Source organism: Kitasatospora purpeofusca, from assembly GCF_034043715.1.
Lineage (GTDB): Bacteria > Actinomycetota > Actinomycetes > Streptomycetales > Streptomycetaceae > Kitasatospora > Kitasatospora purpeofusca_A.
On sequence record NZ_JAXCLC010000005.1, the window covers coordinates 115,344 to 172,602 of the forward strand.

The following is a 57,259-nucleotide window of genomic DNA, read 5'->3' on the forward strand; positions in this document are numbered from 1 at the left end:
CTGCCGCCGCTGGCCGAACTGGTGGGCCGCCGGAGGCTGGTGGTGACCGTGCACGTGTGGGGCGGCCTCGCGCTGCCGGTGCCGCTGCTGCTCGGACTGGCCTTCCGCGCGGTGCGCGCGGACGTGTCCGGGCTGAGCCGGTTCGGTCCCGCGGACCGGGCGTGGCTGCGGGCGGTACGAGCACGCGCGTCGGACCGTCCGGCGGGGAAGTTCAACGCCGGGCAGAAGCTGTACGCCCAGTGGACGCTCGGGTCGATGCTGGTGATCGTCGGCACGGGTCTGATGATGTGGCTCGTCCACCTGACGCCGCCGGGCTGGCGGACCGGTGCGACCTTCGTCCATGACTGGCTCGCGGCGGCGATCGCCGTGGTGATCGCCGGGCACGTGCGGATGGCCGTCCGGGACCCCGAGGCCCGGCGCGGCATGCGGACCGGCCTGGTGGACCGGCGCTGGGCCGAGCGCGAGCACCCGCGGTGGGCGCCCGAGCCGGCCCCGGACCGGGGCCACCCGGCCCGCGGCGGCGCACCCGCGCAGGGCGAGTAGGCGCCGGCCGATGTCAGCCCGGCCCGCCGACGCGTCAAGGAAGTGCCAACGGGCCGGTAGGGTTTCGCTCGGTGTGCCGGGAAGTCTGGTCGGCGAGCAGGGGACAGTCCTCTTCGCTCATCGACGATTCCGGGGGACTCCCATGGCGCCTGTCGCACGCTCCGCTCCAGCGCTGCCCGACCCGGCTCCGCCACGGAGCGCGGTGGCGACGGCCCGCAGGGTGGTGGCGATGGCCCGCGCGGTGGCGGCGGCCCGCGCGGTGGCGCTCCTGGGCCGGGGACGGCTCCGGTGACGGAAGGAGCGGGCGCCCCCGCCGAACTGAGCCGCCAGTACCTGGAGCTTCTCGCCGACGTCTCCGGCACCGGCCGCAGCCTGTACCGCGCGGAGCTGGAGAGCCTGCGTCTCCTGGGTGAGCGCAGTGCCGAGTCGGGACACGGCCTGCGCGAGGTGGTCTCCTACTGCCTGGGGGCGACCCGCGAGGCGTGGCAGACCCTGCCCGGGATAGCCGGCGCCTCGACCCTCGGCGAGCTGCGGCGTGCCGGGGAGGCGGTGCTGGCGGCGACGGATGCGGCGCTCGCGGCCCTGGGGGAGGGACACGAGCGGGCACAGCGGCTGGCGGTCCGCCAGGAGGAGGCGCTGCGGCGCGAGTTCATCGACGACCTGCTCTACGGCCGCAGTGATCCGGGGGTGCTCGCGGAGCGGGCGGAGCGGTTCGGACTGCGGCTGGCCCGTACCCATGCGGTCGCGGTCGCGGTCGGGACGGACCCGTACGACGACGTGCATCCCGTGGTGCGGCGGATGGAGAGGGAGTTGGCGGGCCGCTTCGGCGAGCGGGACGTGCTGCTGGCGACCAAGGACGGCCGGCTGGTGTGCGTGGCTCCGGACAGCGAGCGCGCGGTCCTGGAGTTCTTCGCCCAGCTGGCGCTCCGCCCGGGGGCGGGCTACCGGCCGGCCCGGCGGGTGGCCACCGGGCGGCGGCACTCCGGGGCGGGCGGGGTGGTGCGCAGCTACGAGGAGGCCCTGGGCGCGATGGACTTCGCGGACCGGCTGGCACTGCCCGCCACGTTGCTGAGGGCGGAGGAACTGCTGGTGTTCCCGGTGCTGATGCGGGACCGCGCGGCGATGGCGGAGCTGGTCCGCAGCGTGCTCGGCCCGCTGACCGCGGCCAGGGGCGGGGCGCGGCCGCTGCTGGACACCATCGCCGTCCAGGCCGAGGCGGGCTATGTGAACGCGGAGGCGGCACGGCGGCTGGGGATCAGTGTGCGGACCCTCTCGTACCGCCTGGAACGCATCAAGGCCCGTACGGGGTACGACCTTTCGGACGCTCTGCAGCGTTACACCCTGGAGACCGCGGCCATGGGCGCGCGCCTGCTGGGCTGGCCGGAACAGCCGCTGTGACCGGTGCGCCCCTGCCTGGTCCGGCCCCTGCCTGGTGCGCCCGATGCCTGGTCCGGCTGATGCCTGGTCCGGGGTGTTAACAGCGCATAAAGATTGCCGGGTCCTGGCAATGTGCGAAGACCGGTTCGATTGCCAGGATTGCCGTGGCGCCGGACCGGTGCCGTGACGCGAGGCGGCGGGGGTGGGGCGGGTGCGGGGATTCACCGAGGCCGCGCTGGGGTTTCCCACGGCGCTGTTCAGCTTCGCGTTGCTGGTGGTCATCGGGTACTGGGGGCTGGTTCTGCTCGGTGGCCCGGGTGTCGGCGCCCTGGGCGGGGGAGAGGGCGCCGACACCCACGGGGGAGCTCTGGCCGGCCTAGGGCTGGGGGGCGTGCCGGTGACGGTGGCGGGTTCCCTGCTGATCGCCGTTGCCTGGTTCGTGAGCCTGGCCGGATCCGTGCTGACCGCCGGCCCGGCGGCGCGCACCGCCGTCCTGGCCGCCGCCCTGGCCACCGCCTGGGTGGTGACGCGGGCGGTGCTGCGCGCGGTCGTACGGCGGCTCCCCCGTGAACAGGCCGTCAGCCGCAGCGACTTCGTGGGACGGCTCTGCGTGGTGCGGACCGGCCGGGTGGGACCGGACTTCGGGCAGGCGGAGGTCACCGCGGAGGACGGGTCGAGCGCTGTGGTCCAGGTCCGCTCCCTCACCGGGGAGCCCGGTCTGACAGCCGGCCGGACCGCGCTCATCTTCGACTACGACCCCGACGCCGAGTGCTATCTCGTGGCCGCCTTCGATCCGGGGCCGCTCGGCCACTGACCTGGCGGCCGGCCGTGCTCCGACCTCCCTCGCACGGCCGTGCTCCGACTTCTTTCAGACAAAGGACTTGTGATGGACACCATCGCTGTCGGCTTCGGCGTGCTCGTAGCCGTCGTGCTGCTCATCGGGCTCGCCACCCTGCTGCTCACCAGCCGCCTCTACCGGAAGGTCGAGCAGGGCAAGGCGCTGATCGTCTCCAAGACGAAGAAGGTCGACGTGACCTTCACCGGCGCGGTCGTCCTGCCGGTGCTGCACCGGGCCGAGCTGATGGACATCTCGGTGAAGACCATCGAGATCTCCCGGACCGGCCGTGACGGCCTGATCTGCCGGGACAACATCCGTGCGGACATCCGGATCTCGTTCTTCGTCCGGGTGAACAAGACGGTCGAGGACGTCATCAAGGTCGCCCAGGCGATCGGCACCGCGCGGGCCAGTGACCAGGCCACCGTGCAGGACCTGTTCGCCGCCAAGTTCTCCGAGGCGCTGAAGACGGTCGGCAAGCAGCTGGACTTCACCGACCTCTACACCCACCGGCACGAGTTCCGCGACCAGATCATCGCGATCATCGGCACCGACCTCAACGGCTACAGCCTGGAGGACGCGGCCATCGACCACCTGGAGCAGACACCGCTGGGCTCGCTCGACGCCGACAACATCCTGGACGCCCAGGGCATCCGCAAGATCACCGAACTCACGGCGATCGAGCACGTGCGCACCAACGAGTACCAGCGCACGGAGGAGAAGGAGATCACCCGGCAGAACGTGGACGCCCGGGAGGCCGTCCTGGAACTGGAGCGCCGCCAGGCGGACGCCGAGATCCGCCAGCGGCGCGAGATCGAGACGCTGCGCGCCACCGAGGAGGCGGTGATCGCCCGCGTCCAGGAGCAGGAGCGGCTCAACGCGCAGACCGCGTTCCTCAGCACCGAGGAGCAGCTCGGGGTCCAGCGCGAGAACCAGGCCCGCGAGGTCGCCGTCGCACAGAAGAACCGCGAGCGGGTCATCGCGATCGAGAACGAGCGGATCGAGAAGGACCGCCTCCTGGAGGTGATCGGCCGCGACCGGGAGACCGAGCTGGCCCGGATCGCCAAGGACAAGGAGGTCGAGGAGCAGAAGCGGGAGATCGCCGACGTGATCCGCGAGCGGATCACGGTCGACCGCACCGTCGCCGAACAGGAGGAGTCCATCAAGACCCTGCGCACCGTCGAGGAGGCGGAGCGGCTGCGGAAGTCGACGGTCATCCAGGCCGAGGCCGAGGCGCAGGAGCTGCTGGTCAAGGACATCAAGGCCGCCGAGGCCGCCGAGCAGGCCGCCGAGCACAAGGCCCGCGAGTCCCTGGTCCTCGCCGAGGCGCGCCGACAGGCCGCCGAGCTGGACGCGACCGCCAAGATCCGCCTCGCCGACGGCATCCAGGCCGAGGCCGCCGCCGAGGGCCTGGCACAGGTCCGGGTCCGCGAGCAGGAGGCCGCCGCGATCGAGAAGGTCGGCCGGGCCGAGGCAGCCGTGCTGACGGAGAAGGCACAGGCCGCCGCACTGGAGATCGGCGCCAGGCTCAAGGCCGAGGCCGAGGGCCTGACCGAGAAGGCCGCCGCCATGGCCGCCCTCGACGAGGCCGGCCGGGGCCACGAGGAGTACCGGCTGCGCCTCGCGGCCGAGAAGGACGTCCGCCTCGCGGGCCTGGACGCCCAGCGGCGGATCGCCGAGGCCCAGGCCTCGCTGGTCGCGGCGGGACTGGCGAAGGCGAACATCGACATCGTCGGCGGCGACACCGTGTTCTTCGACCGCCTGGTGCGGTCGGTGACGGCGGGCAAGAGCGTGGACGCGTTCGTCGCCCACTCCGACACCGCCCGCGCTCTCGCCGGGCCCTGGCTGGACGGCAGCGCGCCCTTCACCGAGGACCTCACCCGGGTGCTCTCCTCGCTCTCCAGCGCCGACGTGCAGAACCTCACCGTCTCCGCGCTGCTGATGAAGCTCATCGGCCCGGGCGGCGACCAGAGCGGGCCGCTCACGCAGCTCCTCGCCTCCGCGCGGCAGCTGGGCATCGCCGAGACACCGATCGCCGCCCTCAACGGCGCGAAGAACCACACGAAGAAGTAGCAGAACCACGCGAAGAAGTAGCAGAACCACGCGAAGAAGCAGCAGAAGCAGGGGAGCGAACCGGTGACCGAGGACGTCGTCGACGACGGCACGTACGAGCTGCTGCGCGCCCGGCTGCGCCGCGCCGCCTCCGACCTGGCCGAGCGGGCACAGGCCCTCAACGCCCGCCGGGTGGCGGAGTTCGGCGGCGGCGGGTCGACGCTGGCCGGCACCGGACGGCTCACCGCCCCGAAGCCGCTCGCCCTGCGCGACGTGGCGGCGGTCGGCGGCCTGCTCCTGGCCGGGTGGCAGCACACCGCCGGCGACGCCCGCCTCGACGACATCCTCACCCTCCACCGCCCCGACCTGACCGAGGCGCCCACCGGGGCACTGCCCGGCCTGCTCGACGACCCGCGCCTGCGGCAGGACCTCGACGAACTGCACCGCTACTACCGCGACGCCCGCCTCGAACAGCTCCGGCTCGTCGACGGCCGGCTCCTGGCGCTCTTCCGCACCGGACCGGCCGCCGGCGACCTGCGGGTCCTGCGCTGGGACCTGGCCGCCGACGGCACCCCCGCCTACCTGGACGCCCGGGGCGAACGCGACCACGCCCCGGCGGACGGCCGGCAGCTCGACTGGACCGGGACCACCCGCGCCGACCACCGCCAGGGCCGCCCGCCCGCCGTGTCCCTCGCGGGCGAACTCCTGCTCTCCACCGACGGCGGCACCCTGCGCCTGGCGACCCCGGCCGGGCGCACCGTCCACGAGGAGCCGCTGGATGAGCCGCTCCAGGCCCTCGCCGACTCCGAGGTCGCCCACGGCCGCCTCGACACCCTGCTGCTGGTGCGGATCAGGCCCTACCGCGAGGAGACGGTCCGCCACCTGGTCTGCCACCTGCCCACCGGCCGCACGGTCCGCGTCGACGCCCTCGGCCAGTCCTGCCTGCGGCTGCCCGCCGACCAGGGCCTGGTCTTCCCCGGCGGCTACGTCCTCACCGACGGCACCCACCGCGTCTTCGACCGGCCGACCGCCGGCCTGCGCCACGAACGGACGATCGCCTCGCCCAACGGCGAGGACACCCTGTTCGCCTTCCGCGACCCCGTCGACGGGCGCACCCTGCTGCTCCCCTACAACAGCGTCCGCCAGGAAGCCGCCGCGCCCCTGCTCTGCCAGGGCTACGCACTGCTCGACGACGGCACGCTCATCGCCCCGCACACCGCGGACGGCCCGGCCCGGCTGCACCCCGTGCAGACCTGGCGGACCCCGTTCACCGGCGAACGGCACGCCGCCGCCCGACCGGCCGGACCCGGCCCGCTCGCCCGGATCGGCAACCCCGACCTGGTCCGCGGCCTGGCCGACTGCCTCGCCCTCGCCCGCCTGGCCACCGCCCGCACCGACACCACCGCCGGCTACCGGGCCGTCCTCGCGGCGAGCACACGCACCACCGACCGGCACCACTGGCTGGCGGAGCCCGGCCTCGGCGACCTCCACGCGCCACTCGCCGACATCCGCGCGACGGCACGCCAGGCCATCACCGAACACGAGACCGTCGCCGGGCTCACCGCCCACGCGGCGGAGCAGATCACCCGGACCGCCGAGCACGTCGACGGCCTGCTGCGCCGCACCCGGAGCGGGGCCCTCACCGCCGCCGAACGGATCGCCGAACTCGCCGACCTGCACCGCACCCGGGGACAGGTCGAAGCCCTCCGCGAGGTGCCCCGCGCCGACACCCACCGCATCGACCTCCTCGCCGAGCGACTCGCCGACGGGACCGCGGAGGCCGCGCGGCGCGCCGTCGACCTCCTCGCCGAGCCCGACGCCTTCACCGACCACCACCGGCAGGCCGCCGAACTCGCCGACAGCGCCGGATCCCTCACCGCGGCCGCCGAAGCCGCGCCGCTCGCCGAGCGGATCGCCGCACACACCGAGGCCGCGCAGACCGTCGCCGAACTCGTCACCGCACTCGAACCGGCCGACCCGACCGTCCGCACCGCCGTCCTGGACCGCCTCGCCGACATCCTCGGACTGCTCAACCGGGCCCGGAGCACCCTCGACGCCCGCCGCCGAGAACTGCGCACCCGCGAGGCCGCCGCCGAGTTCGCCGCCGAGAGCGCCCTGCTCGCCCAGGCCACCGACGCCGCCCTGGCCGCCGCCGACACCCCGCAGGCCTGCGACGAGCAGCTCACCCGCCTGATGCTGCGGATCGAACAACTCGACACCCGCTTCGCCGACGCCGATGCCGCCCTCACCGAGCAGCTCACCGCCCGCCGCGACGAGATCCACCACGCGCTCGGCGCCCGCCGCCAGGACCTCCTCGACGAACGCGCCCGCCGCACCGGACGCCTGGCCGCCTCCGCCGACCGCCTCCTCGACGCGCTCCGCCCGCGCCTGGCCGCCCTCGGGTCCCCGGCCGACATCGACGCCGCCCTCGCAGCAGACCCGATGGCCGTCAAGATCCGCCAACTGGCCGGACAACTGGCCGACCTCGGCGACCCCGTACGGGCCGAAGAAGTGGCCGGCCGTCTGCGCGCGGCCCGCCAACAGGCCCACCGGGCCCTGCGCGACCGCGCCGACCAGGCCGGCGACGGCCCCGGCACCCTGCGACTGGGCCGCCACCTGTTCACCACCGTCACCCAGCGCCCCGAACTCACCCTCGTCCACCGGCAGGGCCACCCGGCCTTCACCCTCACCGGCACCGGCTACCACCAGCCCGTCACCGACCCCGACTACGCGGCCACCGAACGGTTCTGGGAACAGCCGCTGGTCTCCGAGACCCCCGGGATCTACCGCGCCGAGTACCTCGCCGCGACCCTCCTGCTCGACGCCGAGCCCGACGGCCTCGACGCCCTCCACGAGGCAGCCGCGCGCGGCACGCTCGCCGGACTCGTACGCCGGGCCGCCGAAGAACGCCACGACGAGGGCTACCGGCGCGGCGTCCACGACCACGACGCCGCCGCCGTCCTCCGAGCCCTCCTCACCCTGCACGCCGGTGCCGGCCTGCTGCGCCACCCCGCGGCCGCCCGCGGCACCGCGCAGCTCTTCTGGACACACGGCGCCGACGAGAGCGCCAGGACGGTCTGGGCGGCGCGGGCTCGCTCCCTGGGAGCCGCCCGTGCGCACTTCGGCACCGTCCCCGCCCTCGACGCGCTCGCCGACGAACTCGACGGAAGGATCGCCGGGTTCACCCGGCGGGCGGGCCTGCCCGTCTCCCGGGCCGGTGCCTACCTCGTGGCCGAACTCGCCCACGCCGCCACCGGCTTCGTCGCCCGGCCCGCCGTCACGGCCCTGCTGGACGAGTTCCACGCGGATCCGGGCACCCGGGACCTCGCCGAAGCGCTCGCCGCCGTCCCCGACGATCCCGACCACCTGCCCGCCCGGCACCAGCTGGCCTCGGCCTGGCTCGAAGCGTTCACGCGGGCCACCGGCCACCCCGCCGACAGCGCGGACCTCGCCGAGGCGGTGGCGACCCTCCTGGCCCCGGACCTCCCCCGCTACCTCGCCGACGGCGCCGTCGGGACCACCGTGACCGGACTGGCCGGCGACCACCCCCGCCTCCGCTCCGGCGCCCTGACCGTACGCCTGGACGAACTCCTCACCCGGACCGCGGACTTCCGGACCACCCGGGTCCCCGAGTACCGGGCCTACCAGCAGAGCCGCGCCCGCCTGCTGGAGGCCGAACGCGTCCGGCTGCGCCTGGAGCAGTACCGTCCCCGGCCCCTCGACGGCTTCGTCCGCAACCGCCTCATCGACGAGGTCTACCTTCCCCTCGTCGGCGACAACCTCGCCAAACAGCTCGGAACAGCGGGCGACAGCGCCCGCACGGACCGCAGCGGCCTGCTGCTCCTGGTCTCTCCTCCCGGGTACGGCAAGACCACCCTCGTCGAATACCTGGCCGACCGGCTCGGCCTCCTCCTCGTCAAGGTCAGCGGCCCCGCCCTGGGCCACCGGGTCACCTCCCTGGACCCCGCCGAGACCTCCGACGCCACCGCCCGGCGCGAGATCGAGAAGATCAATTTCGCGCTCCACGCCGGCACCAACGTGCTGCTCCACCTCGACGACATCCAGCACACCTCGCCCGAACTCCTCCAGCGGTTCATCCCGCTGTGCGACGCCCAGCGCCGCATCGACGGCGTCTGGGACAGCCGGGCCCGCGAGTGGGACCTGCGCGGCAAACGCTTCGCCGTCGTCATGGCCGCCAACCCCTACACCGGGTCGGGCAGGGACTTCCGGGTCCCCGACATGCTCGCCAACCGCGCCGACGTCTGGAACCTCGGCGACGTCGTCGCAGGCCGCGACGACCTCTTCGCCCTCAGCTTCATCGAGAACACCCTCACCGCCAACCCCCACCTGGCGCCGCTCGCCACCGCCGAACCCGCCGACCTGGACACCCTCCTGCGCCGCGCCGCCGGAGAACCCTCCGGACGGGAACTCTCCGGGCCCTGGTCCGCCGCCGAGACCGAGCGGATGACCGCCGTCCTGGCCAAGCTCCTGCGGGTCCGCACGACCGTCCTCGCCGTCAACCGCGCATACCTGCACTCCGCCGCCCGGAGCGACCGCTCCCGCACCGAGCCGCCCTTCCTGCTCCAGGGCTCGTACCGCAACATGGCCAGGATCGCCCAACGCGTCGTGCCCGCCATGGACGACGCCGAACTCGACGCGCTCGTCACCGACCACTACCACGCCGAGGCCCAGCCCCTCGGAGCCGAAGCGGAGGCCCAGCTCCTCAAACTCGCCGAACTGCGCGGCACCCTCACCCCCGACCAGGCCGCCCGGTGGGAAGCCGTCAAGGCCGGCTGGCGGCACGCGCGCTGAACGGGCCCTCCCGGCCTCCCACCCTCCCGGCCGGGGTCGGCGGCAGGGGCGTCACGAGCGCCCCCGGCCGCCGTTCGGAGCCGGGGTACCCGGCGACGCCCTACCGGGCGCCCATGGTCCTCGCGAAGGTCTCCGGATCGGCGTCGAAGCCGTGGATGCCGGACCGGAACACCCAGGCCCCCGAGCTGTCCCGGGTGAACTCGGCGACCCTCGCGGCCGTCGCCCCGCCGACGCGGGTGAAGTCCACCGCCGCCAACTCGTCGCGCCCGTTCCGGATCCTCGCCGCGGGGTTCGCTATGTCCCCGAACGTCAGCAGGCCGGCGCCCTGCTGGATGGCGATGCCCACGACCACCCGGCGGTAGCGGTGCGCCAGGCGGTCGAGCTCCAGGACCAGGCGCTCGTCGACGCCGAGGCCCTTGCCGTCGCGGCTGTCCCTGGTGAGGGTGATCGTGCCGTCGGGAGCGCGGCTGTCGAAGTGGACCAGGTAGGCGGGGGCGCCGGGCGGCTCGACGGTGGTGTAGGTCGCGGCGACGAGATCCAGATCGTGACCCGCCGAACCCGCGGGACTCGGATCCCACGACAGGTCCACTTCGATCCGTTCCAGACCCTTGTTGAGACTGCTCACCGGACTCTCCCCTCGTCATCGCACCGACCCGGCACGGTGCCACCGCGGACCGACTCGTCGTGGGCCAACGATAGGGCACCGGCATGTCGTTGACACGAAATCAGCTTCGTCCGCCGGGACGGGACCCGGATCCGGCCGGCCGACCGGCCCTCCTCACGGCTCCGGCGGCCGTGGGCCCTGCTGAACGGCCGCTGCCGCCGGCGCCGGTACCAGGGCCTCCCGGCCGGCGGGCACCCTCGCCCCGTCGACCCGTCGCCGCGGTGAAACGCCCGCCACGCGGTGGGCGACCCGCTCCCGTCCCCGCGCCGAATAACCCCGTACGCCCGGACCCGGACCGGCTGCGTCCATCGAGGTGCCACCCGCCGCACGCGGATTGACCACCGGGCCGTGGGGTAGGCGCGCGGCATGGCGGACACCGGACCCCTGGCGGGCGACCGGGCCGGCGGCGACGTCGGCCCGTACGACCTGTGCGGCCGGTGCGACCTGTGCGGCCGGTGCGGCCGTGCCGAGCGGCCGCTCCGGGCAGCAGGCCCGCTACCGGGACCCCGGCGGGGCCACCGGCCTGCGGCGGGGCCTGTTCTGCCGGGCGGGGGACCTCGAGAAGGAGTGCAGCGATGTCGAACGATGCCATCGTCCTGCTGCGGGAGGACCACAAGGAAGTTCGCCGGCTGTTCCGTGAGTACCGGGCGACGACCGGGGCGACGGGAGGCGGGAGCGGCGACGCGGCCGAGGGCGACCGGGCGGCGCGGCATGAGGCGGTCGACCGGATCGTCGAGGCGCTGACCGTCCACACCTACTTGGAGGAGGAGCTCTTCTACCCCCGCGTCCGCCGGGAGGTGCCCGGCCTGGCGGAGGAGATGGACCGCGCCCGGGAGGAGCACCACGTCGCCGACCTGCTCTGCGAGGAGCTGAGCCGGATGAGCCCGGAGGACGAGGGCTACGACGCGAAGACCGCGGTGCTGATCGACGTCGTGGAGCGCCACATCGCCGAGGAGGAGGGCGACTGGTTCCCGCTGGTGCGGGCCTCGCTCGGCCGGAAGGAGATCCAGGAGATCGGCGAGCGGATGCGAGCGGTCCGCGAGACCGCGCCGCGCCGTCCGACCGGCGGCGGCGTCCTGCACCGGATCGCCGACGCGATCGAGGGCTGACCGCCGCGTCCGCACGAAGGGAAGTGCAGCCGTGCACCACGACCAGGAGCAGGACCTGCTGGACCAACTCGTCACCGACCACCACTCGATGGTCGTCCACTTCAGCGAACTCGGCGGCATCCCCGCCGGGGACCCGCAGCGCAAGGAGATCGTCGACCTGGTGACCGACCGACTGGTCCGCCACACCCGGGTCGAGGAGAAGCACCTCTACCCGGTGGCCCGCGACCGGCTGGCCGACGGGCCGGCCGTCGTCGAGCGCGAACTCGCCGACCACCAGGCGGTCGAGGCACTGCTGGTCGAACTGCGCCCCACCCACGTCACCTCGCCCCAGTTCGACCGCCTGGTCGCCCGCCTCGTCGAGGAGGTCACCCGGCACGCCAACGACGAGGAGGCCCGGCTCTTTCCGGCGGTGCGGGCCGTGACCACCGAGGACGAACGACGGCTGCTCGGCGCCCGCGCCCGGGAGACCAGGGCGAACGACTCCGGCCGGCCCCGCCACCAGCCCCCGGCCGCACGCCCCGCCGATGACCTGCCGCCGCCCGAGCGCCCGCTGGGCGAGCGGATCCGCGACTTCCTCACCCCGGGCTGACCGGGGCTGACCGGGGCCGACCGGGCCGACGGCCCCGACCGGGCCGACCGCGCAGATCGGGCCGACAGGGTCGGTCGCCGTCGAGCGCCCCAGCACGAAGAAGTCCGGCGCCGGCCGCGCGCCGCGCGTACCGAAGGAGGACCGCGATGATGACCGGGACGACCGGGACGGCCGGAGCCGACGCCCTCGAGTCGGCCGTGAACCCCTGCTGCGTACCGGCCGCCCCCTGCTGGGTGGGCCTGCTCAGCCGGGACCTGGTCGCGGCGAAGGCGTTCTACGGCCCGCTGCTGGGCTGGACGTTCCGGGAGGTGCCGAGCGTGGTCGGGGTGCACCTGCACGGCCTGGTGGACGGCACGGTGGTCGCCGGGCTGTCCGAGGCCGCCCGCCGCTGGGAGTTCCCGGTCGCCTGGACGACCTACTTCGGCGCGGAGGACGCCGACGCCACGGCCGAGCGGGTGCGCTCCGGCGGTGGCACCGTCGCGGTGGGGCCTCTCGCCTTCGACGGCGGCCGGCTCGTCCTCGCCGCCGACGGTCGGCAGGCGGTCTTCGGCATCTGGCAGGCACCGGCCGGCCCGCCGCGCCTGCTGGACGGCCCCGGCGCGCCCGTCTGGACCGAACTCCACACCACCGACCCCTTCGCCGCCGCGCTCTTCCACGGCCGGGTGTTCGCCTGGGACGAGCGCGACCCGCGCCGGTACGAGGTGCGCTACGAGCACGACCGGGTGGTGCTGCGGGTGGACGGAGCGGCCGTCGCCGCGATCCGCGGCGGCGGCGTGGAGGGGTCGCCGGAGCCGGTGCTGCGCCCCCGCTGGCATGTGTACTTCGAGACGGCGGACGTCGACGAGTCGGCGGCGCTGGCCGTTCGGCTCGGCGGACGCCTCGTCATCCCGCCCGCCGACTCGGTGTACGGACGGACGGCCGCCGTGAGCGACCCGGAGGGCGGCCTGTTCCACCTGGTGACCGTCCGGCGCGCTTCCGGTCGGCCGGTGACGCGAGGCCGGTTGCGTGAGGACGCGCCATGAGGACGCGCACCGGCTCAACTGCTGAGCGCGACGATCATGGCGATCAGCATCACGGACACGGCCACGGCGAGCAGGATGATCAGCCAGGCCGGCCAGGATCCCCAGGCATGGCGGAGTTCCTCGGGTTCCGGGGTGGAGATTCCGAAGATGCCTCCTTCGGCGGGAGGGGTGTCATGGGGCAACGTGTTGCCGCGGTGGTCCGTGCCGGGACTCGTGGCGGGGTCCGGATCTGGCGTGGTCATGACTTTTCCTCCTCTGTCGGAGCCTCGCTCCCCACGGGCAGCCGGGTGGCGGCACCCCGGGGGAGGTCGTCCATGGCTCCTCCTCGTCGCTCCCGGGCGCCTGCCCTGCCGGACCGGCCTCAATCAGGAACGAACGGGGGGACGTCGGGCAGGAACGAACGGGGGGACGTCGGGGGACATCGGGCCCGTCCCGGTTTCCGCGGTTCCGCCCGGGGCAGCCGCAGGCCATGGACCGAAGTCGTTCGCCCTTGATGGACAGCTCGCTCCCACTGCTGGCCCGCGGCTACGCGTGGCTGCCCGACCTTCGCCGCCGCAGCCCGGGCCCGGTGGTCCGGGCCCGACTCATGGGCCGGCCCGCGGTCGCCCTGCACGGACCGGACGCCGTCCGCTTCTTCTACGACGAACGGCACGTCCGCCGCAACGGCGCCCTGCCCGAGCCCGTGAAGAGCACCCTGTTCGGCCACGGCGCCGTCCACTCGCTCGACGGATCCGTCCACCGCCTGCGCAAGGCGATGTTCCTGACGCTGCTCGCCGATCCCGGCGAGGTCCGCGCACTCGTGGACAGCGTCGGAACGGCCTGGGACTCCGCTGTCCCCGCCTGGGCGGAGCAGCCGCAGGTCGTCCTGCTGGACGCGGTGGCCCGGGTCCTCACCGAAGGCGTCTGCCGGTGGGCCGGCCTCCCGGTCGCCGAGGACGACCTCGAACCCTTCGCCCGGGACCTCGTCGCCATGGTCGACGGCTTCGCCACGCCCGGTCCGCGCCACTGGCGCGCCCGACTGGCCCGCCGACGGCGGGAGGCCCTGCTCGCCCGCCTCGTGGACGACGTGCGCGACGGCTCGGTCCGAACCCCGGCCGGCTGCGCCGTCGAGGTCGTCGCCCGCCACCGCGACGCGGACGGGCGACTGCTGGAGCCGCGCGTGGCGGCGGTGGAACTCCTCAACATCGTCCGGCCGACCGTCGCGGTGTGCTGGTTCGCGGTCTTCGCCGCCCACGCCCTGCACCGCTGGCCCGACAACCGGGAACGGCTCGCGACGGAGGGCGCGGCGTACGCCGCGGCCTTCGCACAGGAGGTCCGCCGGTTCTATCCCTTCGCGCCCTTCGTGGCCGGCAGGGCGGCGGCCGACCTCTCCTACCGGGGCGAGCGCGTCGCCGAGGGCACCCTCGTGCTCCTCGACCTGTACGGGCAGAACCACGATCCCTCGCTCTGGGACGACCCGTACGACTTCCGCCCCGACCGCTTCCTCGACCGCCCCGCCGACCCGGACCTGCTGATCCCCCAGGGCGGCGGCGATGCGGCGACGGGCCACCGCTGCCCCGGCGAAGCGGTCGTCGTCGGGCTGCTCGAATCACTGTCCCGACGCCTCGCGCGGATGGAGTACACCGTCCCCGAACAGGACCTCGCGATCCCCCTCGGCCGGATGATCGCCCGCCCCCGCAGCGGCTTCGTCATCGCCGTCCCGGACAGGGGCGGCCCGGGCACGGGCGACACGGGCACGGGCGACACGGACAGGGGCGGCCCGGGCGGACCGGGAACGGGGTGAACCAGCAGGTGGGGGAGGCGGCGCCGCCCCTCCGCCCTGCCCCTCCGCCCTGCCCTGCCCGACCTGCCCGGCCCGGGGTGCCCGGGTTCCTGCCGCGGCGTAGTGTCGGTGACGAGAGCCGACGCGTGTGCCGCGGACGTGCGGTGCGCACTGCGGAGGTGGCCGGTATGGGTGTCGGTGGGCCGGGCGCGGGGGAGGCGCCGGGCAGCGGTGGTGACGCGGTGCTGGGGGCGGTGCTGGCGCGGGTGCTGGAGTCCTCGCACCGGATCTCGCCGCGGGAGCTGCCCGACCTGGTGGGCGGTGCCGCGCGGGCGCTGGGCCTCGGGGCGGCGCAGGTCTACCTGACGGACCTGCAGCAGCGGGTGCTGGTGCCGCTGCCCGACCCGGAGCTGCGGGAGCCGCCGGGGGCACTCGACGTGGACGGCACCCTGGCGGGCCGCGCCTACCGCACCGGGCGGACGGAGACCGTCGTGGGGCCGCCGGGGGTGGGCTGGGTCCCGCTGGTCGACGGGATCGAGCGCGTCGGTGTGCTGCGCGTCGGCGTCCACGTCCCGCCCGGGCGGCTGCTGGAGCGGGCCCGGGCCCTGGCGTCCCTGGTGACGCTCCTCGTCGTGTCGAAGTCCGCTTTCGGCGACGTGTTCGTCCGTACGGTCCGGACCCGCCCGATGAGCCTGCAGTCGGAACTCCTGTGGGCGTTCGTGCCGCCGCGGACCATCGGGACCCGGGCCGTCACGTCCAGCGCCGTGCTGGAGCCCGCGTACGAGGTCGCGGGGGACGCCTTCGACCACAGTCTGGCCGGTGACGTCTTCCATCTGACGGTCGTCGACGCGATGGGGCACGACCTCGCCTCCGGCGGGGCGAGCGCCGTCGCTCTCGCGGCCTGCCGCTCGACCCGCCGGGCGGACGGCACGCTCGCCGACATCGCGGAGGCGATCGACACCACGCTGACCCGCTGGATCCCGGACCGGCTGCTGACGGCGGTGATCGCCGACCTCGACACCGCCACCGGGTACCTGTCGTGGGTCAACTGCGGCCACCCGACGCCGCTGCTGATCCGCGGCGGCCGTGTCGTGCCCCGCGCGCTGGAACGCCACGTGCACCCCCCGCTCGGTATCGACGGGCACCACCGGCCGGTGCCCGTCCACCAGGCCCGCCTGCAGCCGGGCGACCGGATCCTCGTCCACACCGACGGCGTCACCGAGGCCCGCTCCGCCGACGGCGACCTCTTCGGCGAGCAGCGCCTCATCGACACCGTCGTGCGGGCCACGGCCACCGGCCAGCCGGCGCCCGAGGCACTGCGCCGACTCATGCACGGTGTCCTCGCCCACCGCGACCACGACCTGCGCGACGACGCCACCGTCATGCTCGTCGAATGGCATCCGGACCGGTGAACGCGCACCGCCGTGTGCCGGTGCGTCCGGGACGGCCCGCCCCGGGCAGGTGCGACACGGCCGCGGCCACCGCCCTGCTTCCGCCCGCTCGGGAGGCATCGTACTGACCCCACGTGAACTCCTCGTCCTCGACCGGATCGAGTCCGATCCCGCCCGCGACCACCAGCTGGTGCGCGCGCCGGCCTGCCGCCGGCTCCGGGACACGACCGCCGGGGTCGTGCTGTGGGCGACCTCGTGGGCCCTCGTGGTGCCGCTCCTGGTGCGTATCGCCGTCCTGACCCGCACCGGAGGCCGCCGCTGAACCTGCCGTGCCTCCCGCTCCGGGGGCCCGGAGGAACGGGCGGCACGCGGGATCAGACGGGCGGGTCCGGGCTGTAACCGAGCACCCACCCGAGGGCCTGGGCGACGCCGCGGGCCTGCCGGCGCTCCTCCGGGGACCGGTGCGCGTCGTACCGGACGGCGAGAGCGGTGCGCTCCTGTGTCATCAGGCGCAGCAGCGCGTCGGCGGGTGGCGCCGGTTCCATGGCGAGGGGCGGCGCCCGCCAGGGGTCGAGCGCCCAGCGCAGGGCGGCCCGGGCACCGCGGACGCGCGGCTTGTCCCGGCGGGCCCGCAGCCGGTGCAGGACGCCCTGGATCTCGTCGGCGGAGCGGATGCCGACACTGCGCTTCGGGAGGAGACCGATGCTCATGTCTCCACCGTAGAGACTCCACCCCCCGGACGTCCCGCGTTCCGTCCGCCGGAGGCCCGGCCGGCCCCCGGCGGGAGAGGGGACGCAGGCCCGCGGGAGCAACGATTGGACATGCGGCTCGGGGGTAACCGCCGGACATGGTCACGGTGGGTGTTGAAGAGGAGTACCTGCTCATCGACGCTGCCACCGGGGTGCCCGTGGCCCGGGCCGAGCAGGTCCGGCGAACGGCCGACCTGCAGCCCGCCGTCGAGGCGGCCGAGGTGCAGCGCGAACTCCTCCAGGCCCAGCTGGAGATCGCCACCCCCGTCTGCCGGACCCTGGAGGAGGTCGACACCCACCTCAAGCGGCTGCGCCGCGCGCTCTCGGTGTCGGCCCGGGTGCACGGCTGCCGGCTGGCGGCCTGCGGTGCGGCGCCCTTCGCCGACCGCCTGCCCGTACCTGTCAGTGACACCCCGCGGTACCGGGCCATGCGTGCCGAAGCGCCCCAGCTGACGGACGAGCAGCTGATCACCGGAATGCACGTCCACGTCGGGGTACCGGACCGCGGTGCCGGCGTCGCCGTCCTCAACGGCCTGCGCCCCTGGCTGCCGCTGATCGTCGCCCTGTCGGCCAACTCGCCCCTGTGGCACGGCGTCGACACCGGCTTCGCCAGCTGGCGGACGGTGGTCTTCGGCCGCTGGCCCGTCAGCGGCGTACCGCCGGTGTTCGACGGCGCGACGGACTACAGCCGGCGCGTCCACAGCCTCGTCGAGACCGGGCTGATCCGCGACGTCGGCCAGCTCTACTGGCAGGCCAGGCTCTCCGAGCGCTACCCCACGGTGGAGATCAGGTCGATGGACGTCCAGCTCCGGGTGGACGAGGCGGTGATGCTGACCGGGCTGGTCCGGGCGGTCGCCGCCACCCTCCTCGTCGACCACCGCCGGCACCGTCCGCTCCCCGGCCCGGGCCCGGCCCCCCACCCTCACCCCGAGGCGCTGGCCGCCGCGCTCTGGTACGCCGCCCGCCACGGCTGCGCCGACCGGCTCTACGACCCGCTCACCGGCACGCTGGACACCCCGCCGGCGGTCGTCGCCCGCGTCCTCGACGTCCTCGGCCCGGCACTCGCCCGCAGCGGCGACGCCTCCCGGGTCGAGCCCGTCCTGCGGCGCCTCCTCCACGACGGCAACGGCGCGGCCCGTCAGCGCCGGGAACTGCGCCGCGGCGGGCGGGCCGCACTCCTCGGACTCGTCGGAGCCGTCGACGGGACGCCCCCGGACGACCGGAGCCCCTGGGGGAGCCGGCGCTAGGTGGTCTGACCCGTGAGGTCGGGGACGCGGCCGGCTGCCGGGTTCGGGTCGGACGCGCGGAAGCGGACGTTGCCCGGGCCCGCGGTCAGCGGACGGGGACGGCCGCTCTCACTCGGAATCCTCGTCGGCGTGGGCGTAGAGCTTCAGTGCCGGGACGCCGACCTTGTGGCGGGCCCGGCTCGCCCAGTCCCGGTGGAAGAACTCCTCGACCAGGTGCGGGGCGGTCAGGACGATCACCTCGTCGGCGTGCGTCTGGTCGACCACCGACCGCAGCAGGTCCAGTGGATGGCCGTCGACGGTCTGGCCCACGGCGTCGGAACCGGCGTCGCGCAGGCGCTTGAGCGAGTGCTCCAGCGCGAGAGCGGCGGGCTTCCGGGCCGCGTCGCCCTCGGGCTCGGCGCCCTCCTGGACGGCTTGTTCGAGCTCGCCGAGTGCGACGTCGTCGATGGCGCGCAGCAGCCGGTCCTCCGCGCCTCGCGGCTGCATCAGGACGACGAACGACATCCGGTCGTCGTGGAGGCTGGTGACGAAGTCGACGTCCGTCGCGGACAGCGGCTGCTCGATCATCAGGACGGTGGTGAACACCTTGGGCCTTTCCTTGTGCGCCCGTGGAGGCGCGGTCGGTGCCTGGCGGCGGTGGCGGGTTCCTGCCCGGTGGGCGGGCCGCTATCCGAGGCCCAGTTCCTTCGCGGCGAGTGCGGTGCCCTCGATGCGGGCGCGGATCTTGGCGAACGCGGTCTCGCGCGAGGTGGACATGTCGTCCGCGAAGGTGGTGAAGCCGGAGTCGTCGCAGGTGCCCAGCCGGTCGACCGGGAGGTGGCGGGCCGCCGTCAGTACCCGGTCGCGCACCTCCTCGGCGCTCTCCACGCGGGGGTCGAGGGGGTCGGTGACGCCGACGAAGACACGGGCCTCCGGCCCCAGGTGGTCCGCGACGACCCGCAGGACCCGGTCCGGGTCCGGCTCGGAGGCCAGCTGCAGGTAGAAGGTGCCGACGTTGAGGCGGAACAGGTCCGGCAGCAGGTCCGCGTAGTCGACGTCGAGGCTGTGGGTGGAGCCCTGGTCCGCGCCGGGGCCGCTGTGGACGCCGATCCGGGCGCGCTCCTCGTCGCCGAAGCGGTCCAGGAGCCGGTTGTTCAACTCGACGAAGTCTTTCAGGACCTGCCTGCTCGGGTCGAGCTTGAGCGAGAGGCGGCCCTCTTCGAAGCCGAGCTGGACGCTGTGCGCGCCCGCCCGGAGGCAGCCGCGGATCTCCTTCTCCGCCTCGTCGACCACGTCGGCGAGGAACGCCTCGCGGGAGTAGCCGGCGATGCCGTCGTGCGGGTAGAGCAGGCTCAGCGTGGAGGGCGCGACGACGGTCTGCTTCACCGGCGCCTTGGCGAGCTTCAGCGCGGCCCGCAGGTACTGGTCGGCCTGGGTGCGGTAGCGGAACGGGCCGGCGGTCAGCCGGGGCAGCCGGCGGGTGTGCCCGTCCGCGTAGGGGATGACGACGCCGTCGGGGGCCGTGTTGTCGGCTCCGTCGACCGGGTACGTCCAGGCACTGGCCTTGCCCTGGTCGCCGTCGGTGACGACGGTCGAACCGAGTGCTTCCAGGCGCTCGATGCTCTCGCGGACGGCCAGGTCCACGGCGCTCGCCAGCGCCGCGTCGTCACCGCTGTTCCGGATGGTGGCCACAGCCACGGGGCGGGGAAGGCTGCCGATCGGCTCGGAAGGAATGGTCATGGCGGCGAGCCTAGAAGGCCGCACCGCCGTGCCTTCCCCGTACGCGCGAGTACCGCCGCCGGACCACGCCTCCGGGTGACCGTCCCGGCCGCGGAGTTGACGGCACGTCCGGGTCCGCCGAGGCCCTCGCGAGGTCACCGTCGGCGTGGGCGCACCCGGTGCCGCCTTCGGTCCACGACCGGCGGCACGCGCCCGGTGGCCGTCGGGGTGGGCTCAGTTCCGGTGGCCGGATCGCAGCTCGTGCCGGTCGGCCCAGGCCGCGAGGGCCGCGGAGATCGCTCCGGGCTGGTCCTCCGCGGCGTCGTGGCCGGCGCGGGGCAGCCGTTCGATCTCCAGGGCGCCGATGTTGGCGGCACACCACGCGATCATCTCCGGGCCGATCGTCGTGCCGGGGCCGGGCTCGAAGGACAGCAGCAGCTTGGGGACGTCGGTGTCGGCGGCCAGCCACCGGTCCAGCTGCTCGATCCTGGCCACGACGTCGGCCGGCTCGCCGCCCAGGGGGAGCGAGCGGGCCCACTGCAGCATCGGCCGGCGGCTGTCGCGGGTGGGGTACGGCTTGCGGTAGGCGTCGTGGTCCTCCTGCGGGAGGCCGTTGGCGACGACGTTCGGCAGGACCTGCTCGATGAACAGGTTCTCGTCCAGGATCATGGTCTCGCCCACTCCCGGGGTCCTGAGCGCCCGGAACAGGTCGCGGGCCTCCTCGGGGAACTCCTGCCAGGCCATCGGTTTCACGACCGGTTCGGTGAAGGCGAGGCCGCGCACGCGCCCCGGGTGGCGGGACGCCCAGTCGAAGGCGAGCGTGGCACCCCAGTCGTGCCCGATCAGCACGAGGTCGTCGAGTCCGAGCGCGTCGATCCACGCGTCCAGGTAGCGGGCGTGGTCGTCGAAGGTGTAGCGGATGTCCGGCTTGCCGGAGTCGCCCATGCCGATCAGGTCCGGCGCCAGGCGGCGGCCGGGGCCGCCGATGCCCGGCAGGACGTGGCGCCACAGGTAGGAGGAGGTCGGGTTGCCGTGCAGGAAGACCATCGGCTGCCCCGTGCCGGTCTCCCGGTGAAAGATCGTCGAGTCGAGAACACGCGTGGTGGGCATGGCGGACCTCTCAGCGTCGGACGGGCGCCGGGCGGGGCGGGCGGGCCCGAAGGAGGAGGTGAGGACCCGGGTCCTCGTCCGGTCCGGCCCTGGGCCCGAGCGGGCCGGAAGCCACAAGGTATCCACTGGCCCCGCGCCTGCCGTGCCGACACCACCGAGGCCCCACCCGGCCGGGCGAGAGCCCCGTGGAGCGTGACCGTGGAAGGTGACCGTGGAGGGTGGACGGCCGGAGGTGGCGGCTGGAGGTGCTGCCGCCCCTGCCGCCGGAGCCGGTCCGGGCGGGGGGGGGGGGGGGGGGGGGGCCCCCCCCGCCCCCCCCCCCCCCCCCCCCCCCCCCCCCCCCCCCCCCCCCCCCCCCCCCCCCCCACCCCCCGCCCCCCCCCCCCCCCCCCCCCCCCCCCCCCCGCCCCCCGCGGGGGGGGCGGGCGGGGCCCCCCCCCCCCCCCCCCCCCGGCCCGTGCCGTTCGCACGGCCTGCGCCGGTCGCAGGACCTGTGCCGCCCCGCACCACCCGCACGACCCGCACGACCCGCACTGACGAGAGGACCACCGTCCGATGGCCCGGCCGTACGACGAGAACCACCGCGAGGCACTCCGCGACCAGCTCGACCTGCCGGTGACCGAACGCGTCTGCCCGGTCTGCGACCACGCGGGCCTGCGCTCCTACCACCACGAGGAGTCCGGCCGGAGCGGACCGTCGATGATCAACTACCTCTGGTGCCCCGCCTGCCACGCCTACTCCTCCTCCTTCACCGCCGCCGACCGCCGCACGGTCGACCGCGATCCGCTCGCGGACGCCCACGGCGACCGGATCGCCGAGGTGATGCGGGACCCGGAGGGCTTGCTGCGCATCCTCGACGGCTACTGGAGCGCCGGCAGCCTGCCGCAGCGGATGCTGCGCCGCCGAAGCGGCTGAGCCCCCGGCCCGTCCGCCGCGGGTCGTCGTTCCGGCCCGGGTCGGCGGCCGGGGCGGTTCAGTACGACTGGAGCTCGATCAGCCGGCCCTCCGGGTCGCGCAGATGGGCGGTGCGCAGCCCCGGCCCCCACTCGGGGCGGTCGGTGGGGCCGACGACGGGGTCGGCGCCGTGCCGCAGGCAGAGGTCGAACGCGGGCCCGACGTCCTCGACCCGGAACACCAGCATGGCGTCGTCCTGGGCGGCGACGGCCGGTTCGGCGGGCAGCGCGGCGGTGCCGACGGCCGCGGCCAGCAGGCTCCGGTCGAACAGCGACAGCACGGCCTGACCGTCGAGGTCCCAGGTCGCGTAGGGGCCGTCGGGAGTCCCCTTGACCAGGGCGGCGCCGGTCAGCGGGGTCAGTACGGCGCGGTAGAAGCCGTAGCAGGCGGGGAAGTCGGCGACGAGCAGGCGGTGGTACAGGGCGTCCATGGTCAGGATTCCTCGCCTCGGGTTCGGGGTCGTTCTCGCGGGGTCGTTCTGGCGAGGTCGTTCTCGCTCAGAAATTGTGGGTCTCGTCCCACTGTAGGCCCGCACCCTAGACTTCTTCCATGCCCCCAGAGGAACCCGGCTCCACCCCTTCCGCGCCCGCTCCCGCTGCCGCGCCGGCTCCCGACGGTCCGTCACCCGGCCGGGCGACCCCGCCGTCCCTGCTGGACCTCAGCACCTACCTGCTGTCCCGGGCCGGGAAGGCGGCCCGCTCGCGCCTCGCCGAGCGCCTCGCCCGGCGCGGTCTGCGGCTGTGGGACATGGCGGTGCTCGCCGCGCTGGCCGACTTCGGCCCCCACGCCCAGCGGGACCTCGTGCGGCGGCTGGGGGTCGACGCCAGTGACATGGCCAAGGTCGTGGACCGACTCGGCCTCGCCGGGTACGTCGAACGGACCCGGGACGCCGCCGACCGCCGTCGGCTCTCGGTCACCGTCACCGAGGCCGGCCGTGTGCTGCTCGCCGAACTGCGCGCCGAGGCGCTGGCCGTGCAGGGCGAGGTGCTGGCCCCGCTGAGCGGGACGGAACGGCGCGTCCTGCACGAGCTGCTCGCCCGGATCCACGCGGAGCTGCCGGGCACACCGTGACCCGGCCGGGCCCGGCATCCGCAGGCCCGGCGTCTGCGGGCCCGACGTCCGCAGGCCCGGCGGCGGCGGGTCAGCGGTCGAGCGGCAACGGGCGGCGGGCACCGGCGAACTCGCCGGCCCAGCGCGGCAGGTCGAGGACGCCCTCGACCCGGGCCACCAGGGTGCCGGTGCGTTCCGCGTGGATCATCGCGCCGTCACCGGCCCAGAGGCCCACATGGTGCAGCGGCGCGTCCGGGCGGGAGAAGAACAGCAGGTCGCCGGGAAGCAGTCCGGACCGGTCGACCGGGGCGGAGCGGTGGAACTGGGCGACCGTGTAGTGGCCGAGCTCCACCGCTCCGCCGCTCGCCCGGTACCAGCAGTGCAGCGACAGGCCGCTGCAGTCGAAGCCGATCGTGCTCTCTCCCAGGCACTGGCCGTCCAGGTAGCCGTTCTCCTCGTCGCAGAAGCCGAGGCTCGGCCCCAGCCGGTCGCCGCCGCCCCAGGCGTACGGCACGCCGACCTGTGCGGTCGCCACGGCGGCGACCCGGAGGCCGAGCGAGAGCCCCGGGTCGTCCTCGTGGGGGCGGGCGGCGGCGGAACCGGCCCCGAGCGGGGCCAGACCGGCCCCCAGGGCGACTCCCAGCAGCCGGCGGCGGCCCCAGCCGCCGGTGGTGTGCGGAAACGGCACGGCAGTCCCCTCGGTCGTCGGCGAACCACCAGGATCCCGGTTCGGGCTCCCGCGCCGCCATCACCCGCAGAGGTGAATTCCCAGCCGGCGGGCCCCGGGGCGCCCGGGGCGGCGCGGTAAATCGATTGACGGTCCCGGCCCGGCTTCGAACGATGGGTCCGACAGCACCGAACTACTGTCCGGGAGGCACCGATGGGGGAGGCAACTGTGAGCGAGGCACCTGTGAGCGAGGTACCTATGAGCGGGGCAACCGTGAGCGAGGCACCTGTGAGCGGCGCCGTCAGGCTGGTCCGGAACCACCGGCTCACCCAGGCCGTCGACTACGCGTACGCGGCGGCCGTCGATGTGCCGGTCCGCTCGCTCTGGCTGGCCGGCGCCTGCCCGCTGGACACCGAGGGGCGCACGGTGGCCGTGGGCGACTACGCGGGCCAGGCCCACCAGGTGATGCGGAACCTGGTCACCGTGCTGGAGGGCGAGGGCGCCGCGCTCACGGACCTGGTGCGCACCACGGTGTATGTGGCGTCCTCCCGGCAGAGCGACCTGGTGGCCGTCTGGGAGGTCTACCGCGAGTACCTCGGCGCGCACGACGTGCCGAGCACCCTGCTGGGGGTCTCCGTGCTCGGGTACGACGACCAGTTGGTGGAGGTCGAGGCGGTCGCGGTGCTGGACCGGGCGGAGGCGGGCTGAGCGGAGCGGGGTCGAGCCGGGTGGGGCCGGCCCTCTCAGGCCGGTCGCCGCCCAGGAGTTCGCCCGGGAGTTCGCCCGGGAGTTCACCCAGGAGTTCACCCGGAGCAGGCCCAGCAGGCACGCCGGGAGTGCGTCCCCCGCTCCGGGTGGGGGCCGAGCCTGCCTCGGGGTGCGCGTCCGGAGCGGACGGCTCGGTCGCTATTCTCTGACAGCCCGTGTGCGGGCGCCCCCGCCGGGACGGCCGTCGGGGCGGTCGCGTGCCGCGGGTAAGATACGGACTGTTTGGTTTGGTTTTGTTTCGGTGCGGGTGTGGTGGGGGTGGTCGGGGTGGTGCGACAGGAACGGGCGCTGCGGACGCGGCGGCTGATTCTGGAGGCCGCGGCCTCGGTGTTCGACGAGTTCGGATACGAGCGGGCGACCATCGGGGAGGTCGTGGCCCGGGCCGGGGTGACGCGCGGTGCCGTCTACTTCCACTTCGCCTCGAAGCGGGAGCTGGCGCAAGGGGTGATCGAGGGGCAGTTCGAGGCCGAGGCGGTGCCCGAGCGCTCCTGCCGGCTCCAGGAGTTCGTGGACACCGGGATGGTGGTCACGCATCTGGTGCCCATCGACCCGCTGGTCAGCGCCGCTGTCCGGCTCTCGGTGGACCAGGGCGCGGACAAGCAGATGGGGATCGACGCCGCGCCCGGCTGGATCTCCCGGCTGGAGCGGCTGCTGGTCGACGCGGGCGAGCGCGGCGAGCTGCTGCCGCACGTGGTGCCGGCCGACACGGCGGGGCTGATGACGGCCTCCTGGGTCGGCGTGCAGCTCCAGTCGCAGCGCTTCACCGGCCGCGCCGACCTGGCCGTCCGGGTCTCGACGCTGTACCGGCACCTGATGCCGAGCGTGGCCGTCCCCGGGGTGCTCGCCTGTCTGGACCTGGCGCCGGACCGGGGTGCCCGGGTCTACGCCGAGATGACGGCGGCACGTGAGGCGGCGGCACGCGAGGCGGCAGCCGGTGAGGTCGCGGTGGGCGAGGTCGCGGGGGCAGCCGTCCCGGCGGGCGCCGACATCGACGCGGGCTGAGGCACCGTCACGGCCCTTTCCCCGCAAGGCGGGTGGCGCGGGCGAACCATACGGCACGTCCGGTTTCCCGGCCGGAGGGGCCGCGCGGGCCGACCGCGGAGCGTAGTCGGCCCGGCCCCCTCAGTGCGGTGCGGGGCGGCCGTCCAGGGCGCGCAGCGCGTCCAGGACGTCCAGGCCCAGGTCCGCGTCGGCGTCCTCGGGCAGGCTGACCGAGACCCTGGTGGCCAGGCCCGCGTAGCGGCGGTGGATCTCCCGGGCGGCCTCCTCGACGGTGCCCGCGACGGCGAAGGTGTCGAAGACCCGGTCGTCGATCAGCGCGGCCATCTCCGGCCAACGCCCGCGCAGCGACAGCCGGTGCAGTTCCTCGTGCAACTCCTCCCAGCCGTGCTGGGCCAGTACCGGGCGGTAGGCGGGCGTCGAGGCGTAGAAGGCGAGCCGCTCCCGGACGGACGCGCGGTGGGTCCGCAGTTCCTCCTCGGTGCGTCCGGTCGCGGTGAGCACGCTCCCGACGATCTCGAACGGCCGCCCGGTCCAGGCCGCGCCCGCCGCCTCGGCCGCGCCGCGCTCCTCGACCAGCGCCGGCAGCACCTGCCGGGTCAGGTAGTCGACCGAGGTGAACGGGTGGCTGAGGAACCCGTCGGCGACCGCCCCGGCGGCGCGCACCATCAGCGGGCCGACCCCCGCCAGCAGGATCCGCGGCATCCCGGCCGGGATCGGATCGGGGGCGAAGACCGGCGTCATCACCGTGTGGGTGTAGAAGTCGCCCCGGAAGCGCAGACGGTCGCCGGTCTGCCAGCTGTGCCAGATCGCCCGCACCGCGTGCACGTACTCGCGCATCCGCGCGGCGGGGCGGTCCCAGGGCATCCCGAAGCGCTTCTCGATGTGCGGCTTGACCTGCGAGCCGAGTCCGACCACGGCCCGGCCGCCGGAGGCCGCGTGCAGGCCCCAGCCCTGGTACGCGAGCGTCATCGGGGTGCGGGCGAGGGCGACCGCCACGCCGGTGGCCAGTTCGATGGAGCTGGTGCGGTCGGCGGCGCGGGCCAGCTGCAGGAAGGGGTCGTAGGCCGTCTCGGAGACCACCAGCCGGTCGGCGCCCCGTCGTTCGGCCCGCTCGGCGGCGTCGAGGATGCCGGCCGGATGCGCGGGGGCGAGGGCGTCGAGGAGGAGGGCGGGGGCCTGCGGACGGTCCATGCGGTCGGGACTCCTGGTGGGGGCGGGCGGGGTCCGTCGGGGCCGGGGTGCCGGGCGACGGCGGGTCAGGGGCGGGGCCAGGGCCGGCCGTCGAGGCGCTCGATGCCGGTGTTGAAGCGCCGCAGGAAGTCGGCGAAGGTCCGGACGTCCTCGGCGGTCCAGTCGGCCATCACCAGGTCGAGGGCGTGGGCGTGCGCGGCGCGGTCCTCGTCGAGGCGGCGTTCGCCCTCCTCGGTGGTGCGGAACTTGCGGGCCATCCCGCCGTCCGGGTCGGGGATCCGTTCGACCAGCCCGGCCCGGGTCATCGCGGCGGTCTGCCGGTTGAGGGTGGAGGCGTCCAGTCCGAAGGCGTCGCTGAGTTCGCCGATCGACATCGGGCCCTGCATCCGGATCCGGCTGAGCAGGATGTAGGCGCTGCGGTCGAGCCGGCTGCCCTGCGGCCGGGCGCCGGCCGGGCTCAGGTAGTGGTGCCGGCTGAGCACCATGTACTCGAACGCCACCTCGTCCGTGGGCCCGCTCATGATGCCGTCCTTCCCGTCCCTGGTGTCGGGGCGCTGACCTGCGGTGTTCGCGCACAGTATCGCAGGCGGTCGCCCATGGTGGGTGATGTGCACGATACATATCGCGTGTACTCTGCACATGACCGCGTCGCGGCGTACGACCGTGCCGCATGACGGCGCCGCACCGAGCCGCGGATGACCCGCCCTGCCCGCCGACCGGACCGAGGAGCCCCCGCTCATGGCCGCCCCACAGACCACCGCTCCCGACCGGACCCGGGGAGTCGTCGCCACCCTCGCCCTCACCGGTACGGTGGCCGCGATCATGCAGACCCTGGTCACCCCGCTGATCGGCGAGCTGCCGAGGATCCTGGACACCTCGCCCTCGAACGCCTCCTGGGTGATCACCGCCACCCTGCTCTCCGCCGCCGTGTTCGTGCCGATCAGCGGCCGCCTCGGCGACCTGTTCGGCAAGCGGCGGATGCTGCTGGCCTGCTGCGCCCCGCTGCTGCTCGGCTCGGTGATCTGCGCGCTGACCTCCTCGGCGCTGCCGATGATCGCCGGACGCGGCCTCCAGGGCATGGGCATGGGCGTGGTGCCGCTCGGCATCAGCCTGCTGCGCGACGTACTGCCGCCCGAGCGGCTCGGTTCCGCGATCGCCCTGGTGAGCGCCTCGATGGGCATCGGCGGCGGCCTCGGCCTGCCGATCTCGGCGGCCGTCGCCCAGTACGCCAGCTGGCGGGCGCTGTTCTGGGGCGCGGCCGTCCTCACCGTGGCGGTCGCGGCGATGATCCGCCTCCTGGTCCCCGCGCCCACCACCCGCCCGGCCGGCGGACACTTCGACGCGGTCGGGGCGCTCGGCCTCGGCGCCGGCCTGGTCTGCCTGCTGCTGCCGGTCTCCAAGGGCGGCGACTGGGGCTGGACCGACGGGACGACGCTCGGCCTGTTCGCGGCCGCGGTGGTGCTGCTGCTGGCCTGGGGCGCGTGGGAGCTGCGCCTCGCCGAGCCGCTGGTCGACCTGCGGGTGACCGCCCGGCCGAGGGTGCTGCTGACCAACGCGGCGTCCGTCCTGGTGGGCTTCGGGATGTACGCGCAGGCGCTGATCGTCCCGCAGTTGCTCCAGTTGCCGGAGGCCACGGGGTACGGCCTGGGGCAGTCGATGCTCGCGATGGGGCTGTGGATGGCGCCGTCCGGCCTGATGATGATGGTCGTCTCGCCGTTCGGCGGCCGGCTCTCGGCGGCGCGCGGCCCCAAGTTCACCCTGGTCGCCGGGGCGCTGGCGATCTCGGCCGGGTACGGACTGTCGATGCTCCTGATCGGGTCCACCTGGGGCGTGCTGGTGGTCACGCTGATCTGCAACGCCGGTGTGGGCCTCGCGTACGGCGCGATGCCGGCGCTGATCATGAGCGCGGTGCCGCTCTCCGAGACGGCCTCCGCGAACAGCTTCAACAGCCTGATGCGCTCGCTCGGCACCTCGGTCTCCGCGGCCGTGGTGGGCGTCGTGCTCGGCCAGCTGACCACCACGGTGGGCGGACACGTGCTGCCCTCCGAGACCGGCTTCCGGGTGGGCCTGCTGATCGGCTGCGGGGTGGCGCTCGCCGCCGCGGCGGTGGCCGCCACCGTCCCGGCGCCGCCGGTGCCGGCGGTGCAGGAGCCCGCCGCCGATCAGGAGCCCGCCGGGACCGCCGGGACCGCCAAGGTCCGTGGCGGCAAGCCGGCCTGACCCCGAGTGATGTCCGTCGCCCGACTCGCTGCGTGCCTCGCGCCCCGTTCCCGCCTCCGACGCCGCGGCGGCCCGGCGGGACCGGGTGACGGGGGATGGGGGTCTGCGTAGACTCGGTCGCCCTGTGCCCGGACGAGTCCTGGAGCCGCTGCCATGACCCCGCCCCCTCCCGCGCCCGCTCCCAGCATCAGCGCCGGCAGTACCTCGGTGCCGCTGTTGGAGCACACCATCGGCGTCGCGCTCGACCGCGCCGTGGCCGCCTTCCCCGACCGGGAGGCGCTGGTGGACGTGCCGAGCGGGCGCCGCTGGACCTACCGGGAGCTGGCGGCGGAGGTGGACCGGCTCGCGCTCGGGCTGCTGGGCCTCGGCGTCGGGGTCGGCGACCGGGTCGGCATCTGGGCGCCGAACTGCCCCGAGTGGGTGTTCACCCAGTACGCCACCGCCCGGATCGGCGCGATCCTGGTGACCGTCAACCCGGGCTACCGCGCGCACGAGGTCGAGTACGTGCTGCGGCAGGCGGGGATCCGCACGGTGGTGGCCGCGCCGAGCTTCCGGACCTCCGACTACGCGGCCATGCTCGCCGAGGCGGGCCCGCGCTGCCCCGGCCTGTGGGACGTGCTGCTGATCGGCTCACCGCAGTGGCGGGCACTGACGGCGGCGGGGAAGTGCGGTGACCGGGAGCGGCTGGCCTCCCTCGGCGCGGGACTCGGCCCCCACGATCCGATCAACATCCAGTACACCTCGGGCACCACCGGTTTCCCCAAGGGCGCCACCCTCTCGCACCACAACATCCTCAACAACGGCTACTTCGTCGGGGAGTTGTGCGGCTACACGGAGGCGGACCGGATCTGCGTACCGGTGCCGTTCTACCACTGTTTCGGCATGGTGATGGGCAATCTGGCGGTGCTCTCGCACGGGGCCTGCGTGGTGATCCCGGCCCCGGCCTTCGACGCGGTGGCCACCCTGCGCGCGGTGGCGGCCGAACGCTGCACCTCGCTCTACGGCGTGCCGACCATGTTCATCGCCGAGCTGAACGACCCGGGCTTCGCCGAGCACGACCTGTCCAGTCTGCGCACCGGGATCATGGCCGGCTCGCCGTGCCCGATCGAGGTGATGAAGCAGGTCGTCGACCGGATGGGTATGCGGGACGTCTCCATCTGCTACGGCATGACCGAGACCTCCCCGGTCTCCACCCAGACCCGGGCCGAGGACCCGCTGGAGCGGCGGGTGTCCACCGTCGGCCGGGTCGGCCCGCACCTGGAGGTGGCGGTGGCCGATCCGGAGACCGGCCTGACCGTGCCGCGCGGCACCCCCGGCGAACTCCGCACCCGGGGCTACTCGGTCATGCTCGGCTACTGGGACCAGCCGGACCGCACCGCGGAGGCGGTCGACGCCGAGGGCTGGATGCACACCGGCGACCTCGCGGTGATGGACGAGGAGGGGTACCTCACCATCACCGGCCGGCTCAAGGACATGGTGATCAGGGGTGGCGAGAACATCTACCCGCGCGAGGTCGAGGAGTTCCTGCACACCCACCCGGACATCCTGGACGTCCAGGTCGTCGGTGTCCCCGACGCCAAGTACGGCGAGGAGCTGATGGCCTGGATCCGGCCGCGGCCCGGCGCGCCCGAGCTGACCGCGGAGGCGCTGCGCGCGTACTGCGCGGGCCGGATCGCGCACTACAAGGTGCCGCGGTACGTGCACCTGGTGGAGGAGTTCCCGATGACGGTCACCGGGAAGGTCCGCAAGGTGGAGATGCGGGAGCGGTCCGTCGAACTGCTGGGCCCGGCCGGGGCGGTGGACGCCGAGCACGACTGAGCGCGCCTGAGCACGCCTGAGCACGCCTGAGGACGCCTGAGGACGCCCGAACGCGGCGGCCGGGGCCGGGCGGTCGCGGGTTACCCGGGGTCGCTGTACGGGCGTGCCGGGTGAGGATAGGATCGTGGACGAACCAGCAGGTCGGTGAACCGCGTGACGCGCTTCCCGCGGATCTCCGCCCGACCTCCGGTGCCGGCGTCGCCGCACCGGGAAGGGGAGTCTCATGGTTACGACAGTCGGAACGGGTTTCGCCACCGCGTACTCGTGGATCGGGAAGAACGCGGACGGCAGGCTGGAGGTGTTCGCCCGCGGAGCGGACGGCGCCCTCCACCACGCCTGGCAGATGACCCCCGACGGGGATCGGGACTGGTCGCCGTGGGAGTCGCTCGGCGGCACGCTGACGGGCGTCCCGGCGGCGGCGCCGAGCGCCGACGGACACCTCCATGTCTTCGTCCACAACGGGGACGACGCCGCCCTCCGGTACATCCGCCAGGGCCCCGGTGGTAACCACGGCTGGTCGCGGTGGGAGTCGCTCGGCGGTGGGACGGTGGGCAGTCCGTCGGTCGCCCAGAACGACGACGGACGGCTGGAGGTCTTCGTCCACAGCACGGGGAACGAGGTCCAGCACATCTGGCAGACCGAACCCGACGGAGGCTGGTCCTCCTGGGGGACGATCGAGATCGCCGAGGTGGGCGACCCCGTGCCCGCCCCGAACGCCGACGGCCACCTGGAGGTGTTCACCAACGACGGTGGCGGCGAGATCGAGCACGCCTGGCAGCGCCCGCTCATCAACGGCTGGAAGGTCGGCAGGCTGCTCGGCGGTGGCAGCGTGGCCGACGACCCGTCGGTGGTCCAGAACGACGACGGGCGGCTGGAGTTGTTCGTGCGCTTCAGCGACAACACGGTCTGGCACGTCTGGCAGACCGCCGCCGGCAACGGCTGGACCGGCAAGTGGGAGTCGCTCGGCGGCTCGGTGGCCGGAGTCCAGGCGCCCGCCCGGAACAGGGACGGCCGACTGGAACTCTTCGCCCGGGGCACCGACGGGACCCTCCAGTACACCGCGCAGCGGCCGATCGGCCAGGGCTGGACGCGCTGGGCCTCGCTCGGCGGCGCCCTGGCCGGGGACCCGGCCGTGGCCCGGAACGCCGACGGCAGCCTGGACGTGTTCGCGCGGTTCGCCGACGGTAGCGTCCAGCACAGCTGGGAGAGCGAGCCGGGCGACTGGTCCGGCTGGCGGTCGCTCGGAGCGCCGTGAGCCTCGGCGGGCACGGGTCCGTCCGCGAGGCCGGCCCGGCCCGGCACGGCGGTGACCGGTCCTGTCAGAGCGCGGCGACCTCGGCCCGCAGGGCGGGGAGGGTGCCGTACATGATGCCGCCGGGGCAGTCGGTGGCCAGCCAGTCGCGGTGACCGCTGATCAGGTCGACCGGCTTGGTCACGCCGTTGACCGGGTTGACGAAGGTGACGTGCGCCTGCGGGTCGAGCCCGTGGGTGCGGGCGGCCAGCGCGAGCACCAGGGCGAGCGACTGACGGGCCTTGGCGGTGGGCTCCTGGTTGACCAGGGTGCCGAGCAGCGCGACGCCGAGGTTGCCCGAGTTGAAGCCGGCGGTGTGGAAGGCGGTCACCGCGTTGCCGTTGGCGTCGTGCCCGGGGATGCCGTCGTCACCGGACCAGCGGCCCTCGTAGATCCGGCCGGCCTCGTCGATGAGGAAGTGGTAGCCGATGTCGCCCCAGTCGTTGGTGATCGCGTGGTACTCGTAGATCGCCCGCACGGTGGCGGCCGGGTCGGGGTCCGCGTTCGGGGTGTCGGTGTGGTGCACCGTCAGGGTCTGCAGCGGGTAGTACTTGGCGGGGGAGTTCTCCACACCGTTCTTGAACCGCTTGGACTCGTCGGCGCCCCAGGCGGCGCGGCTCAGGTACTCGACGCCGCAGAAGGTGACCGGCGTGGTCGGGGAGAGCGTGGTGGTGCGGGCCGGGCCGGTGGTGGTGTCCAGCGCGGTGGAGCGCAGGTTGGTGGCGCCGTCGGGCAGGCGCAGGTCGTAGCCGACCGCGCCGCCGGCCGGGACCAGCGCGGCCGAGACCGGGGCGGCCTTCGCGGCGGTGCCCGCGACGTCGGGGCCGCCCGCGCAGCCGGTGGCGATCGGCTGCCAGGAGCCCGGGCCGGTCTCCTCGTGGTGCAGCCGGATGGCGCCGCCGCGGCAGGGGCCGTCCCAGCTGACGCCGACGTACTGGATCGGGAAGTCGGTCCGCACACCGGCGGCGGCGCGCCCGGCGGCGGAGCGGGCCCGGGTGGCCGGGACGGTCACGGTCCGGGCGGCCTGGGTGCCGGCCGGGGCCGGGGTGACCGGTGCGGCCGGCGTGACCGGGGTGCTCGGCGCGGCGGCGTGCGCGGCCGGGGCGGTGGCGATCGCGGCGGCGGTGGCGCCGATCGCGGTCACCAGCGTGCGACGGCTCACGGCGGAGCTGGGGTTCGGCATCGGGATCCTGTTCTCGGGGTGGCACGGAAGGGCAGGTCGACCGGCAACCGTGAGTCGGTCATGAGTCGATCATGAATCTACCCAAATGATCGTTTCTGCTGGCAACCCCTGGAATCCGGCTGCCCGAACGGGCAACCCGCCGGACCGCCTGCCCGACCATCTGCCCGACCGCCTGCCGGACCGCTTGCCCGACCATCTGCCGGACCACCTACCGGAACCGGGCCGCCCCGGACCCGCCGCCGCTACCCGAGGATCGCCAGCGCCGCCGCCGCCCGAGCCCCCACCGGCGCCCCGGCGCACGCGAGTTCGCCGAGGTACAGGCAGACATCGGCCCGCGCCGCCCCGGCCCCCGGCACCGCGAGGAACGCCCGCGCCAACTCCTCCGGCTCGGCACCCCCGGCGACCAGACCGTGCAGCAGCTTGCGCACCGCCGGCTCGAACGGGTCCCGAGGATCCTCGTACGGGCACTCCAGGAAGGCCTCCCAGGCGTCCGCCGAGCCCGCCGGACCCTCCGTCAGCAGCCGCAGCACCGCCACCTCCACCAGCACCGTCGACGACGCCGCGACCTCGGGCGCCACCTCCGCCAGCAGCGCCCCGGCCTCCTCGAACCGACCGTCGTGCCGGTACGCCGCCGCCAGCGCGCACCGCACCGCCAGATCCGCCGGATCACGGGCCAGCACCGCCGACAGGTCGGCGACCGCCTCCGCCGGCCGCCCGGCCTGCCGGTGCGCCTGGCCGCGCTCGGCCAGCGCCCAGGTGTAGTCCGGATTGTGGGTGACCGCCGCCGTGAGATCGGCGATCGCCTCCTCCACCAGACCGGCCTGCCGCCGAGCCTGGCCCCGGGAACCGAGCGCCCACGGGTCGTCCGGTTCGAGCGCCAGCGCGGCACTCAGATCGGTGATCGCCTCCGCCAGGTCGCCCGCCAGCCGGTGCGCCTCACCACGCAGCGCCAACGCCCAGGCGTACTCCGGGTCGATCGCGAGCACGGCCGTCAGGTCCGCAATCGCGTCGTCCAGCCGGCCTGCCTGCCGGTACGCCTGCCCGCGGGCCCGCAGCGCCCACACGTCCGAGGGGTCCAGCTCCAACGCCGAGGTCAGATCGGCCACCGCCTGCGTCAGCCGACCCGCCTGGCGGTGCGCCTCGCCCCGCTCGGCCAGCGCCCACGCGTACTCCGGGTCCAGCGCGAGCGCCGCCGTGAAGTCCGCGACCGCCTCCTCCAGCCGGCCCGCCTGCCGGTGCGCCTCGCCCCGCTCGCCGACCGCCCACGCGTAGTCCGGATTGAGGGCCAGCGCGGCGGTGAAGTCCGCGACCGCCTCGTCCAGCCGGCCCGCCTGCCGGTGCGCCTGGGCGCGCGAGCCCAGCGCCCACGCGTGCTCCGGAGTGAGCGCGATCGCCGCCGTGAAGTCCGCCACCGCCTCCTCGGGCCGGCCCGCCTGCCGGTGCGCCTCGCCCCGCTCCGCCAGCGCCCAGGCGTTGTCCGGGCCCAGCGCCAGCGCGGCGGTCAGGTCGGCGACCGCGTCGTCCAGCCGCCCGGCCTGCCGCAGGGCCTGGCCCCGTGAACTCAGCGACCAGGCGTCACCGGGATCCAGCGCCAGCGCGGCGGTGAAGTCCGCGACCGCCTCGGCCAGCCGCCCGGCCGTCCGGAACGCCTCGCCGCGCTGGGTGAACGCCCAGGCGTACTCCGGGTCGAGCAGGATCGCGGCGGTCAGATCGGCGACCGCCTCCTCCAGCCGCCCGGCCAACCGGTGCGCCTGGCCGCGCGAGCCCAGGGCCCAGGCATCGTCCGGGTCGAGCGCCAGCGCCGCCGTGAAGTCGGCCATCGCCTCCTCGGCCAGCCCGGCCGACTGCCGGGCCTCGCCGCGCCGGGACAGCGCCCAGGCGTACTCCGGATCGAGGGCCAGCGCCGCCGTGAAGTCGGCCACCGCCTGCTCGTGGTGGCCGTGCCAGTTGAGCACACGCCCCCGGTAGGCGTGGGCCTGCGGCAGGTCGGCGGCGATCGCGACGGCCTGGTCGAGGTCCGCGAGGGCGTCGTCGTCCCGGTCCTCGACGAAGTACTGGTAGCCGCGATGAGTGAGCGCCCAGGCCCGCACCCGGACCGGCAGACCGGGACCGGCGAGCACGTCCAGGACCGCCAGCACCGGCCGCTCACCGGCCGCCGCCGCGTGGATCCGGCGGGCCCAGCGGGTCAGTTCGGCGTCGTCGCTGTCCTGCGCGGCCTGGTTGAGCATCTCCGCCCACGGCGCCAGCGCGTCCGGCGCGTCCCCGGCGGTGCGCGCGGTGTGCTCCAGGGCGCGCGGCAGCCGGGCCAGCGGATCGGCGCAGAGCAGGTGGTAGGTCTCGTTCAGCAACTGCCGCCGCCACCTGGGGTCGGCGCCGCGCCGGGCCGCCGGCAGGTACTGCTCGACCGCCGCCCGCGCCGCGGCGTGGTGCTCGGCGAGGCGGCTGTGCGCGGCCGTCCACTCCCGGGGGGTGTGGATCCGGCGCCGGCGCACCATGCTGGTGCGGACCACGGCGTGGTACTGCAGGAAGTCGCCGCGCCCGGTCACGAAGGGCTGCGCCGACAGCCAGTCCCAGACGGCCGGTTCGGCCTCCGGGACGGCGCAGGCGAACAGGTCCCGGTTCAGCTGCAGCGGGAGCGCGGCGGCCAGCACGGTGTCCCGGCGCTCCGGTTCGGGGATCCACTGCAGGAAGCGCACCACCGCCTGGTCGACCATGTCGGCACCGACGTCGGCGACCTCCTCGACCGCGCCGGGATCGGCCGCCGCCAGCAGCGCGACCAGCAGCGGCAGCCGCATCGACATCCGCAGCACCGCGTCGACCACCAGCGGATCGGTGACCCCGCGCGCCGTCAGCAGGTCGCGGGCCTCCTGCTCGGTGAACACCTCCAGCGGCACGTCCACCAGCACCGCCCGCCACGGCGCCCACTCGCGCTCGGCCAGCTCGTCCCGGCCGGCCAGCACGAACACCACCTCCAGCGGCAACGGGCCGAACGCGTCGTCGAGGATCTCCCGCAGCCAGCCGTCCAGGTAACGGCCCGTCAGCTCCCAGGTGTCCAGGAACAGGACGATCCAGGGCCGGCGGTCCCGGTCCCGGCCGCGGCTGTGATCGCGGTCCCGGTCCCGGCCGTGGTCCCGGCCGTGGTCCCGCTCGCGGTCGCAGAGCCGGGACAGCTCGGCGACGAAGGCCCGGCCCAGCGCCGCCTCCTCGACGTCGCCGCCGCGCCGGCGCTGGCGCACCCCCGCGATCAGGCGCTCGGCGCCCTGGGCCACCGCGTCCGGATTCGCCATCGCCGCGACCACGCCCGCCCCCGGCAGTACCGAGGCCGCCCCGAGGGCCGCCTGGGCCACCAGCCGGGTCGGCAGCGAGGCGCCCTCCCCGCCGGGCGGCTGCTCCGGCTCGCGGTCCGCCGCGGTCTGGAGCGAACGCCGGTACTGCTCCAGGGCCTTGTCGAACTCCCGCAGCGGACCGGCCTGTTCGGCGAGCTGGCGGGCGAGCGCGGTGAGCGCCGTGCCGACGCCGTGCACATCGGTCTCGTCGACCAGCGCGGTCAGCGCACCGGCCCGTCGGGCCGCCTCGCGCCACTGGGCGAGCAGCGTGGACTTGCCGACGCCGCCGACCCCGCGCACATGGAACAGGAAGTCCGCCGGATCCGGCCCGGAATCCGGGTCCGGGTCACGGGCGAGGTTGTCCACGAACAGGGCCAGCTGCGCTCTGCGGCCGATGAACTGCGCACCGGTGCGCTGACGCACCGCCTCCGCACGCGACGGACGCCTCCGTGCCTGAGCCATGCCACCCCCTGCCGTGCCACCCGGCGGGTCGCGCCGACCACGAGTCCGGTGCCGCCGGTGCCGCTGTCGTGAGGACGACCGTAGTGAATCGGCCCCCGCGCTGTCCTGCTTTCGGCCATCTGCCGTGGGCAGGGCGGGTGTTGACAGCAGGGCCGGTGGGTGCTCCGGAGCCGGGAGGGAGGGGGAGGGGTCAGATGACGGTGATCCGGAACGTGCTGCTGTTGTCGTCCGGCGTCGGGTCGTCCGGGAGCCCGGCCTCGACGTCGCCCTCCAGCACCTCGGGGTCCATGCCGGAGGCGACGGAGATCCGCACCTCGGCGGTGACCGGGGCACCCGGCGCCAGGCCGGCCGGGACGGTGCAGGCGACGGTGTGGCCGTGGGGCAGCGTGGTACAGGTCGCACCGGGGGACTTCCCGGTGCCCACCACCCCGGGCGGCAGGTGCACATACAGCGTGAACGGTACGGCGGTGGCCGAGCCGCCGGTGTTGGTCACCACCGGGTGCAGCAGGGTGGAGCCGCCGCCGTGCACCGGAGCGGGGTCGGCGGCGAAGACCGCGAGGTCGGCGAGGTCCGTGCCGGCCGCGCACGCGTCGGCGGCCGCCGGTCCGGCGCCCAGCAGCACCGCCGCGCACGCCGCCCGCAGGGCCCTGGAAAGCAGCAGTCGGGACATCACGCTCACCCATTTCGTTCGGTACCCCGGACCACGGCCCGGGCCGGCGACAGGCCCGGTCGGGCCCTGGCAGGGCCAGCATCGGTGCCCCGCCGCGTCGCCGGAGCGGGACACGGCGGGGCACGGCGGGGCACCGCCCGTACGGGTGACCCGGCGGGCCGACCGGTGCGGGACCGTCAGACCGTGGCCTGCCCGGCGCCGGGCCGCTGGTTCTTCGCGTCGACGATCGCCCGGGTCACGATGGTCGTACGCTCCACCACCGTGCCGGGCTTGACGCCGTCGAACTCCCGGACCTGCACACCGCGGCTGCCGAGGTACTGGTGGTTCTCCCGGTCGAAGATCCACTCCGACCGCTCGCCGGTCCGCGGGTCGAGCCGCGCCAACGCGATCCCGTCGCGGCCGGAGGCGTCCTGCGCGTGCTCGACCACCACGACACCCGGGATCCTGCCGACGGCCTCGTAGAGCGCGGCGGCGAGCGCGGAGGGCACGAGCTGCTCGCGGATGACGGAGCCGATCTCGTTGAACGCCTGCTGGTCGTGGTCCCGGTCGCCGCTCACCGTCGCGTAGACGGACTTCAACAGGGCGTCGGGGTCGGTCGGCCGGGCCGCGAGCCACTTGTAGGTCTGCTGCTCGCGGGGCTCGTTGTTGTCCAGCGTGATGCCGCCCTTGTCCTGGTAACCCGGCTCGTCCAGCCAGCCCTTGGTGCCGTCGGGCGACTTCCACACCTCGCGGTCGTGCAGCGGCTGGACCCAGGTGGTGGACTCCCCGGTGTCCACGTTGTGGCGGGTGGACATGAAGGAGACCCGGCTCTTGATGTAGATGTACTGGCCCGGTCCCGGCTGGGGAGTGGTGCGCGCCGTCGCGGCGGCGGCGATCTCGCGGACCGTCGAGGCGAGCTGCGCGGTGCTGCCCTCCTCGATCTGCACGACCGGCGCCTTGACCAGTTCCGGGGCGGCCACGGTACTGGCGCCGGGCGAGCCGCCGACGGACACCACCACGGCCAGGGCCGCCGCCGCGGCGACGGGGGTGGCGAACAGCACGGCGCGGCGCAGCGGCCTCCGCGCGGGGGAGGCCGGGGGGCCCGCGGGCGCCGCGGGGGCGTGGTCGGGCTGGTGGATCTCGCTCATCAGGTACTCCTCGAGCAGGTCCTGGCGGTCGGCCGCCAGGCGGGGATCGGCCGGCGCCGGCAGCAGACGGGCCAGTTCCGCGCGGTCGAGCGGTTCGTCGTGCCGCCACGGGTTGCGGATCATCGGTGCGTCTCCTTGTGCGGCCGGGCCGCGATACCGCGGCCGCCCTGTACTTGTCCGGGGGTGGGGAGCGGTTCCGTGTTCTTCTGCGCGGCGTTCGTCGCGGCGCTCTTCGCCGCGCTCTTCGCCGCGTTCGTCGCCGCGTTCCGCGCGGCGTTCTTCTGCGCGGCGCGCAGTTCGTCGTCCGCGAGCCTGCGCAGCCGGGTGCGGGCCCGCGAGAGGCGCGAGCGCACGGTGCCGACGGGTATGCCGAGGGTGGCCGCCGCCTCCGCGTAGCCGAGCCCGGACCAGACGCACAGCGCGAAGACCTCGCGCTCCGAGCGCCGCAACCGCCCCAGCGCCTTCCGGGCGGCCGCGAGCTGCTCGGAGTCGGCCATCCGGCCGACGAGTTCGTCGGCGAAGTCGGGCACCGGGTCGGCCACGGGCATCCGGGCCATCGCCAGGTTGTGGCGGCGCGCGGCACGCGTCGTGTTGCGCAGCACATTGACGGCGATGCCCATCAGCCAGGGCCGTGGACCGTCGCCCTCGTCGCGCAGTTTCCCGCGCAGGCGCCAGGCCTCCAGGAAGGTCAGCGAGACCACGTCCTCGGCGAGCGCCCAGTTCCCGGTCATCCGTACGGCATGGCGGTACACCAGGGACGAGTGCTCCCGGAAGAGCTCGCGAAATGCTTCGGGGTTCCCGGCGCGGAGCCGGGAGTGCGGATGGTTCACGTCATGCCTTGTCCGAGCAGGAGCGCCGGTTCCTGTGACGCGCGTCACCGGCCGGCCGTAGCGTCGTGGCCGATCCGCCGGGCCGGCAGGGCCTGTCGGCCTCCGTTGCGGCGCGCGGCGCGCGGCGAAGATGCCATTGAAGCGCTTCGTGACGTGGAGGGCGACGCGGCTGCGGATGGGCCCGGCCGGTCCGGTGGTGGCGGGGTACGGCCGGACGGGCCTGGGGGCGTCACTCCGGGGGCGTAAGTTCTCACCCGTTCGGCGCGTCCAAGTTGCGGGGGTGTCCGGTTTTCCGCGTTCGTGTGCAAACGTGTGTCGCGTCCGGTCGTCCTCGGAGGCGGTCGGTCAAGGCTATTGACCTTCCATCAAGGAGAACCTGAGATGTCGGTTCGTGGAAAGCTCCGCCAGTTCGCCGTGATCGCCACCGTTGCCGCCGCGGCGGCCGTGATCGCGCCGACCGCCGCGGTGGCTCACGGCGGGGGCTCGCAGCCGTCCGCCTCGTCGGGCCTGCAGGCCGGCAACGCCGCGGTCGGCCTCGTCGGCCCGCGCGGCAGCTGGGTGCAGTACTTCGACCGTTCCAACGGCTGATCCCACGCTCCTCGAACGCCCCGGGGCCACGGCCCCGGGGCGTTCGCGCGCGTCCGCCGGGGCGGTGTGCCGGGCTCCGCGCTGCTTCCACCGGAGGACGCCGCGGAGTGTTGCGCCGGATCGCGCCCGGAGCGTCCGCCCATAGTGCGGTCATGACCTTCTCCCGTACCAGGGCGCTCGCCGCCGCCGTCCTCACGGCCGCGACCCTGACCTCAGTCGCCCTCCCGGCCGGACCGCCGGCCGCCGCCCGCGCCCTCACCAAGACCCCCTCGCCCGCGCACGCCTGCGTCCGCTCGGACTCCGACGCCGACCCCCGGGCCCGCGAGGTGCTCGACACCGCCCGGCAGGTCCAGCAGGAACTCGACCTGAAGTCGGTCATCCTGCGGGTCACCGTCGACGGCCAGGAACTCGTCACCGGCGCCCTGGGCGAGTCGATGACGGGCGTTCCGGCCGAGCCCGCGATGCACTTCCGGGCCGGCTCGGTCGCCTTCCCGTTCCTCGGCATCGTCCTGCTGCAGCTCGCCGAGGAGGGCCGGATCGGCCTGGACGACCCGGTCGCCCCCTGGCTGCCGGACCTGCCGCAGGCCGACCGGATCACCCTGCGGATGCTCGGCGACAGCACCTCGGGGCTCGCCGACTACGTCACCGACCAGGGCTTCCTGGCCGAGCTCGCCGCCGAACCGTTCCGGCACTGGACCCCGGAGGAACTCGTCGCGATCTCCACCGGGCAGAACTTCTGGTACGCCCCCGGGACCAACTGGAGCTACTCGCACGCGAACTTCGTCCTGCTCGGCGAGGCGCTCGAGCGGATCACCGGCACCCGGCTGGACCACCTGCTGGAGCAGCGGGTCTTCGAACCGCTCGGCATGCGCCAGACCGTCAACAGCTTCACCCCCGACATCCCCACCCCCGTGCAGCACTCCTTCACCGCCTCGCGCGGCACCTACGAGGAGTCGACGTTCTGGAACCCGTCCTGGACCACCGCCCCGGGCGCGGTGCTGATCAGCGACATCTGCGACCTGACCCGCTCGGTGGAGGCCGTCGGCACCGGCGCGCTGCTCTCCCCGGAGTCCTTCCGCACCCAGCTGAACCCCGGCACCGTCGGCCTGCCCGGTCCGGTGCACGGCTGCCCGCAGGACGTCTGCCTGCCGCAGACCGAGGCCCAGCACTTCGGCCTGGGCGTCATCGTCGACCGGGGCTGGATCCTGTCCAACCCCTCCTTCTCCGGCTACGCCGCGGTCGAGGCCTACCAGCCCGACGAGCACCTGGCGATCGCCGTCAGCACGACGCGGAACTGCGGCGCCCCGGACCGCAACACCGCGCAGGACGTCGCCGCCCGGATCGCCGCGCTGCTCGCCCCGGACCACCCGCTCAAGGTCGGCTGACCCGTCGTTGACGGTCCGTGGGCTCCGCCGGGGGTGGTCGGTCCGGCGGAGCCCACGGGCCTGCTGCCGCTACCTGGGCGAGGGCGAGGGCGCGGGCTCGGGGTCGGTGGCCAGGCGGGCGTGCAGGTGCTCGTCGTGGTACGTCCCGTCGCCGAAGCGGAACGAGGCCCGCAGGGTGCCCTCGGGGAGGTAGCCGCAGTTCAGGGCCAGCCGGCAGGAGGCATCGTTGCCGACCGCGTGGGCGACCTCGATCCGGCGGGCGTCCGCCGTCCGGAAGCCCCAGGCGGTGACGGCCCTGGTGGCCCGGCTGATCAGACCCCGGCCGCGCCCGGCCGGCGGTGCCCAGTAGCCGATCATCGCCAGGCCGTCCGCTCGGTCGGTCCAGCGCAGGTTGACGCAGCCCAGCAGGGCGCCGTCGGCGGCGTCCAGCACGGCGAAGGGCGCCGCCACGCCCCGGTTCCAGCTGTCCTCGCGGGCCTCCAGCCAGGTCAGGGCGGCGGCGGGGTCGTGGGTCGCGAGCGGGTTCCAGAGGGCGATCAGCGGATCGGCCGCGGCGGCGACCAGGCTGTCCAGCACCGGGCCCGGCTCGGCGTCGGCCCGGCCCCACGGCCGGAGTACCGCGTCGCCCAGGTCGAGCGTGGTGCGGCGGAACGTGCGCGGGTCGGCGCCGTCCGGGTCGGTGGGGGTGGGGGCGGCGACGGGAGTACTCATGGGTGTCTTCCTACCGGGTCGTCAGCCGCGCCGCCAGCGGTTTTCCTCCGGGGCCGGTGGGTCGGTGGCGCGGGGTCGGTGGGTAGAGGGCAGTGGGTCGGTGGGTCGCCGGGTCAGTGGAAGTCGAAGGCGGGCGCCGTGCCGGCGGAGCGGGCGGCGAGGTGGACCGGCCAGGCGAGGGCGAGGTCCTGCCAGGGGAGGCCGATCGGCGCGAACACGGTGGGCCGGTCGTCCGGACGGGCCGGGACGGTGCCGCGCAGGACGTCGGCGAGCTCGACGGCGAGGTCCGGGTCCGGGCCGGGGCCGTGGAGGACCCCGGAGGCGGCGGCGAGGGCGCGGTCGTCCACCACGAGCCGGCTCGCGCGCAGCAGGGCGGGGGAGAGCTCGGTCTTGCCGCGCTCGTCGAAGCCGAGGGCGGTCAGGTGCAGACCCGGCCTCAGTACGTCGGCGTCCAGCAGCGGTTCGCGCGACCAGGTGGCGGTGATGACGATGTCCGCGGCCTCGACGGCCGCCCGTGCGGTGGGCACGGCCCGGCCGATCGCCGCGGCCCGGTCCTGGTCGAGGTCGTAGGCGTACACCGTGTCGATCGGCCGCAGGGTGCGCAGCGCCCGGAGCGTGGTCCGGCTCTGCGCGCCGGCGCCGATCACGGCGACCGCCCGCGCGTGCTCCGGCGCGAGCGCGTGGGTGGCCAGCGCGGCGGCCAGGCCGGTGCGCCAGGCGGTGACCGAGGCGGAGTCCAGCAGCGCCAGCAGTTCGCCGTCGGCCAGCGAGTGCAGGCAGACGATGCCGCGGAGCGCGGGCGTCGCGCCGGGGAACTTGGCGTTGACCTTCACGGTGTAGGCGGGCAGGTCGGGGAGCAGTCCGGGGAGGAGGCACATCGCCGTGCCGGGGCCGGGGAGCGCGCTGCCCACCCGGTGGGCGGGCGGCAGCCGGTCGGCGGTGCGGAAGCCCGCGTCCAGGGCGGCCAGCGCGGTGGGGAGGTCGAGGGCCGCCTCGACGTCGGCACGGGAGAGCAGCAGGGTCATGGGGAGAGTCTCTCCCCCGCCGCCGGGCGGGGGACGTCGGGGGCTGGGCGGGCAGGGAAGGCGGGTGTGTGGTGTGTGACATTGCGCCAAGGGGGTGATCTACGCCTCGTCCGGTGCTACGGTCGGATCATGTCCAAGGCCGAAATCGACCAGCTGACCGCCGAGTTCTTCGGGGCGTTCGACAACCGGGACGGCCGCGGCGCCGATGTGGCCCGGCTGCGGCGCCTGATGCTCCCGCAGGGGGTGATCGTCAGCACCCGCCCGGCCTTCACGGTCTATTCCGTCGAGGAGTTCATCGAGCCGCGCGAACGGCTGCTGGCGGCGGACGGCCGGTTGGCCGGCTTCTCGGAGTGGGAGACCTCCGAACGGACCGAGATCGAGGGCGATGTCGCGTCGCGCATCGGCGAGTACCGCAAGTACGGCCTCCTCGACGGCAAGCCCTACGAGGGCGGCGGGACGAAGACGATCCAGTTCGTGCGGGCCCCGGAGGGCTGGCGGATCGCGGCCTTCTCCTGGCACGACCTGGCGTGACCTGCTGGGGCCTGGCGTGACCCGCTGGGGCCTGATGTGCCGTGCCCTTACTGACGTGCCCTGATCTGACCTGGTCTGACCCGTCAGTGCGTCCTCGGGGGCGCGCAGTGGCCGCCGTCGGCCCCGCGGCGGAGGCCGGCGGACGGCATGGCAGCATCCCGGGTGTGGTGATCTACGACGAACGACTCTCCGTCCCGCTGCGCTGGTGGCTGGCCGCGCTGGTGGCCGCCGCCGCGCTCGCGGCGGCGCTGCTCCCGCTCTCCCCGGTGTTCGCCCTCGCCGCCGGCACCGTCCTGCTGACGGCGCTCGCGCCGGCGTTCGGCCGGTACGGCGGAGTGCGGATCCGGGTGTGCGACGGCGTTCTGGTGGCCGGGCCGATCGTGCTGAGGGGCGAGCACGCGGGCGCGGTCGAGGTCCTCGACGAGGCCGCCGCCTTCGCCTGGCGCACCCGGCTGGCGAGCCCCCGGGCCCGGCTCCTCATCCGCACCTATCTCCCCTGCGCGGTCCGGGTGGAGGTCGCCGAACCCTCCCTGCTCTGCCCCTACGTCTACCTCTCCACCCGCCGCCCGGCCGCCCTGGCCGCCGCGCTCGCCGAGGCGCGCGACCACTGCACCGCCCCGGCCGGTCCGGCCCGCTGACGGCCGCTCCGGCGTGCCGGTCCGGCGCCCGCGCTGGGCGGTAGCGCCCATGGAGCCGGACGCGCCGGGGGCGCGCTCTTTGGCGCCCAGGAGGTGGGCGCTGCAAGGTCGCGGTGGTGGGAATGGCCCTGTCCGTTAGTGACGGATGGGACTGGTGGTGCTGGTGCGAATTCAGATGCTGGTGGGATTCGGCGTGTTCGGGGTGTTCTGGGGCGCTTGGGGCGCGCTGATTCCGGAGATCCAGGCGCAGGCCGGGGTGAGCAACGGCGAACTGGGCGTCGCCGTGCTGATGATCGGACTCGGCGCCCTCGGCTCGATGCGTCCGGCGGGGGCGGCCGTGCAGCGATTCGGGCGCTCGGCCGTCGCCGCGATCCTCCTGACGATGGCGGCCGCCGTCGTCCTGCCCGGGCTCGCGCACGGGGCGAGGGCGCTGATGGCGGCGCTCGCCGTGCTGGGCGCGGCGTCCGGGGCCGTCGACGTCGGGATCAACACGCTGGCGATCGAGCTGGAGAGCCGCTCGGGCCGGCTGATGAACGCAGCCCACGCCTGCTTCTCCGCCTGTGTGGTGCTCGGCGCCCTCACCTCCGGTCTCGCCCTGGAACGCGGCCTCGCGGTGGACCGGGTGCTCCTGGTGACGGCCGTGCTGATGGCCGGGGCGGCCGGGGTGATCGGGTTCCCCGGCCCGGCGGGGCCGCCGACGGTGTACCGCCGCGACCGACGGCGGCCCCCCGTCACCGACCGGCCGCTGCTGGCCCTCGGGGCGCTGTGCGCGCTCGCGTACCTGATCGAGAACGCCTGGCAGAGCTGGAGCGCGGTGATGCTGCGCTCCGTCTTCCACACCGGGTCCGGTGCGGCCGCCGCCGGTCCGGTGGTGTTCGCCGCCGCCGCCGCGGTCGGCCGCCTGGCCGGGCACGGGCTCACCGCCCGGCTGCCGCAGCGGCACCTGCTCGCCCTGGGCGGGGCGGTGGCGGCCGTCGGCACCCTGGGCGCCGCGCTGGCGCCGGGCGTGCGGTCGATGCTGGCGGCGCTCGTCGTCGCCGGCCTTGGCACCTCGGTGTGCGTGCCCACGATCCTCTCCCTGGCGGGGGAGCAGGCCCGTCCCGAGGTCCGCTCCTCCGCGGTGGCGGTGGTCGCCTCGATGGGCTACGGCGGCTGTCTGCTCGGTCCGGCCGCGGTCGGCCTCGCCGCCTCCTCGGCCGGCCTCCGGGCTGCCCTGTGCGGCGTCGCGGGGATGGCCGCGGTCCTGGCCCTCGCCTCGCTGCTCGCCCGGCCCGGGCCCGGGCCCGGGCCGCAGGCCGGGCAGCACCGGCCGGCCCGGCCGCTCGACGCGGAGGGTTGAGCCGGTGCGGCTCCGGCGCGGCGGCGTGTTCGGTGTCGCTGTGTCCGGTGCCGTGTCCGGTGCCGGGTGTCCGGTGCGGGCGGGGTGGTGGTCCGGCGCGGACGGGGTGGGGGGAGTGCGCCGGTGATCATCCCGCCCGCCCGTTCGATTGGAGCTGAGGTGCCCGTATCTGTGGTGTGATGGACGGATGATCCACGAAGGTTTCGCCGCGGAGTGCCTGGGCCCGGTGGGGGAAGCGGTCCGGCGGGCGGCGGCTGCCGAGATCATGCCGCGGTTCCGCTCACTGACCGCCGACCAGGTGACCGAGAAGAAGGGCCCGCACGACCTCGTGACGGTCGCCGACCGGGGCGCGGAGGCGCACCTGACGGCCGCGCTGACGGAGCTGCTCCCCGGTTCGGTCGTGGTCGGGGAGGAGGCGGTCGACGCGGACCCGGGCCTCTACGCGGAGCTGGGCGGTGACCGGCCGGTCTGGATCGTGGACCCGATCGACGGGACCCGCACCTTCGTCCGCGGCGACGAGGGCTTCTGCACCCTGGTCGCGCTCGCGCACCGGGGCGAGCTGCTCGCCTCCTGGACGTACTCGCCGGTCCGCGACGAGATGGCGACGGCCCTGCGGGGCGGCGGCGCGTACCTGGACGGCGTCCCGCTGCTGGCCGGCGCGCCCGCGGCCGGGGCCCCGCTGGAGATCGCCGCCTCCCACCCCCGCTTCACCACACCCGCCCGCAAGCGCGCACTGCTGGGCCTGCGCGCCGAGGGCGTGCGCACCCGGCCGTGCGCGGGTTCGGCGGGGCTGGAGTACCTGGCGATCGCCCGGGGCGCCGTCGACGCCACCGTGTTCGCCTGGGAGAACGCCTGGGACCACGCGGCCGGGCTGCTCCTGGTCGCCGAGGCGGGCGGCGCCCACGCCACCCTCTCCGGCGCGCCGTTCCGCCTCGCCGGCGGCAACGACCTCCCCTTCACCACGGCCCGCGACGCCGCGACCCTGACCCGGATCCGGGGCCTCCTGCTGGGCGAGGCCCCGGCCGGGTAGCCGGGCCGGGGCCGCACCGCCCGGGGCCGCACCGCCCGGGGCGGCGGCGCCTCGGGGCGGCGGCACCTCGGGGCGGCGGTCAGTCCGCGACCTGGTCCCGGACGGCGTCCGGGAGGCGGCGGCCGGTCACCGAGCGCCAGGCGCGTTCGACGGCGCGGGGGCCGAGGTCGACGGTCAGCCGGCGCAGGCCGACCACGCTCGGCCAGGTCGCCGGATGCGGGAACTCCTCGAAGCAGGTGATGCTGCGGACCAGCCACTCCATCGCCTCCCGGGGCCGCCCCTGCTCCGCCGCGAACACCCCGAACTGACCGAAGGTGCGGGCCAGTCCCGGGGTGTCGCCGATCCGGTGCGAGACGTCCAGCGCCTTGCGGTACCGGGCCTCGGCCTCCGCCGCCCGGCCGCCGGCCTGGGCGGTCAGCCCGAGCTGGTGGTGCCCGGCCGAGACCCCGGCCAGGTCGCCCAGCTCCTCCCGGAGCGCCAGCGCCCGGGTGTGGCGGCGCTCCGCCTCGGCGAGGTCCCCGCGCCGGGCCGCCACCAGGCCGAGCTGGTGCTCACCGGCCGCCGTCCCGGCCAGGTCGCCGAGGTCCTGCCGGATCTCCAGCGCCTTGCGGTGCCGGGCCTCGGCCTCCGCGAACCGCTCCCGCGCGGCGGCCAGCACGCCGAGCCGGTGGTGGGCGTCGGCGGCGCCGGCCCGACTGCCGGACTCCTCGGCGAGGTCCAGCGCCCGCTCGCACCAGCCCTCCGCCTCGTCGAGCCGGCCCAGCTCGGCGGCGACGGCGGCGAGCCGGTGGTGCAGCTCCGCCGTGACCGACAGGTCGGCCGCCGCGCTGACGGCCACCGCGCCGACGGGCGTCGCGCCGATGAACGTCGCGCGGACGGCCGCCAGCGCCCGGCCGAAGCACCCGTGGGCGTCCTCGAAGCGGCCCTGCTCCTCGGCCAGGACGCCGAGCCGGTGGTGGCAGGCGGCCGCCCGGCCGGTCTCGCCCAGGCGCTCGAAGAGGCCCAGGGCCTGCCGGGTCCGCCGCTCGGCGTCGTCCGGCCGGCCGAGCCGGTGGGCGATCACCCCCAGCTGATGGTGGCCGAGCGCGAGGCCGTCCACGTCCCCGAGCCGCTCCAGCAGGGCCTGCGACCGCAGGTACCACTCCTCGGCCGCGCCGAAGTCGCCCCGGTCGACGGCGATCCCGCCGAGCCGCTGATGGCAGTCGGCCAACTCGTCGAGCTGCTCGGAACCGGGCGGGTGCAGTTCGGCGGCGCGGTGGATCTCCCGGAAGGCACGGTCGGCCCCGTCCACCAGGCCCAGCCGCAGCAGCCGCCGGGCGTCGGCGCCGACCACATAGAGCCACAGGGACCCGGCCGGACTGTCGAGGACGGGCGGGGTGCCGTCGGCCTCCTCCACGGCGAGCCGCACCCGGTCGACCCAGTGGCGGGCCTCCTGGTCCGTGCCCCGGGCGTTCCAGTGGTCGTGCAGCGGTCGGACGAGCGCCAGTGCCTGCAGCCACAGGCCCCGGTCGAGGGCCCGGTCGAGCATCCGGCCGATCGTCGACCGCTGGAGGTCGAGCGCGGTCAGGGCGAACTCGGCGCTGCCGTGGTGCAGCTCGCGGGTGAGCAGCAGGCAGAAGTTGACCTGGGCGCCGAGCAGGGCCTGCAACCCGGCCTCGTGCTGCTCGGCGAAGCCGGGCCCGGCCGCCCGCCACCCGGCGGCCAGCTGGGCGGCGACCGTCGGGTGGACCCGGTAGGCGGTGCGGCCGCAGGGTGTCAGCAGGCCGAGGGCTGCCGCCCGCCGCAGAAGTCGCTGCCAGTCCTCGGTGCCGAGGCCCCGGAAGCGTTCGGGCGCGAGCGGATGGCGGGAGAGCAGGGCGAGCACGGTGGCGTCGGCGACCCCGTGCACGAGCGAGACGGCCGTCAGCGCCCGGCGGTCGGCCGCGCCGAGACGGGCCAGCGCGTAGGCGGTGCTCACCGCGAGCGCCGCCGGAACGGCCCCGCGGGTGGGGAGCGGGTTCGCGTCGGCGGGGGTGTCAGGCAGCGCGGAAGCGCCGCGCACCAGGGTGTCCAGCGTCTGCCAGGGCTCGTGCGCGTCGAGCGAGGACAGCGCGAGCCGCATGGCCAGGGGGTGGCCGCCCAGCCACTCCAGCAGTTCGCCGAACACCCGCAGACCGCGGCGGCGGACGGTGTCGGGGGAGCCGGGGAGGTTAGCAGAGGCGGGGGAGGCGGCGGAGGGGCCGAGCAACTGCTCGGCGTACTCGACGGTCTCGCCCGGGTCGAGGCCGGGCACCTCGATCCGCAGCGCCGCGGCGCCGAGCCAGTCCTCGCGGGTGCGACTGGTGAGCAGGACGGTGCTGTTCCCCTGCCGGGCGACCAGGTCGAGCAGGGCCCGGAGCCCGGCGCGCTCCTCGTCCGGCGCGGCGGGCTCCGGCACCCCGAGGTCCGGCGCCTCGGGGTCCGGCGCCAGGGAGTCGACGTTGTCCCAGATCAGCAGCAGGCGGCGGGTGGCCAGCGCCCGTTCGACGGCTGCCCGGCGCTCGGCGGGCGGGAGCGGGTCGAACTTCTCGGGGGCGAACAGCCGGCGGCCGATTCGCTCGACCACCCCGGCGGACGCGGAGCGGGCCGAGGCGGAGCCGGCCGCGCCCGGTTCGAAGGAGTGCAGCACCACCGCGTCCGGCCCGTCCACCGCGCCGGTCTCCCGGTACCAGCGGCCAAAGGCCTTCGCCAGCTCGGTCTTCCCGATCCCGGCGGCACCGTGGAGGAGGATCACCCGGTGCGGCCGGGTCGCGGCGTCGAGGCCGAGCAGCAGTCCGTCCCGCCCGACGAACCCGCCGACGGGTGCGAGCTCGCCCCACGGGTCCGGGCCCTCCGGGGCCCCCGTCGCTGACGTGGTCCCGGTCGTCCGGTCCGGGGCCGCCGGCTGCACGGCCCGCGCGGTGTCCGGTCCGGGCCGTACCGCCTCGTGCCGGCTGTACAGGACCGGGACCGTCCAGTCGGCCAGGGGCAGCGCGCCCCTGGGGGAGGTGCGCCGGTCGTCCGTGGCGAGCCGGCGGCGTCCGGCCGCCACGGCCCGGGTCACCCGCTCGCCGGTGCGGAGCTGTTCGTAGCAGGTGGCCAGGAACCCCGCGGCGGCCCGCGCGTCGAGGTGGTACGGCAGCGCCAGCACGGCGTGCGCGCCCTCCTGGAGCAGCCGGGACGCGGCCACGGCCTCCGGCAGTCCGGGTTCGGGGGCGGACCGGCCGGTGGTCAGGACCACCAGCGTGACCTCGGCCGAGGCCAGCAGCCGGGCGATCCGTCCGACCGGCACCGGCTCGGTGCCCCCGCCCGGCCGTTCGAAGGTCAGCGAGCCCTGCGGGTCGCGGGCGGCGGCGCCGGTCCGGCCCGGTGCGGTGGGCGCGGTGGGCGCGCCGGTCGGCCTGGGTGCGGTGGGTGCGTCGGTCGGACCGTGCCCGTCGAAGTGGACGACGCGGAACGGCCGGCCCTCCTCGCGTGCCTCGTGCAGCACCTCGGCCAGACGGTCCGGCGTCGGTGGTCGCAGGACGGTGAGCTCGACCGTGCCGTGTTCCGCGCGCAGTCGCCGCAGCAGCGTCGGGGTGAGGGACCGGTGGCCGGGGCGGGCCGGGTCGTCGGGGGCGGCGGCCACCAGTAGCACCCGCAGCGGGGAACCGCCGGCCGGGGCCCCGGCGTCGTGGTCGCCGTCTCCTCCGATGCTGTCGCCGGTGTCCGGTGTCCGGCGGGTCAGCACGACATCGTCCAGCACCAGCGGCACCGGTCGGGCCGGGTCCGTCATCAGCTCCCAAGGGAGGGCGAGCAGCTGGGCGGAGTCCGAGCGCAGCACGATCTCCAGCTCCCTGCCGCGGCCCCGGGCCCGGAGGTAGGCGTCCCGCCCCGGTCCGGTGCCGAACAGTGCGGAGAACACCCGCGCGCCCCAGTCCGGGAGCTGTCGGGCGATCTGCGGGCCCCGCTCGCCGTACGCGCCGAGCGGGGTCCGCAGGTAGTCCTCCAGGTACCAGCGCAGGCTCTCCATCGGCGCGTCGGCCAGGGGCCGGCGCAGCCATCCGGCGTCGACGGCGGGTGCCGGGGAAGCCTCCCCGGACGGCCACTCCGTCACCAGCGTCCGGCCGTCGGCGTGGAGGTCCAGCACCAGACGTTCGACCACAATCACCCCCAGCGAGAGCGGTACGGCCGGGCGGCCGTTCCGCTGCGGAGCACAGGGTAGCGGCGCCGTCGCCGGACCCGCGCGTCCGGGAGCGAAGTGCGGGTAACGATCCGTCAAACAGCGCCGCGCCGGGCCGGTAGCCGGCGGCCGGTGGCGGTCAGCGGTCCTGCGGGTCGCGGACGTGCGGGCGGATTTCCAGGCGCCAGGGGTCGGACGGCTTGTCGGTGCGCACCTTGAGTACTCCGTGCCTCGGCAACTGCAGGGTGCGCAGTGCCTCGCCGCTCGACCAGATACCCAGGGTGGGGCTTGTCGGCAGTCCGGGGACTGCCGGGCACCCGCACTCCTCGAAGACGTCGGGGCCCCGTCCGCAGGCGCAGACGAACACGGCGGACCAGGAGGAGGACTTGACGTGCGCGACGCAGTCGACCGGCGCGTCCGGGCGGACGGCCAGGACAGTGGAGCCGTAGCCCTCCATGGCGCCGGTCAACTCGTCGATCTCGTCGGGGCTGTACAGCCGGACGGACCACTCACCGGAGCCGCTGGATTCCACGCAGAGGTGGGTGAAGTCATGGGTCAGGAGGGTGCGCACGCCTTTCCGCTTGTCGAAGGAGCCGAGGTGGATGAGGGAGGAGTGCGACTCGATGCGGTCGCGCGTCCTGGTCACGGGTCTGATGCTGAGGAAGCCCTCCGTCGCGACCTCGATCTGGGCCACGGCGGCGGTGCCCTCCGGCCATTCGATGCGGAACTCGTACTCGGTGTCGTCGCCCTCGCACTGTCCGGAGAAGTGGAACCGCTCGCCCGCCTGCCGCCGTGGTACCGGGCCCCGGCCGTCGCTGGGGCCGGTGGCGAGATGCAGCCTGGGGAGGTCGTCCTCGGCGGGCGCGGGCGCGGGCGCGGGCGCGGGTGCGGGCGTGCGCTGGCGTACAGGCTCGGGCTCGGGCTTCGGTGTCGCTTGGGCGGTGGTGGCCGGGCGGGTCGGGCCGACGGTCGCGGCCGGCTTTGGCGCGGCTGGCTCCGTCGGGGCGGCCTCCTCCGGGGCGCGCTTCGCGACGGCCGGTGCGGCGGAGGCCGCGGCGCTGGTGCCGGAGGTATCGAGGGCGGCGGTATCGAGGGTGGCCGCGCGGAGGGCGGCAGCCTCGGCCCTGGCCGCCGAACGGGCGGCCTGTCGGGCGGCGGACAAGGTCAGGCGCCACAGGGCTGCGGCCGTCACCAGGCAGCCCAGCGCGAATCCCACCAGTAGCCCCACTGCCACAGTCGTCGCCCCCCTGGCGCCGGAGTCCCCGCCCGGTGACCGAGAGTACGCGCGACAGCGGGCCTCAGCCATGGCGCGGTCGGGGGGAATCGGGGCGGTCTGCTCGTCGTCCTCCGGCGTCGGCCGGGCCGCCTCCCCGTGTCGCCCCCCCCGGTTCGCCCCCCGTGTCGGCCCCGTGCCGCCACCGGGTGCCACGACCGGGCAGCCGCGATGCCCCATGAGGCAGACCGAACGTTCCGTTGGGGCGGCCCGGTTCCCGATGGACCCCCGTCCGGAACGCCCTGTTCACCTGGCCGCCATCGATTGGACGTGGCGCTGACCAGCACTGTCGCGCTCGCGTCAACAGTGACGGGGGCCACTGGTGGGGCGTCAAACCGCCCGGGCGGGCGTTCCGTCGAGTGACCTGCGTCACACTTGACCCTGAATTGCGGGCTGGGATTCACTCATTTCGGCGGGGGGCGAACGGAACCCGAAACTCTTAGGAGTTCGCTCCGGGAGCCACTCGCCGGAATGTAGTCCGTCGTTTTCTGAGACATGGAGGTGCTGTCATGAAGCTCGTTCACTTCGTGAAGAAGGTCATGCCGGAGAAGAGCCTGAAGGCCTACGCCTGGTACGGCTGGATCTAATTCCGGCGGTCCGTTGCCGGACGCGTGCCCGGCGGGTCCCGAGCGGACCCGCCGGGCACGGCCCGCTCGCCGTGAGCGGGCCGTCGCCGAGGGCGGGCCCCTGTCACCACAGCCGTTCACCCTTGGAGCCACGGATGGCCATGTCCAGCACCGGGCGGAGCGCCCGCGTCACCGTCTTCGCACCGCGGATCGACGAACTCCTCAACAAGTACCGAGGTCAGGACCTCTTCCGCCTGGAGGCGGACACCGTCGGCGTGTCCGGTGTCGACCTCATGGACGGGCTGCTGCGCAGCAGGCCGGCCAATGCCGAGGAGCGGCCGACCTTCAAGCCCGTGCGCGGGCGGCTCGTCACCCGGCCCGACGCGGCGGCGCTCATGCAGGCCGTGTCGGCCGACGTCCGGACGGCATTGAAGAAGCCGCTGGGCGACCGGACCGACCTCACCGGGAAATGGCCGCACACGCCGCACATCTATTTGCGGGACCTGGTCTTCGGGGAGGAGAGCTTCCGCTTCCGGATCCTGGTCGACCGGCGCCTGGAACTCACCCCGAAATTGACCTGGATGGCCGTCACGGCCGGTACCGCGATGCTCGGGAAGCCGGGTACCGAAATTCCGTTGTCGAATCTGGCGGCCCGGGTGCTGGACGCCGAGACCTACGACGACCGCCGCTACGCGATGTACCTCTACCGGCGGGTCGCCGGGCCGATCTGCTTCACCGTGGCCGCGCTCGTGACCAACGCGGTCTGGCTCGGCGCGCCGTTCGACGACGAGGTGTCGAACCGGGACATCCTGCTGGAGGCGCTGCGGCTGCTGCCGCCCTCCTGGAACATCCTGCGGGTCGCCTCCCCGGAGTTCGGCGCCGTCGACGGGCGGATCGGACCGAAGGACGACCTGCTCCTGCTCCCGCTGCTGAGCCACCGCGACCCCCGGCTCTGGGACGACCCGGAGAGCTTCCGGCCGGAGCGCTGGAAGGGCGTCGACCCGGATGAGCAGCCCGGCTATCTGCCGTTCGGGCATGCCAGTGAACGCTGCTGGGGGCGCCACATGGTGCTGCCGCTGGCCGAGCGGATCCTCGACATCGTCCGCCGGGACGGACTGGTGGTGAGCCCGGACCAGCACGTCGGCAAGGTCGAGCTGGACGGTCTGCTGGAGGTCGCCGGCGTGCGGATGGTCCGGCGCTGACCCACCCGGTGACGGGCCGGCGGCGAAAGCGGGGAGTGGTCGGGGCGGCAGGGCGGGCGTGGGGGCGGGGCGGTGGTCGGACGGGCCGGTGGCAGAGCGAGCGCCGAGGGGGCACCGCAGCGTACGCCCGGCCGGCTGTCAGCCGGGCACCGGCGCGTGCCGGGTGAGCCCGGCCCGGACGGCGACGTCCAGCGCCGGCTCGAAGCGCAGCGCCTCGCGGTCGTCGTCCCCGACCCCGGCGGCCGCGAGCAGCTCCGCCACCGCGCCGGCGTCGACGGTGCGCTCCTCGGCGCGGCGCAGGAAGCGCGTCACGGCGGCGGCGAAGGTCGGCTCGTCCTCGCGCCGCACCCACGCCAGCTCCGCCGCCTCGGTGAGGAACAGCCGCTCCGATCCGAGCCACGGCGCGGCGGCGGCCAGACCGTCCTCGGCCAGGGCGTCCGGGTAGGGGATCCGGTGCCAGGCGCCGTCCTGCCACCAGTAGAGGAAGCCGAAGAGGTTCCCCTGGGCGTCCTCGCGCAACTGCTCCCAGGGCAGCCACTCCGGGCCGCCGGCCAGGAAGTCGATCTGCCGGCCGTCGACGTGGGTGTGGCTGCCGTCGGAGTCCTGGCCGCAGAACACCGCGTGGCCGTCGTCGACCAGGGTGAGGCGCCACCAGAAGGAGCCGCCGCCGTTCTCGCTCCACACACCCTGCTCGTCCAGCCAGTGCTCGCGGTTCCCCTGGGCGGCGTCCAGCAGGGCGAGCAGCACGGCGCGCGCCCACACCTGCCCGGCGTGGTCGAGGTCCTCGGGCCGGCTCGGCCTGTGCATGATCGTCGTCCCCCTCCGTCGGATGGCGGACAGCCTGCCACAGACCTGCGACACCCCGGGCGACACCCCGGTGGGACCCCGGCTGCGGAGGGCGGACCCGCGACGCGGACAATGGCGCGGTGAACGACACGATCGGCCCGCCCCGTGCGCACGGCCCGCAGCAGCCGCAGGACCAGGGTGTGGACTACCAGGAACTGGTCCGGGACGCCATGGCGGCGGCCGTGCGCTCGCCGCTGCGCGGCCGGGTCGCCGACTACATCCCGGCACTGGCGGCGGCCGACCCGACGGCGTTCGGGATGGCGATCGCGACCGTGGACGGCCGGGTTTTCGGTGCGGGGGACTGGCAGCAGCCGTTCTCCGTCCAGTCGGTGTCCAAGCTGTTCACCCTCGCGCTCGCGCTGGCCGAGGGCGGTGACGGCCTGTGGACCGGCGTGGGCCGCGAACCCTCCGGCAACCCGTTCAACTCGCTGGTCCAGCTGGAGACCGAGCACGGCATCCCCCGCAACCCCTTCATCAACGCGGGCGCCCTCGTGGTCACCGACCGCCTGCTGGAACTCACCGGCGACGCGGTCGGCACCGTCCTGGACTTCCTGCGCGCGGAGTCCGGCGACCCGGCCGTCGCGGTGAACCGCGCGGTCGCCGCCTCCGAGGCCGAGCACGGCCACCGCAATGCCGCCATGGCGCACTTCATGGCCGGCTACGGCAACCTGCGCAATCCGGTCGAGGACGTCCTCACGCACTACTACGCGCACTGCGCGATCGAGACGAGCTGCCGCGACCTGGCTCTGGCCGGCCTCTTCCTCGCCCGCCACGGCGTGCGCGCCGACGGGTCACGGCTGCTGTCGCGCAGCGAGGCCAAGCGGATCAACGCCGTGCTGCTCACCTGCGGTACCTACGACGCGGCCGGCGAGTTCGCCTACCGGGTGGGCCTGCCCGGCAAGAGCGGGGTCGGCGGCGGCGTCCTGGCGGTGCTGCCCGGCCGGGGCACGGTCTGCACCTGGAGCCCCGGACTGGACGCGGCCGGCAACTCGGTGCTCGGCGTGGCCGCCCTGGACGCACTGACGACGGCGACCGGCTGGTCCGTCTTCTGATGAGCGCCCGGCCCGTGCCGTCGGCCTTACCCGCGCCGTCGGCCTTTCCCGTGTCGGCGTCTGTCCCCGCGCCGGCGCCCGTCCGCACGCCGGCGTCCGTCCCCGCGCCCCGGCGCCCGCCCGGTCCGTCCGTCCGGTCCGCCGCCGCAGCGTGCGGTGACGGGCCGGCAGCTGACGGTCACGTACTTGTTATGTCCCCTTCACCAGTCCGACGACCGGCTCCGTCATGCTCTGCACCGGCGGAAGCCACCGCCGAAGGCGCGCCGGCCCGCAGGCGCACTGACAAGGGGACACCCATCGTGACCGTCCGCCGCACCCTCATCGGCACCCTCGCCGTCGGCCTGCTCGCCGCGGCCGCCGCGCTCGTGCCGATCGGCTCCGCCGCCGAGGCCGCCGAGCGCACCCCCGGCGAGCTCCCGTTCGGCTCCGCCACCACAGTCGGCCTGCACAACACCTACGACCCGGCCGCCTTCGGCTACCTCGCCCAGGGCCTCGACACCGGTACCGGCATGATCGAGCTGGACGCCTGGCCGAACGCCATCACCAAGGAGTGGAAGGTCAGCCACTCCAACCCGCTCGGCAACACCAACAACTGCGTCAGCGCCAGCACGCCCTCCCAGCTCTACTCCGGCAGCGGCAACAAGAACCTGGAGACCTGCCTCGACGACGTCCGGGTCTGGCTCGGCGCGCACCCCGCCGCCGGACCGCTGGTGATCAAGCTGGAACTCAAGCCGGGCTTCTCCGGGAACCTCGGCATGGGCCCGGCCCAGCTGGACGCGCTGATCGCCGCCCACCTCGGCTCCGCCGCGCTGCGCCCGGCCGACCTGCTCGCCAAGCCGGGCGGCGGCAGCTACCCGACCCTCGACGACGCGGCCCGCGCCGGCAACTGGCCCACCCGCGCGGCGCTGGCGGGCCGGGCGATGGTGTACGTGATCCCCGGTACGGTCGAGCTGGACAACCCCTTCGACACCCTGCACACCGACGTCGAGTACGGCCGCTACCTGCGCGACCTGGCGGCGGCGCGCCGGATCGGCGAGGCCCGGATGTTCCCGACCGCGCTCGGCGCGGCGGCCGGCGACCCGCGCACCCGGTACAGCGAGACCTCGATCCGTCCGTGGTTCGTGGTCTTCGACGGTGACGCCGCCGCCTATGTGAACGGCATCGACACCTCCTGGTACGACACCAACCACTACCTGCTGACGATGACCGACGCCCACAACGTCGCCCCGGCGATCAGCGCCACCGACCCCACCGCCGACCAGGCCCGCGCCCGCACCGAGCTGCTCGCCCGCGCCCACGCGAGCATCGTCTCCAGCGACTGGCGCAAGCTCCCCGCCGTGCAGTCGCTGGTCCTGCCGCGCGGCTGATCCACGGCCACCGGGGCGGCGGCACCCG

General features: G+C 74.9%; 49 protein-coding genes (1 of these 49 running past the window's edge). 29 read left to right on the forward strand and 20 right to left on the reverse strand.

The genetic code is table 11. From position 1 onward, the window contains the following. The 5 genes from SM793_RS04350 to SM793_RS04370 form a co-directional block, all read left to right on the forward strand. On the forward strand, positions 1 to 543 hold the 3' portion of the coding sequence (locus SM793_RS04350) for a cytochrome b/b6 domain-containing protein (protein WP_320436638.1). The gene continues 111 nt to the left of window position 1, outside the view; only the last 543 of its 654 coding nucleotides appear in the window; its start codon lies off the left edge, out of view; its stop codon occupies positions 541 to 543. Positions 544 to 831: 288 nt separating this feature from the next. Then, the gene (locus tag SM793_RS04355; RefSeq protein ID WP_320436639.1) at positions 832 to 1,941 is read left to right on the forward strand and encodes a PucR family transcriptional regulator; all 1,110 of its coding nucleotides are present in this window, start codon (positions 832 to 834) and stop codon (positions 1,939 to 1,941) included. Between the two features lie 190 nt (positions 1,942 to 2,131). Continuing rightward, entirely contained in the window at positions 2,132 to 2,734 is a 603-nt protein-coding gene (locus SM793_RS04360) for a hypothetical protein (RefSeq protein WP_320436640.1), read from the forward strand. A 72-nt stretch (positions 2,735 to 2,806) separates the two neighbouring features. Further along, positions 2,807 to 4,828, forward strand: coding sequence for a flotillin family protein (locus SM793_RS04365; protein WP_320436641.1), 2,022 nt, complete (start codon positions 2,807 to 2,809; stop codon positions 4,826 to 4,828). A 63-nt stretch (positions 4,829 to 4,891) separates the two neighbouring features. Continuing rightward, positions 4,892 to 9,619, forward strand: coding sequence for a DNA repair ATPase (locus tag SM793_RS04370; protein WP_320436642.1), 4,728 nt, complete (start codon positions 4,892 to 4,894; stop codon positions 9,617 to 9,619). 100 nt (positions 9,620 to 9,719) lie between these two features. Here the strand turns inward: SM793_RS04370 and SM793_RS04375 are convergent, their stop codons facing one another. Further along, complete coding sequence (locus tag SM793_RS04375) at positions 9,720 to 10,244, reverse strand: TerD family protein (protein ID WP_320436643.1); 525 nt, start codon at positions 10,242 to 10,244, stop codon at positions 9,720 to 9,722. A 614-nt stretch (positions 10,245 to 10,858) separates the two neighbouring features. On the opposite strand from SM793_RS04375, the gene SM793_RS04380 reads away from it, so the two are divergent. From SM793_RS04380 to SM793_RS04390, 3 genes are all read left to right on the forward strand, one after another. Continuing rightward, the gene (locus tag SM793_RS04380) at positions 10,859 to 11,392 is read left to right on the forward strand and encodes a hemerythrin domain-containing protein (RefSeq protein WP_320436644.1); all 534 of its coding nucleotides are present in this window, start codon (positions 10,859 to 10,861) and stop codon (positions 11,390 to 11,392) included. A 31-nt stretch (positions 11,393 to 11,423) separates the two neighbouring features. Beyond that, positions 11,424 to 11,981, forward strand: coding sequence for a hemerythrin domain-containing protein (locus SM793_RS04385; protein ID WP_320436645.1), 558 nt, complete (start codon positions 11,424 to 11,426; stop codon positions 11,979 to 11,981). Between the two features lie 149 nt (positions 11,982 to 12,130). Next, complete coding sequence (locus SM793_RS04390; protein WP_320436646.1) at positions 12,131 to 13,003, forward strand: VOC family protein; 873 nt, start codon at positions 12,131 to 12,133, stop codon at positions 13,001 to 13,003. 14 nt (positions 13,004 to 13,017) lie between these two features. On the opposite strand, the gene SM793_RS04395 is transcribed toward SM793_RS04390, so the two are convergent. Further along, entirely contained in the window at positions 13,018 to 13,245 is a 228-nt protein-coding gene (locus SM793_RS04395) for a DUF6480 family protein (protein ID WP_320436647.1), read from the reverse strand. 251 nt (positions 13,246 to 13,496) lie between these two features. Between SM793_RS04395 and SM793_RS04400 the strand changes: the two genes are divergently transcribed. From SM793_RS04400 to SM793_RS04410, 3 genes are all read left to right on the forward strand, one after another. After that, positions 13,497 to 14,786, forward strand: a complete 1,290-nt coding sequence (locus SM793_RS04400; protein ID WP_320436648.1) for a cytochrome P450 — start codon at positions 13,497 to 13,499, stop codon at positions 14,784 to 14,786. Positions 14,787 to 14,953: 167 nt separating this feature from the next. Further along, positions 14,954 to 16,177, forward strand: coding sequence for a PP2C family protein-serine/threonine phosphatase (locus SM793_RS04405; protein WP_320436649.1), 1,224 nt, complete (start codon positions 14,954 to 14,956; stop codon positions 16,175 to 16,177). A gap of 49 nt (positions 16,178 to 16,226) precedes the next feature. Beyond that, positions 16,227 to 16,478: a hypothetical protein gene (locus SM793_RS04410; RefSeq protein WP_320436650.1), complete on the forward strand. Its 252-nt coding sequence runs from the start codon at positions 16,227 to 16,229 to the stop codon at positions 16,476 to 16,478. 52 nt (positions 16,479 to 16,530) lie between these two features. Here SM793_RS04410 and SM793_RS04415 read toward each other — a convergent pair whose 3' ends face one another. Next, complete coding sequence (locus SM793_RS04415) at positions 16,531 to 16,866, reverse strand: hypothetical protein (RefSeq protein WP_320436651.1); 336 nt, start codon at positions 16,864 to 16,866, stop codon at positions 16,531 to 16,533. A 137-nt stretch (positions 16,867 to 17,003) separates the two neighbouring features. Between SM793_RS04415 and SM793_RS04420 the strand changes: the two genes are divergently transcribed. Beyond that, positions 17,004 to 18,152, forward strand: coding sequence for a glutamate--cysteine ligase (locus tag SM793_RS04420; RefSeq protein ID WP_320436652.1), 1,149 nt, complete (start codon positions 17,004 to 17,006; stop codon positions 18,150 to 18,152). Positions 18,153 to 18,260: 108 nt separating this feature from the next. Here SM793_RS04420 and SM793_RS04425 read toward each other — a convergent pair whose 3' ends face one another. The 3 genes from SM793_RS04425 to SM793_RS36330 all read right to left on the reverse strand — a co-directional run bounded on the left by SM793_RS04425 (position 18,261) and on the right by SM793_RS36330 (position 21,632). Then, positions 18,261 to 18,737: an indole-3-glycerol phosphate synthase gene (locus tag SM793_RS04425; protein WP_320436653.1), complete on the reverse strand. Its 477-nt coding sequence runs from the start codon at positions 18,735 to 18,737 to the stop codon at positions 18,261 to 18,263. Between the two features lie 81 nt (positions 18,738 to 18,818). Beyond that, positions 18,819 to 19,871 (reverse strand): 5-methyltetrahydropteroyltriglutamate--homocysteine methyltransferase, encoded by a 1,053-nt coding sequence (locus SM793_RS04430; RefSeq protein ID WP_320436654.1) that lies wholly within the window; start codon positions 19,869 to 19,871, stop codon positions 18,819 to 18,821. A gap of 213 nt (positions 19,872 to 20,084) precedes the next feature. Continuing rightward, positions 20,085 to 21,632 (reverse strand): haloalkane dehalogenase, encoded by a 1,548-nt coding sequence (locus tag SM793_RS36330; RefSeq protein WP_413815873.1) that lies wholly within the window; start codon positions 21,630 to 21,632, stop codon positions 20,085 to 20,087. Here SM793_RS36330 and SM793_RS04440 point away from each other — a divergent pair. Next, positions 21,516 to 21,875 (forward strand): hypothetical protein, encoded by a 360-nt coding sequence (locus SM793_RS04440; RefSeq protein WP_320436655.1) that lies wholly within the window; start codon positions 21,516 to 21,518, stop codon positions 21,873 to 21,875. The genes SM793_RS36330 and SM793_RS04440 overlap by 117 nt on opposite strands. Before the next feature lie 58 nt (positions 21,876 to 21,933). Here SM793_RS04440 and SM793_RS04445 read toward each other — a convergent pair whose 3' ends face one another. Next, positions 21,934 to 22,344 carry a VOC family protein gene (locus SM793_RS04445; protein WP_320436656.1) on the reverse strand — a complete coding sequence of 137 codons (411 nt, stop codon included), beginning with the start codon at positions 22,342 to 22,344 and terminating at the stop codon, positions 21,934 to 21,936. A gap of 119 nt (positions 22,345 to 22,463) precedes the next feature. On the opposite strand from SM793_RS04445, the gene SM793_RS04450 reads away from it, so the two are divergent. Further along, positions 22,464 to 22,985, forward strand: a complete 522-nt coding sequence (locus SM793_RS04450; RefSeq protein WP_320436657.1) for a MarR family winged helix-turn-helix transcriptional regulator — start codon at positions 22,464 to 22,466, stop codon at positions 22,983 to 22,985. A gap of 70 nt (positions 22,986 to 23,055) precedes the next feature. Here the strand turns inward: SM793_RS04450 and SM793_RS04455 are convergent, their stop codons facing one another. After that, positions 23,056 to 23,652, reverse strand: coding sequence for a C40 family peptidase (locus tag SM793_RS04455; RefSeq protein ID WP_320436658.1), 597 nt, complete (start codon positions 23,650 to 23,652; stop codon positions 23,056 to 23,058). Between the two features lie 267 nt (positions 23,653 to 23,919). Here SM793_RS04455 and SM793_RS04460 point away from each other — a divergent pair, with 267 nt between their 5' ends. Next, entirely contained in the window at positions 23,920 to 24,339 is a 420-nt protein-coding gene (locus SM793_RS04460; protein ID WP_320436698.1) for a RidA family protein, read from the forward strand. A gap of 327 nt (positions 24,340 to 24,666) precedes the next feature. After that, complete coding sequence (locus tag SM793_RS04465; protein WP_320436659.1) at positions 24,667 to 25,401, forward strand: ScbR family autoregulator-binding transcription factor; 735 nt, start codon at positions 24,667 to 24,669, stop codon at positions 25,399 to 25,401. Positions 25,402 to 25,521: 120 nt separating this feature from the next. Here the strand turns inward: SM793_RS04465 and SM793_RS04470 are convergent, their stop codons facing one another. Then, the gene (locus SM793_RS04470) at positions 25,522 to 26,592 is read right to left on the reverse strand and encodes a TIGR03617 family F420-dependent LLM class oxidoreductase (RefSeq protein WP_320436660.1); all 1,071 of its coding nucleotides are present in this window, start codon (positions 26,590 to 26,592) and stop codon (positions 25,522 to 25,524) included. Positions 26,593 to 26,657: 65 nt separating this feature from the next. Next, entirely contained in the window at positions 26,658 to 27,113 is a 456-nt protein-coding gene (locus SM793_RS04475) for a MarR family winged helix-turn-helix transcriptional regulator (protein WP_320436661.1), read from the reverse strand. Between the two features lie 217 nt (positions 27,114 to 27,330). Here SM793_RS04475 and SM793_RS04480 point away from each other — a divergent pair, with 217 nt between their 5' ends. The 3 genes from SM793_RS04480 (at position 27,331) to SM793_RS04490 (ending at position 31,885) form a co-directional block, all read left to right on the forward strand. Continuing rightward, the gene (locus tag SM793_RS04480) at positions 27,331 to 28,812 is read left to right on the forward strand and encodes an MFS transporter (protein ID WP_320436662.1); all 1,482 of its coding nucleotides are present in this window, start codon (positions 27,331 to 27,333) and stop codon (positions 28,810 to 28,812) included. 153 nt (positions 28,813 to 28,965) lie between these two features. Further along, positions 28,966 to 30,630, forward strand: coding sequence for an AMP-binding protein (locus SM793_RS04485; RefSeq protein ID WP_320436663.1), 1,665 nt, complete (start codon positions 28,966 to 28,968; stop codon positions 30,628 to 30,630). A 223-nt stretch (positions 30,631 to 30,853) separates the two neighbouring features. Further along, on the forward strand, positions 30,854 to 31,885 hold the full coding sequence (locus tag SM793_RS04490) for a hypothetical protein (protein ID WP_320436664.1): 1,032 nt from the start codon (positions 30,854 to 30,856) through the stop codon (positions 31,883 to 31,885). A gap of 64 nt (positions 31,886 to 31,949) precedes the next feature. Here the strand turns inward: SM793_RS04490 and SM793_RS04495 are convergent, their stop codons facing one another. The 5 genes from SM793_RS04495 to SM793_RS04515 form a co-directional block, all read right to left on the reverse strand. After that, entirely contained in the window at positions 31,950 to 33,104 is a 1,155-nt protein-coding gene (locus SM793_RS04495) for a peptidoglycan recognition family protein (protein WP_320436665.1), read from the reverse strand. Between the two features lie 242 nt (positions 33,105 to 33,346). Then, positions 33,347 to 36,853: a tetratricopeptide repeat protein gene (locus SM793_RS04500; protein WP_320436666.1), complete on the reverse strand. Its 3,507-nt coding sequence runs from the start codon at positions 36,851 to 36,853 to the stop codon at positions 33,347 to 33,349. Positions 36,854 to 37,082: 229 nt separating this feature from the next. After that, the gene (locus SM793_RS04505; RefSeq protein ID WP_320436667.1) at positions 37,083 to 37,562 is read right to left on the reverse strand and encodes a hypothetical protein; all 480 of its coding nucleotides are present in this window, start codon (positions 37,560 to 37,562) and stop codon (positions 37,083 to 37,085) included. Positions 37,563 to 37,738: 176 nt separating this feature from the next. Continuing rightward, positions 37,739 to 38,812, reverse strand: a complete 1,074-nt coding sequence (locus SM793_RS04510) for a CU044_5270 family protein (protein WP_320436668.1) — start codon at positions 38,810 to 38,812, stop codon at positions 37,739 to 37,741. Further along, entirely contained in the window at positions 38,809 to 39,420 is a 612-nt protein-coding gene (locus SM793_RS04515; RefSeq protein WP_413815874.1) for an RNA polymerase sigma factor, read from the reverse strand. Before SM793_RS04515 ends, SM793_RS04510 begins: the two co-directional genes overlap by 4 nt. Before the next feature lie 480 nt (positions 39,421 to 39,900). Between SM793_RS04515 and SM793_RS04520 the strand changes: the two genes are divergently transcribed. Together SM793_RS04520 and SM793_RS04525 are read left to right on the forward strand one after the other, a co-directional pair. Beyond that, a complete protein-coding gene (locus SM793_RS04520; protein ID WP_320436670.1) occupies positions 39,901 to 40,107 on the forward strand; it encodes a hypothetical protein in 207 nt (68 codons plus the stop codon). Between the two features lie 152 nt (positions 40,108 to 40,259). Continuing rightward, positions 40,260 to 41,492 carry a serine hydrolase domain-containing protein gene (locus SM793_RS04525; protein WP_320436671.1) on the forward strand — a complete coding sequence of 411 codons (1,233 nt, stop codon included), beginning with the start codon at positions 40,260 to 40,262 and terminating at the stop codon, positions 41,490 to 41,492. Positions 41,493 to 41,561: 69 nt separating this feature from the next. Here the strand turns inward: SM793_RS04525 and SM793_RS04530 are convergent, their stop codons facing one another. Together SM793_RS04530 and SM793_RS04535 are read right to left on the reverse strand one after the other, a co-directional pair. Then, positions 41,562 to 42,203: a GNAT family protein gene (locus tag SM793_RS04530; RefSeq protein ID WP_320436672.1), complete on the reverse strand. Its 642-nt coding sequence runs from the start codon at positions 42,201 to 42,203 to the stop codon at positions 41,562 to 41,564. Between the two features lie 113 nt (positions 42,204 to 42,316). Further along, positions 42,317 to 43,228, reverse strand: a complete 912-nt coding sequence (locus SM793_RS04535; RefSeq protein ID WP_320436673.1) for an ornithine cyclodeaminase family protein — start codon at positions 43,226 to 43,228, stop codon at positions 42,317 to 42,319. A 129-nt stretch (positions 43,229 to 43,357) separates the two neighbouring features. Between SM793_RS04535 and SM793_RS04540 the strand changes: the two genes are divergently transcribed. The 4 genes from SM793_RS04540 to SM793_RS04555 all read left to right on the forward strand — a co-directional run bounded on the left by SM793_RS04540 (position 43,358) and on the right by SM793_RS04555 (position 46,766). Further along, a complete protein-coding gene (locus SM793_RS04540; protein ID WP_320436674.1) occupies positions 43,358 to 43,759 on the forward strand; it encodes a DUF4440 domain-containing protein in 402 nt (133 codons plus the stop codon). Between the two features lie 164 nt (positions 43,760 to 43,923). Next, positions 43,924 to 44,397: a DUF3093 family protein gene (locus SM793_RS04545; RefSeq protein WP_320436675.1), complete on the forward strand. Its 474-nt coding sequence runs from the start codon at positions 43,924 to 43,926 to the stop codon at positions 44,395 to 44,397. Between the two features lie 163 nt (positions 44,398 to 44,560). After that, positions 44,561 to 45,736, forward strand: a complete 1,176-nt coding sequence (locus SM793_RS04550; protein ID WP_320436676.1) for an MFS transporter — start codon at positions 44,561 to 44,563, stop codon at positions 45,734 to 45,736. Between the two features lie 187 nt (positions 45,737 to 45,923). Then, positions 45,924 to 46,766, forward strand: coding sequence for an inositol monophosphatase family protein (locus SM793_RS04555; protein WP_320436677.1), 843 nt, complete (start codon positions 45,924 to 45,926; stop codon positions 46,764 to 46,766). A gap of 79 nt (positions 46,767 to 46,845) precedes the next feature. On the opposite strand, the gene SM793_RS04560 is transcribed toward SM793_RS04555, so the two are convergent. Next, a complete protein-coding gene (locus SM793_RS04560; RefSeq protein ID WP_320436678.1) occupies positions 46,846 to 50,907 on the reverse strand; it encodes a tetratricopeptide repeat protein in 4,062 nt (1,353 codons plus the stop codon). 157 nt (positions 50,908 to 51,064) lie between these two features. Continuing rightward, positions 51,065 to 52,141, reverse strand: coding sequence for a hypothetical protein (locus SM793_RS04565; RefSeq protein ID WP_320436679.1), 1,077 nt, complete (start codon positions 52,139 to 52,141; stop codon positions 51,065 to 51,067). 566 nt (positions 52,142 to 52,707) lie between these two features. On the opposite strand from SM793_RS04565, the gene SM793_RS36335 reads away from it, so the two are divergent. Beyond that, positions 52,708 to 52,785 carry a tryptorubin family RiPP precursor gene (locus SM793_RS36335; protein WP_350540985.1) on the forward strand — a complete coding sequence of 26 codons (78 nt, stop codon included), beginning with the start codon at positions 52,708 to 52,710 and terminating at the stop codon, positions 52,783 to 52,785. 134 nt (positions 52,786 to 52,919) lie between these two features. After that, positions 52,920 to 53,966, forward strand: coding sequence for a cytochrome P450 (locus SM793_RS04570; protein ID WP_320436680.1), 1,047 nt, complete (start codon positions 52,920 to 52,922; stop codon positions 53,964 to 53,966). A 138-nt stretch (positions 53,967 to 54,104) separates the two neighbouring features. Here SM793_RS04570 and SM793_RS04575 read toward each other — a convergent pair whose 3' ends face one another. Beyond that, on the reverse strand, positions 54,105 to 54,773 hold the full coding sequence (locus tag SM793_RS04575; RefSeq protein WP_320436681.1) for a hypothetical protein: 669 nt from the start codon (positions 54,771 to 54,773) through the stop codon (positions 54,105 to 54,107). A gap of 179 nt (positions 54,774 to 54,952) precedes the next feature. On the opposite strand from SM793_RS04575, the gene SM793_RS04580 reads away from it, so the two are divergent. Next, entirely contained in the window at positions 54,953 to 55,864 is a 912-nt protein-coding gene (locus SM793_RS04580) for a glutaminase (protein ID WP_320436699.1), read from the forward strand. 299 nt (positions 55,865 to 56,163) lie between these two features. After that, positions 56,164 to 57,231: a phosphatidylinositol-specific phospholipase C domain-containing protein gene (locus SM793_RS04585; RefSeq protein WP_320436682.1), complete on the forward strand. Its 1,068-nt coding sequence runs from the start codon at positions 56,164 to 56,166 to the stop codon at positions 57,229 to 57,231. Positions 57,232 to 57,259: the final 28 nt, after the last annotated feature.

Bases quoted from the DNA above. Each gene is read 5' to 3' on its own strand.
- SM793_RS04485 (WP_320436663.1), top strand. From the start codon at position 28,966: ATGACCCCGCCCCCTCCCGCGCCCGCTCCCAGCATCAGCGCCGGCAGT.
- SM793_RS04470 (WP_320436660.1), bottom strand. From the start codon at position 26,592: ATGGACCGTCCGCAGGCCCCCGCCCTCCTCCTCGACGCCCTCGCCCCC.
- SM793_RS04450 (WP_320436657.1), top strand. From the start codon at position 22,464: ATGCCCCCAGAGGAACCCGGCTCCACCCCTTCCGCGCCCGCTCCCGCT.
- SM793_RS36335 (WP_350540985.1), top strand. From the start codon at position 52,708: ATGAAGCTCGTTCACTTCGTGAAGAAGGTCATGCCGGAGAAGAGCCTG.
- SM793_RS04430 (WP_320436654.1), bottom strand. From the start codon at position 19,871: ATGACCATTCCTTCCGAGCCGATCGGCAGCCTTCCCCGCCCCGTGGCT.
- SM793_RS04535 (WP_320436673.1), bottom strand. From the start codon at position 43,228: ATGACCCTGCTGCTCTCCCGTGCCGACGTCGAGGCGGCCCTCGACCTC.
- SM793_RS04480 (WP_320436662.1), top strand. From the start codon at position 27,331: ATGGCCGCCCCACAGACCACCGCTCCCGACCGGACCCGGGGAGTCGTC.
- SM793_RS04440 (WP_320436655.1), top strand. From the start codon at position 21,516: ATGGCCCGGCCGTACGACGAGAACCACCGCGAGGCACTCCGCGACCAG.
- SM793_RS04405 (WP_320436649.1), top strand. From the start codon at position 14,954: ATGGGTGTCGGTGGGCCGGGCGCGGGGGAGGCGCCGGGCAGCGGTGGT.
- SM793_RS04515 (WP_413815874.1), bottom strand. From the start codon at position 39,420: ATGACCGGGAACTGGGCGCTCGCCGAGGACGTGGTCTCGCTGACCTTC.
- SM793_RS04505 (WP_320436667.1), bottom strand. From the start codon at position 37,562: ATGTCCCGACTGCTGCTTTCCAGGGCCCTGCGGGCGGCGTGCGCGGCG.
- SM793_RS04510 (WP_320436668.1), bottom strand. From the start codon at position 38,812: ATGATCCGCAACCCGTGGCGGCACGACGAACCGCTCGACCGCGCGGAA.
- SM793_RS04380 (WP_320436644.1), top strand. From the start codon at position 10,859: ATGTCGAACGATGCCATCGTCCTGCTGCGGGAGGACCACAAGGAAGTT.
- SM793_RS04395 (WP_320436647.1), bottom strand. From the start codon at position 13,245: ATGACCACGCCAGATCCGGACCCCGCCACGAGTCCCGGCACGGACCAC.
- SM793_RS04540 (WP_320436674.1), top strand. From the start codon at position 43,358: ATGTCCAAGGCCGAAATCGACCAGCTGACCGCCGAGTTCTTCGGGGCG.
- SM793_RS04400 (WP_320436648.1), top strand. From the start codon at position 13,497: ATGGACAGCTCGCTCCCACTGCTGGCCCGCGGCTACGCGTGGCTGCCC.
- SM793_RS04520 (WP_320436670.1), top strand. From the start codon at position 39,901: ATGTCGGTTCGTGGAAAGCTCCGCCAGTTCGCCGTGATCGCCACCGTT.
- SM793_RS04530 (WP_320436672.1), bottom strand. From the start codon at position 42,203: ATGAGTACTCCCGTCGCCGCCCCCACCCCCACCGACCCGGACGGCGCC.
- SM793_RS04390 (WP_320436646.1), top strand. From the start codon at position 12,131: ATGACCGGGACGACCGGGACGGCCGGAGCCGACGCCCTCGAGTCGGCC.
- SM793_RS04475 (WP_320436661.1), bottom strand. From the start codon at position 27,113: ATGAGCGGGCCCACGGACGAGGTGGCGTTCGAGTACATGGTGCTCAGC.
- SM793_RS04555 (WP_320436677.1), top strand. From the start codon at position 45,924: ATGATCCACGAAGGTTTCGCCGCGGAGTGCCTGGGCCCGGTGGGGGAA.
- SM793_RS04570 (WP_320436680.1), top strand. From the start codon at position 52,920: ATGGCCATGTCCAGCACCGGGCGGAGCGCCCGCGTCACCGTCTTCGCA.
- SM793_RS04445 (WP_320436656.1), bottom strand. From the start codon at position 22,344: ATGGACGCCCTGTACCACCGCCTGCTCGTCGCCGACTTCCCCGCCTGC.
- SM793_RS04365 (WP_320436641.1), top strand. From the start codon at position 2,807: ATGGACACCATCGCTGTCGGCTTCGGCGTGCTCGTAGCCGTCGTGCTG.
- SM793_RS04575 (WP_320436681.1), bottom strand. From the start codon at position 54,773: ATGCACAGGCCGAGCCGGCCCGAGGACCTCGACCACGCCGGGCAGGTG.
- SM793_RS04490 (WP_320436664.1), top strand. From the start codon at position 30,854: ATGGTTACGACAGTCGGAACGGGTTTCGCCACCGCGTACTCGTGGATC.
- SM793_RS04525 (WP_320436671.1), top strand. From the start codon at position 40,260: ATGACCTTCTCCCGTACCAGGGCGCTCGCCGCCGCCGTCCTCACGGCC.
- SM793_RS04495 (WP_320436665.1), bottom strand. From the start codon at position 33,104: ATGCCGAACCCCAGCTCCGCCGTGAGCCGTCGCACGCTGGTGACCGCG.
- SM793_RS04415 (WP_320436651.1), bottom strand. From the start codon at position 16,866: ATGAGCATCGGTCTCCTCCCGAAGCGCAGTGTCGGCATCCGCTCCGCC.
- SM793_RS04420 (WP_320436652.1), top strand. From the start codon at position 17,004: ATGGTCACGGTGGGTGTTGAAGAGGAGTACCTGCTCATCGACGCTGCC.